The organism is Litoribacter ruber (assembly GCF_018449405.1).
GTDB classification, from domain to species: Bacteria; Bacteroidota; Bacteroidia; order Cytophagales; family Cyclobacteriaceae; genus Litoribacter; species Litoribacter ruber.
This window is the reverse complement of sequence record NZ_JAHCMY010000003.1, coordinates 57,270-114,940: the sequence shown is the minus strand read 5'-3', so window position 1 is coordinate 114,940 and position 57,671 is coordinate 57,270. Positions and strand designations below refer to the sequence as shown.

The 57,671-nt window shown below is 45.8% G+C and carries 46 protein-coding genes and 1 tRNA gene (2 of these 47 cut by a window edge); 23 read left to right on the top strand and 24 right to left on the bottom strand.

The window, feature by feature from the left end; genetic code table 11:
- Positions 1 to 1,025: the 3' portion of a BatA domain-containing protein gene (locus KI659_RS07550; RefSeq protein WP_213944744.1), read on the top strand. The gene continues 145 nt to the left of window position 1, outside the view; the window shows 1,025 of its 1,170 coding nt (coding positions 146-1,170); its start codon lies beyond the left edge, outside the window; its stop codon occupies positions 1,023 to 1,025.
- Here the strand turns inward: KI659_RS07550 and KI659_RS07545 are convergent.
- On the bottom strand, positions 1,022 to 1,465 hold the full coding sequence (locus tag KI659_RS07545; RefSeq protein WP_213944743.1) for an RES family NAD+ phosphorylase: 444 nt from the start codon (positions 1,463 to 1,465) through the stop codon (positions 1,022 to 1,024). The genes KI659_RS07550 and KI659_RS07545 overlap by 4 nt on opposite strands.
- A gap of 3 nt (positions 1,466 to 1,468) precedes the next feature.
- Positions 1,469 to 1,852 (bottom strand): antitoxin Xre/MbcA/ParS toxin-binding domain-containing protein, encoded by a 384-nt coding sequence (locus KI659_RS07540; RefSeq protein ID WP_213944742.1) that lies wholly within the window; start codon positions 1,850 to 1,852, stop codon positions 1,469 to 1,471.
- Positions 1,853 to 2,076: 224 nt separating this feature from the next.
- Here KI659_RS07540 and KI659_RS07535 point away from each other — a divergent pair, with 224 nt between their 5' ends.
- From KI659_RS07535 to KI659_RS07520, 4 genes are all read left to right on the top strand, one after another.
- Entirely contained in the window at positions 2,077 to 4,266 is a 2,190-nt protein-coding gene (locus KI659_RS07535; RefSeq protein WP_213944741.1) for a hypothetical protein, read from the top strand.
- Complete coding sequence (locus tag KI659_RS07530; RefSeq protein ID WP_213944740.1) at positions 4,263 to 5,873, top strand: hypothetical protein; 1,611 nt, start codon at positions 4,263 to 4,265, stop codon at positions 5,871 to 5,873. The genes KI659_RS07535 and KI659_RS07530 overlap by 4 nt, the downstream gene beginning before the upstream one ends.
- A 735-nt stretch (positions 5,874 to 6,608) precedes the next feature.
- On the top strand, positions 6,609 to 7,532 hold the full coding sequence (locus KI659_RS07525) for a DUF4221 family protein (protein ID WP_213944739.1): 924 nt from the start codon (positions 6,609 to 6,611) through the stop codon (positions 7,530 to 7,532).
- Positions 7,533 to 7,745 carry a hypothetical protein gene (locus KI659_RS07520; protein ID WP_213944738.1) on the top strand — a complete coding sequence of 71 codons (213 nt, stop codon included), beginning with the start codon at positions 7,533 to 7,535 and terminating at the stop codon, positions 7,743 to 7,745. It abuts the gene before it with no gap.
- An 83-nt stretch (positions 7,746 to 7,828) separates the two neighbouring features.
- Here the strand turns inward: KI659_RS07520 and KI659_RS07515 are convergent, their stop codons facing one another.
- The 4 genes from KI659_RS07515 to KI659_RS07500 all read right to left on the bottom strand — a co-directional run bounded on the left by KI659_RS07515 (position 7,829) and on the right by KI659_RS07500 (position 14,314).
- Positions 7,829 to 8,323, bottom strand: coding sequence for a hypothetical protein (locus KI659_RS07515; protein ID WP_213944737.1), 495 nt, complete (start codon positions 8,321 to 8,323; stop codon positions 7,829 to 7,831).
- 79 nt (positions 8,324 to 8,402) lie between these two features.
- Positions 8,403 to 9,509 (bottom strand): ferredoxin--NADP reductase, encoded by a 1,107-nt coding sequence (locus tag KI659_RS07510; protein ID WP_213944736.1) that lies wholly within the window; start codon positions 9,507 to 9,509, stop codon positions 8,403 to 8,405.
- An 83-nt stretch (positions 9,510 to 9,592) separates the two neighbouring features.
- A complete protein-coding gene (locus KI659_RS07505) occupies positions 9,593 to 11,791 on the bottom strand; it encodes a DUF5916 domain-containing protein (protein WP_246535327.1) in 2,199 nt (732 codons plus the stop codon).
- Positions 11,792 to 12,118: 327 nt separating this feature from the next.
- Positions 12,119 to 14,314 (bottom strand): carbohydrate binding family 9 domain-containing protein, encoded by a 2,196-nt coding sequence (locus KI659_RS07500; RefSeq protein WP_246535326.1) that lies wholly within the window; start codon positions 14,312 to 14,314, stop codon positions 12,119 to 12,121.
- Positions 14,315 to 14,673: 359 nt separating this feature from the next.
- Here KI659_RS07500 and purB point away from each other — a divergent pair, with 359 nt between their 5' ends.
- Together purB and KI659_RS07490 are read left to right on the top strand one after the other, a co-directional pair.
- Positions 14,674 to 16,017, top strand: a complete 1,344-nt coding sequence (gene purB, locus KI659_RS07495) for an adenylosuccinate lyase (protein ID WP_213944735.1) — start codon at positions 14,674 to 14,676, stop codon at positions 16,015 to 16,017.
- A 383-nt stretch (positions 16,018 to 16,400) separates the two neighbouring features.
- Positions 16,401 to 17,966, top strand: coding sequence for a SulP family inorganic anion transporter (locus KI659_RS07490; RefSeq protein ID WP_213944734.1), 1,566 nt, complete (start codon positions 16,401 to 16,403; stop codon positions 17,964 to 17,966).
- A 5-nt stretch (positions 17,967 to 17,971) separates the two neighbouring features.
- Here KI659_RS07490 and ctlX read toward each other — a convergent pair whose 3' ends face one another.
- From ctlX to KI659_RS07440, 10 genes are all read right to left on the bottom strand, one after another.
- Positions 17,972 to 18,901: a citrulline utilization hydrolase CtlX gene (gene ctlX, locus KI659_RS07485; protein WP_246535325.1), complete on the bottom strand. Its 930-nt coding sequence runs from the start codon at positions 18,899 to 18,901 to the stop codon at positions 17,972 to 17,974.
- 56 nt (positions 18,902 to 18,957) lie between these two features.
- On the bottom strand, positions 18,958 to 19,887 hold the full coding sequence (locus KI659_RS07480) for a hypothetical protein (protein ID WP_213944733.1): 930 nt from the start codon (positions 19,885 to 19,887) through the stop codon (positions 18,958 to 18,960).
- Positions 19,888 to 19,983: 96 nt separating this feature from the next.
- Positions 19,984 to 20,541, bottom strand: a complete 558-nt coding sequence (locus KI659_RS07475) for a hypothetical protein (protein ID WP_213944732.1) — start codon at positions 20,539 to 20,541, stop codon at positions 19,984 to 19,986.
- A gap of 84 nt (positions 20,542 to 20,625) precedes the next feature.
- Positions 20,626 to 21,564 (bottom strand): hypothetical protein, encoded by a 939-nt coding sequence (locus tag KI659_RS07470; protein WP_246535324.1) that lies wholly within the window; start codon positions 21,562 to 21,564, stop codon positions 20,626 to 20,628.
- A 198-nt stretch (positions 21,565 to 21,762) separates the two neighbouring features.
- Positions 21,763 to 23,112, bottom strand: a complete 1,350-nt coding sequence (locus KI659_RS07465) for a hypothetical protein (RefSeq protein ID WP_213944731.1) — start codon at positions 23,110 to 23,112, stop codon at positions 21,763 to 21,765.
- 21 nt (positions 23,113 to 23,133) lie between these two features.
- The gene (locus tag KI659_RS07460; RefSeq protein WP_246535323.1) at positions 23,134 to 25,890 is read right to left on the bottom strand and encodes a TonB-dependent receptor; all 2,757 of its coding nucleotides are present in this window, start codon (positions 25,888 to 25,890) and stop codon (positions 23,134 to 23,136) included.
- A gap of 1,548 nt (positions 25,891 to 27,438) precedes the next feature.
- Entirely contained in the window at positions 27,439 to 29,961 is a 2,523-nt protein-coding gene (locus KI659_RS07455) for an ATP-dependent Clp protease ATP-binding subunit (protein ID WP_213944729.1), read from the bottom strand.
- A gap of 66 nt (positions 29,962 to 30,027) precedes the next feature.
- Positions 30,028 to 30,678, bottom strand: coding sequence for a WbqC family protein (locus KI659_RS07450; protein WP_213944728.1), 651 nt, complete (start codon positions 30,676 to 30,678; stop codon positions 30,028 to 30,030).
- A 210-nt stretch (positions 30,679 to 30,888) separates the two neighbouring features.
- Entirely contained in the window at positions 30,889 to 31,284 is a 396-nt protein-coding gene (locus KI659_RS07445; protein ID WP_213944727.1) for a type II toxin-antitoxin system HicB family antitoxin, read from the bottom strand.
- Between the two features lie 215 nt (positions 31,285 to 31,499).
- Positions 31,500 to 32,129: an L-threonylcarbamoyladenylate synthase gene (locus KI659_RS07440; protein WP_213944726.1), complete on the bottom strand. Its 630-nt coding sequence runs from the start codon at positions 32,127 to 32,129 to the stop codon at positions 31,500 to 31,502.
- Between the two features lie 158 nt (positions 32,130 to 32,287).
- Here KI659_RS07440 and mltG point away from each other — a divergent pair, with 158 nt between their 5' ends.
- Both mltG and KI659_RS07430 read left to right on the top strand, forming a co-directional pair.
- Positions 32,288 to 33,331, top strand: coding sequence for an endolytic transglycosylase MltG (gene mltG, locus KI659_RS07435; RefSeq protein WP_213944725.1), 1,044 nt, complete (start codon positions 32,288 to 32,290; stop codon positions 33,329 to 33,331).
- A 3-nt stretch (positions 33,332 to 33,334) separates the two neighbouring features.
- A complete protein-coding gene (locus KI659_RS07430; protein ID WP_213944724.1) occupies positions 33,335 to 33,739 on the top strand; it encodes an acyl-CoA thioesterase in 405 nt (134 codons plus the stop codon).
- Between the two features lie 167 nt (positions 33,740 to 33,906).
- Here KI659_RS07430 and KI659_RS07425 read toward each other — a convergent pair whose 3' ends face one another.
- Positions 33,907 to 35,046, bottom strand: a complete 1,140-nt coding sequence (locus tag KI659_RS07425; RefSeq protein ID WP_213944723.1) for a DUF4221 family protein — start codon at positions 35,044 to 35,046, stop codon at positions 33,907 to 33,909.
- A gap of 207 nt (positions 35,047 to 35,253) precedes the next feature.
- Between KI659_RS07425 and KI659_RS07420 the strand changes: the two genes are divergently transcribed.
- From KI659_RS07420 to KI659_RS07385, 9 genes are all read left to right on the top strand, one after another.
- Positions 35,254 to 36,201, top strand: coding sequence for a YihY/virulence factor BrkB family protein (locus KI659_RS07420; RefSeq protein WP_213944722.1), 948 nt, complete (start codon positions 35,254 to 35,256; stop codon positions 36,199 to 36,201).
- A gap of 202 nt (positions 36,202 to 36,403) precedes the next feature.
- Positions 36,404 to 36,488, top strand: a tRNA-Ser gene (locus tag KI659_RS07415).
- Between the two features lie 72 nt (positions 36,489 to 36,560).
- Positions 36,561 to 36,812, top strand: coding sequence for a GIY-YIG nuclease family protein (locus KI659_RS07410; RefSeq protein WP_213944721.1), 252 nt, complete (start codon positions 36,561 to 36,563; stop codon positions 36,810 to 36,812).
- A 569-nt stretch (positions 36,813 to 37,381) separates the two neighbouring features.
- Complete coding sequence (locus KI659_RS07405) at positions 37,382 to 37,696, top strand: DUF6922 domain-containing protein (protein ID WP_213944720.1); 315 nt, start codon at positions 37,382 to 37,384, stop codon at positions 37,694 to 37,696.
- 441 nt (positions 37,697 to 38,137) lie between these two features.
- The gene (locus KI659_RS07400) at positions 38,138 to 38,881 is read left to right on the top strand and encodes a DUF6088 family protein (protein ID WP_213944719.1); all 744 of its coding nucleotides are present in this window, start codon (positions 38,138 to 38,140) and stop codon (positions 38,879 to 38,881) included.
- Complete coding sequence (locus tag KI659_RS18590) at positions 38,878 to 39,069, top strand: hypothetical protein (protein WP_246535322.1); 192 nt, start codon at positions 38,878 to 38,880, stop codon at positions 39,067 to 39,069. The genes KI659_RS07400 and KI659_RS18590 overlap by 4 nt, the downstream gene beginning before the upstream one ends.
- Positions 39,066 to 39,857 carry a nucleotidyl transferase AbiEii/AbiGii toxin family protein gene (locus KI659_RS07395; RefSeq protein WP_246535321.1) on the top strand — a complete coding sequence of 264 codons (792 nt, stop codon included), beginning with the start codon at positions 39,066 to 39,068 and terminating at the stop codon, positions 39,855 to 39,857. The genes KI659_RS18590 and KI659_RS07395 overlap by 4 nt, the downstream gene beginning before the upstream one ends.
- 170 nt (positions 39,858 to 40,027) lie before the next feature.
- Positions 40,028 to 40,492: an acetolactate decarboxylase gene (locus KI659_RS07390; RefSeq protein WP_317195937.1), complete on the top strand. Its 465-nt coding sequence runs from the start codon at positions 40,028 to 40,030 to the stop codon at positions 40,490 to 40,492.
- A gap of 111 nt (positions 40,493 to 40,603) precedes the next feature.
- Positions 40,604 to 41,554 (top strand): NmrA/HSCARG family protein, encoded by a 951-nt coding sequence (locus KI659_RS07385; RefSeq protein ID WP_213944718.1) that lies wholly within the window; start codon positions 40,604 to 40,606, stop codon positions 41,552 to 41,554.
- A gap of 83 nt (positions 41,555 to 41,637) precedes the next feature.
- Here KI659_RS07385 and KI659_RS07380 read toward each other — a convergent pair whose 3' ends face one another.
- Positions 41,638 to 42,060 carry a hypothetical protein gene (locus tag KI659_RS07380; RefSeq protein ID WP_213944717.1) on the bottom strand — a complete coding sequence of 141 codons (423 nt, stop codon included), beginning with the start codon at positions 42,058 to 42,060 and terminating at the stop codon, positions 41,638 to 41,640.
- 593 nt (positions 42,061 to 42,653) lie between these two features.
- Between KI659_RS07380 and KI659_RS07375 the strand changes: the two genes are divergently transcribed.
- A complete protein-coding gene (locus tag KI659_RS07375; protein WP_213944716.1) occupies positions 42,654 to 43,316 on the top strand; it encodes a DUF6266 family protein in 663 nt (220 codons plus the stop codon).
- Positions 43,317 to 43,395: 79 nt separating this feature from the next.
- A complete protein-coding gene (locus tag KI659_RS07370) occupies positions 43,396 to 44,178 on the top strand; it encodes a hypothetical protein (RefSeq protein ID WP_213944715.1) in 783 nt (260 codons plus the stop codon).
- Between the two features lie 41 nt (positions 44,179 to 44,219).
- Here KI659_RS07370 and KI659_RS07365 read toward each other — a convergent pair whose 3' ends face one another.
- Positions 44,220 to 45,368, bottom strand: a complete 1,149-nt coding sequence (locus KI659_RS07365) for a DUF4221 family protein (protein ID WP_213944714.1) — start codon at positions 45,366 to 45,368, stop codon at positions 44,220 to 44,222.
- Positions 45,369 to 45,582: 214 nt separating this feature from the next.
- On the opposite strand from KI659_RS07365, the gene KI659_RS07360 reads away from it, so the two are divergent.
- Together KI659_RS07360 and KI659_RS07355 are read left to right on the top strand one after the other, a co-directional pair.
- Complete coding sequence (locus KI659_RS07360) at positions 45,583 to 45,921, top strand: P-II family nitrogen regulator (protein ID WP_143959799.1); 339 nt, start codon at positions 45,583 to 45,585, stop codon at positions 45,919 to 45,921.
- Positions 45,922 to 45,954: 33 nt separating this feature from the next.
- The gene (locus KI659_RS07355) at positions 45,955 to 47,187 is read left to right on the top strand and encodes an ammonium transporter (RefSeq protein ID WP_213944713.1); all 1,233 of its coding nucleotides are present in this window, start codon (positions 45,955 to 45,957) and stop codon (positions 47,185 to 47,187) included.
- A gap of 106 nt (positions 47,188 to 47,293) precedes the next feature.
- Here the strand turns inward: KI659_RS07355 and KI659_RS07350 are convergent, their stop codons facing one another.
- The 5 genes from KI659_RS07350 to KI659_RS07330 all read right to left on the bottom strand — a co-directional run bounded on the left by KI659_RS07350 (position 47,294) and on the right by KI659_RS07330 (position 57,359).
- The gene (locus tag KI659_RS07350; RefSeq protein ID WP_213944712.1) at positions 47,294 to 48,748 is read right to left on the bottom strand and encodes an alpha-L-fucosidase; all 1,455 of its coding nucleotides are present in this window, start codon (positions 48,746 to 48,748) and stop codon (positions 47,294 to 47,296) included.
- An 8-nt stretch (positions 48,749 to 48,756) separates the two neighbouring features.
- Positions 48,757 to 51,048, bottom strand: coding sequence for a GH92 family glycosyl hydrolase (locus KI659_RS07345; protein ID WP_213944711.1), 2,292 nt, complete (start codon positions 51,046 to 51,048; stop codon positions 48,757 to 48,759).
- The gene (locus tag KI659_RS07340; protein WP_246535320.1) at positions 51,045 to 53,393 is read right to left on the bottom strand and encodes a glycoside hydrolase family 3 N-terminal domain-containing protein; all 2,349 of its coding nucleotides are present in this window, start codon (positions 53,391 to 53,393) and stop codon (positions 51,045 to 51,047) included. The genes KI659_RS07345 and KI659_RS07340 overlap by 4 nt, the downstream gene beginning before the upstream one ends.
- Positions 53,394 to 53,571: 178 nt before the next feature.
- Positions 53,572 to 55,485 (bottom strand): beta-N-acetylhexosaminidase, encoded by a 1,914-nt coding sequence (locus tag KI659_RS07335; RefSeq protein ID WP_213944710.1) that lies wholly within the window; start codon positions 55,483 to 55,485, stop codon positions 53,572 to 53,574.
- 272 nt (positions 55,486 to 55,757) lie between these two features.
- On the bottom strand, positions 55,758 to 57,359 hold the full coding sequence (locus KI659_RS07330) for a sodium:solute symporter family transporter (protein ID WP_213944709.1): 1,602 nt from the start codon (positions 57,357 to 57,359) through the stop codon (positions 55,758 to 55,760).
- A gap of 129 nt (positions 57,360 to 57,488) precedes the next feature.
- On the opposite strand from KI659_RS07330, the gene KI659_RS07325 reads away from it, so the two are divergent.
- On the top strand, positions 57,489 to 57,671 hold the 5' portion of the coding sequence (locus KI659_RS07325) for a dihydrofolate reductase family protein (RefSeq protein WP_214162290.1). Its footprint extends 345 nt past the window's final position; the window shows 183 of its 528 coding nt (coding positions 1-183); the start codon lies at positions 57,489 to 57,491; its stop codon lies beyond the right edge, outside the window.

Genomic DNA, 57,671 nt, shown 5'->3' with positions numbered 1-57,671 from the left:
AAGGGCTCAAGTTGGACCACCTACTGCTTTTGGTACTTCGGATACTGATCATTTTGCTGGTGGCCTTTATTTTAAGCAAGCCGTTTTTACCCCAATTGGAAAAGCCAATTGAATCTACCGCCGTACACCTGATTGAGCCTACCCCTGCCTTGGTGGAAGAGTTTAGGTTTGAAATTGAGCAGGCGCTTGAAAAAGGGGAACAAGTGTACTGGATGAGCGAAGGCCTCCAACCTGTAGAAAGCCTTGAGCAGGCGACTGAACTCACCCTAGACCGCAACGCCCTGCCCGGTTTCCTGGCCGACCAATTGGAAGAAGACCAGAACCTGCACATTTACCTGCAACCTGACGGACAATACCTAGAGCTCCCCACACTGGTTAGCCCCACGGAAGTCAGTCTCTATGTAAGTGAACAGGACATTCCTAAAGAGGGGGCACCCTTTGTCGCTCTTGCCGGCGAACAGGTCTTAAGGATTGAGGAAGGTGAGCTTGGGCAAAGTGAAAGCGTGCCTACAGAGGGAGAATTGGTTTTTGAAGGACCAGTGAGCTACAAAACGGAAAACTTGGAGGAGCAAGAAATTATCTTCGTCGAAGCTTCCCTGCAGGCCATATCAGAGGTATATGGCCTCACTTTCGAAGCCGCACCAGAGGAAGCCGACAGTCTGGTCAACATCATCTTCACCGATGCCATCCCCGCCCAAGGTAATGAAAACCAAATTGCCATCGTAAAAAACACCTGGGGGCCGGCCATCCAGCCCAACACCTATTTTATGCCAACCAAGCTGGATAAAGATGAAAGTGAATTGATTCGAAGTGGCCGACTACCTGAATTCATCTTGGAAAAGTGGACAGAAGCGCTGAACCTCAAACCACAGCTTCAGGTAAGTAAGCAACAATTGGAGCGTATATTTAAAACTTCCCCAAAAGAATCCGCAAAAAAAGAAGCCAACCTGAATGCCTGGCTGATTATGTTGTTATTGTTTTTGGTCTTGGGCGAGCGGTTTGCGGCTTTCCGAAAAGGAGTTTAAAGTCGCTTATCAAAGTAAAACGGCAATACATCAATGATTTTGACTTGGGCAAAATCTTCGTGCCTGGTATTGATCACATAGTTAAACTCATCCGGAATGACGGCCGAGGGCACTTTTAAAAGTAAGGTTTTCTTCTGCTGAAACCAGCTTGATCCCAGCTCCTCACATTTGGGGCAATAGCTGTCCTGATTCCAACTCTTTGGCAGGGCAGAAACGCTTATCTGTTGGATGGAAACCTGATCAGGCGCATAAATAACCATGGTCCGAAAACTCTTCAAAGGTGAACTTACCCGTCTATGCACCAAGTTTTCCAAGCAGGCAAGAGACCTCGAGGAGGCCGAATAGATGACGGCTTCACCATCCTTATTCCACCTGCCGGCAAAACCGGGCGCAAATAGTTCGTTAGCAAACTCCTGATACGTAATCCTAAAAAGCTCCATCAATCAAGCTACATAACCATGGGCTATCTTGTGAAGATCGCGGGAAACCAGCTCCACCCCTGTAAAAGTATTGAGCATATCCAAGGGGCGTTTTTCGCGAAAGGCATAAGAGGGAGAAGAAAGATACTGCAAAAAGGCATCCTTGCCCTCAAACACCTCCTGGCCAAATTCAAAAAGCCCATAAAGCTTGAGCAGCAACTCCCCTTCCAAAGCTCCAAATCGCTTATTGGCCTTGCGGTAATTATCGATGGTGCGGGGATCGAGGCCCATCAAACCCGCCAAAACCTGCTTTTGGAGGCCGGAAGACTCCAAAAGCATATCAAAGCGAGAAATGGATACCCCCCGATCCACCTCGTACATTACCTGAAAATCATTGACGATACCCATATCTATTCCTTTTCTCCAATATACGTATTTTTTCTTGTCTCAACCGTATTTTTTCGCATTTTTTTCCCAAGGTAAATTTTTTGACACCGTTTGAAAAAAATTACCTGCATTTATGAGCTGGAATGATTATTTTTTCACTTTGTTATATACGTAGTAGGCGTAAGCTTTCGGTCTTCCGTCTTCTATCAAATAAGAATATTCAACCCTAACCCCGTATCCCCCATTTGAACAAACTTAGGAAATCCATAGAAAAGGTACAATGGCAATTACGAGCCAATGCCCTGCTCAAGGCCTTCCTCATGGCCTCTGTTCTGGGGTTACTTTCTTTTGCGTTTCTGGATTCCGAGTGGGTGGCTGTTAGCTTGGCAGGATTGGTTTTTATGGGGTTGTCTTATGTCTTTGGGGCTTTTGCTGCTCAAAGGGAAAGCGCCTTGGCGATTTTGCACCGAAACATAGACCAAATGGAGTATAGCCTGGATCTGCTGAGCAAAAACCAGCTGACCATCGCCGAGCAACTCCAACTTGAAAGGCTCAACCAAAAAGTAGGCAACACCACCATTCCTAGCGTGTGGAAGCAAAACCTTATCCCGTTTTTGGGTTTGCTAGTTTTCGCTGTAGGTATTTATTTCCTGAGCTCTTACTTACCCCAACATCAAATCACTGAGGAAAACCAACCCTTAATCAGCAGCAGTTCCCCTGCCGATCGCAACGAGCGGCCTGCCCTACAGTTAGAGAAAACATCCATCCACATCACCCCTCCGCCCTACACCGGGCTGAAGCCAACCAAGCAGCGGGAAATGGACCTAAGTGTAATGGCAGGTAGCCAGGTGGAGTGGAACTTGGATTTCAACTGGACAGATGATCTACAGGTTGACTTGGTAAATCAAGCCGGAGAAAGGTTGAGTTTTTCCTCCAAGGATGGCTCTTTCAGCCTCAGGGAAAAAGCACTTTCATCGGGAATCTATTCCATTCAGGTATTTCAGGGAGAAGAGGAGCATTTAAGGACGCCATTCCATAAGATTGAAGTCATACAGGACAAGGCGCCGGTAATTGAACCCAAGCAGAAAGAGGTGTACACCTACCATTCCATCCGTGACGAACAGAGGACTACCCTATCAGCAAAAGTTAGTGATGACTTTTTGGTCACGGAGGTTTACCTGGTGGCCACGCTGGCAAGGGGTTCGGGTGAAAATGTGAAATTCAGGGAGACTAGGATCCCTTTTGAAAAGACCCATTTCAAGAGTGCCCAAATGGAAAGGACCCTGGATTTTAAAGCGCTAAATTTCCGGCCGGGAGATGAGCTGTATTATTACTGGGCGGCAAGGGACAACCGACAGCCTGAAGCCAACACGGCACGGTCAGAGACCTTTTTCATCAAATACCGCGATACCACGGCCATGAGTGAGGCAGAACTCACCACCATGGCCGTACAGGTGCTACCCGAGTATTTCCGCAGCCAGCGGCAGATCATAATAGATACAGAAAAGCTTATAGCAGAAAGGGGCAAAAAGGCAGAAAAGGCATTCAACTCCACTTCCAATGAAATCGGCTATGACCAAAAGCTGTTGCGTATGCGCTATGGCCAATACTTGGGTGAAGAATTTGAGAGCAGCGCAGGGGGCGGAGACCCGATGGCTGATGGAGACGGTGACCTTTTGGAAGGCTTTATGCACAAGCACGACCAAGAAGGTGAGCATGAGCCTGACCATGGGCATTCGCATGACCACGGGCACGGCCATGAGCATGAGGAAACAAATAGTCAAAGTAAAGATGACGGTGGGCTGGGCAATCTGCTGGAAAACTTCATCCACGCCCATGAGGATGATGAGATGAACACTTTCTATGAAGAATCGACCAGAGGTATTCTTAAGGCTGCCTTGGAAAACATGTGGCAGTCAGAATTGCATCTGAGGATGTTTGAGCCCGAGAAAGCATTGCCTTACCAAAACAAAGCCTTGGAGCTGCTCAAGTCGGTGCAGCAAAAGTCAAGAGTCTATGTAAGGCGGACGGGTTTTGATCCTCCCCCAATCAAAGAAGCCGAAAAGCGGCTTTCAGGGGATTTGGATAAAATCCATGTCCAAGACTTAAAAACCCTGGAGTTTGACACCGAAAAAACGGCGCAATTGGCGGCAAAAATACTTGGGTTCCTGGAAAGAGAAACGCTTGCTGAAGCCGACAGGCAGGTAGTACGGGAATTCGGCAACTATTGGACTGTGCGGATGCAGACTTCCGGCATGGACGACTGGAACCAGCTCATCAGCCTCCAAAAGCTCTCAAGCGGAGAAGCGCTATCTTTTGATGAAAAAGCCAAATTGCAACAGAAATTGACCACTTTTCTAAAAAACCAACCACGTCCAAAACAAAGCCGTGGAAATAAACAGCTGGAAAGAAACTTATGGAAAAACCTGCCATGATAAATTTCGAGTTTCCTTTTGACGAGGGCTGGAGCGTATTGTTGCTGCTCTTGATGGCAGTAATTTTAGCCCTTCAGGTGATGTGGGTATTGAACACCAAGCGGCTTTCCACACCAAGAAAACTCATCCGCCTGGGGTTGAATGTTATATTCCTACTCAGTATTGCCCTACTCATTTTTGCTCCTTATATAGAAAAGGAAACCCCTAGGCAGCAAGCCTTGGTATATGCACCAAACATTCCCCAAGACCTTGCCCAGCAATACAGCGATAGCTTGAAGATAGAAACATTGGTTCCAATTGAAGATTTTAAAGGCAAAGGAGATGTATACTTACTGGGACATGACTTTGACGCCAAAGATTTAGCGAAGCTCTATGGGTCAAGTGTACAATGGAGGGGAGCTTATGAAAACGGAGTGTTCTCACACCTTGAATGGGAGGGAATTCTCCGACAGGGCCAACGCCAATATGTGAGAGGAAATATTGTAGTGGCAGAAGACACTGAGATCAGTATTCATATGGGCGATGATATGCTGGATAGCATTCAATTAATCTTGGGGGATAAGTCATTTCAACTACAGTTTCTGGCAAAAGCCACTGGCAGAAACGAGGTTAGCCTTAGGGTAAATGGCGAAGAGAAAGGCCTGGTAAGGTATTTTGCCTTACCTAATGCACCTATCCATTACAAATTGCTTTTCAGCTATCCGGACATGGAAAACCGCCGATTGGCAGAATGGCTGGGCACACAGGGACAAAATCTGAGCAGCAGCATCCAAACCTCCGCTGAGGCGCAGCAACTGGCAGAGACTAGTGGGGAGGAAATCCAGTTTTACATCACTGAGCCAAGCATGGCCAACACGGCAGCCCTCAGCGAGGCAGTGGAAGAGGGTGCGAGCATACTGTTTACCAACTTCGAAAATACCGAGGCCCAAATTTTACAGATCAACCGAGCATTGGGCACGGGATTCCAGCTAAGCAGGGTGAGCCAAGAAGGCAATAGGCAGGTAGGAAGTAACCTAACCTCACTTCCTTTCCGCTTTGCGGAAAAACCCAACCAATGGGAATTCTATGATGGGGCTGTGGCATATCAGGAATTGGGCGGTGCAAAGGTGGGGATCAGCCTACTGGAAAACACCTTCCCCATAGCATTTCAAGGAGACACAGTCCGCTATGGTGAGATCTGGAGCCAGATCTTGGATCCTATGCGCCCCATAGAAGGCGATTACTACTCTCTAAAGCAGCCTGTTTTTGAAGGATTTGCAACCGAGATCGAGGTCAATTCATCCAATCCTAAAAATAGACTCATTGCCGATGAGGACACGGTGTTTATGGCAAGTTTACCCATCAATTCATTTATTACAAAAGGAAAGTGGATTCCTGCAGGGAATGGCTGGGTCACTCTTTCGGATTCCTTGGAGATTTACATTCATGCAAATGAATTTAAGGAAGTCCACCAAAACCAACTTATTTCCCACTTTCTTAGAAGCCAACCCCCTCTTCGTGGCACCGAAATACTTACAGAAAAAAAGCCTTTATCCTATTGGTGGATTTTAGGGTTGATTGTGGTTTCGGCATCAATGCTGTGGGTGGAGCCGAGGGTAAATAAATGAAGTTTTAGAAACCTGCCAATAAAAACTACTCCTGTTGATTAATAGCATACATCGTATCCCTCTCCTCCCCCTTCAGCCTCAACAGCTTGGCGATGCGGTCGGGGGTGGGCTTGCCAAGGGAGAACCGGCACTTTGGAAAAACAAAAGCCCCACAGCACAGGCAAAGCCGACAAAAAACAGCTTCTAAAACTGCTGGGCGGTCAAAACTTCATACCGCGCCATTTTATCCTCTAGGGGCAAGTCGCTTTTAAGGTTTCTCTTCATGCCCTGATGAAAATTGAGCCACTGGAGAACCAACAGTGCAAAACCATGATCAGCAGAACCCATTACCGAAAAGTTCGCACCTTCTTCCTAATGGTTATTTGGGTTGATTATTTTTAATTTAACTAAAAAGCGGGGTGAACCAATTTTTCTTCATAAAAAAATTCAACTAACACTTGCATCAATTTTAAAAAAAAAAAAAAACATATTGCATTTGTAAATATTTTATCACTAACATATTCTTTGTTCTATGAAAAAAGTAAAACTAATTTTGGGAGTTTCACTATTATCATTTGGCTTAACACTTAATGTGAATGCAAGTGATTGGTGCGTTTGGAATGAAACTACATTTTCGTGCGAAAACCTGGCAACTGGTCCATATTGTGCAATACAAAAGCCAAGTTGTGATGATGGCCCTGTAGTAGAATAATTAAATTTAGGGCGGGTAATTATCCTCCCTTTAAATATAAAACAATGTATAAGGCAATTATTTTATTTTTCTCTTTGACATTTTTGGTTTCCTGTGAAAATTCAGAAATTTCACCAGCCTACTCTTTAATTCTATCCGATAGTCTGTCAATCAAAATTGGCAGCAACGTGGACCCCAGCACCTTTGCGGTCCAATATCACGAAGGCAATCTTTACTGGTGGAATCAAAATAGAAGTTCAATCAGTAAATTTGATTTGGAGACAGGAAGGTCTTCACAATGGCTTAAATATGAATATGAAGGACCCAATGGAATCGGGAATGTTTTGGGCTTTCATATACATTCGGAGGACAGTATTTTTATACCTGCCTCTCACAAAAATATAATCTCCTTAGTAAATAATGAGGGAAAACTGCTTAACAAATTCGATTATGACCACCCCACAGAAATTTATTCCCCCACAAGTTCTTTAAGCAGATATGGAACGCAATTTACCGTATCGGACGGTAAGCTATTTTTCCAAAGTCCTCCCAATTACATTGCCTTTGAATCCTTGAGTTCACAAATTTTAAATGAATACATCCCTTTCCTGCACTTGGACATAAGTGAAGCTACGATTTCTCCATTATCATTCCGGTATGGCAGTGAACTTATTGAGGGACAAAAGCAAAAATCACAAAGCGCTATCTGTAGTCATGATGGCAAACTTTATTTCAAACACCTGTATAGTAGAAAGCTTTATATTTATGACATAAAATCAGAAGAAACTGAAATCATAGAACTTCCCTCCACGCTTTTGACCAAATACTCCAATGAGTATGAAGAAGGAGCCACTTCCAAAAGTGTGGACCAGTACATGAATGAATTGATCAGGACTTCTGCCTCTCACTCATTCCACTATGATCCTTACCGTGATGTTTTTTATGAGCTGGCCTGGCCTGGGGAAGAGTTACCTGAAAATGCCAATTGAATGGATTACAGCTTATTTCTTCCATATTTTATTGTCAATGTATTCGACAAAGAATTCAATTTGATTGCCGAACACAAGGTCAAGGAAAACACCTATTTACCCCATTTATCATTTATTACCGAAAATGGTCTTAACCTTATAGCCAACCATCCTGAAAAAGAAGGGATCTCAGAGGATGAAATTGTAATCCACACTTTTGAGCTTATACAATAGAAAAAGAGAACTGTTCATTATTCGATATTTAAATAATAATGAATGATGAACGCCGAATGACGAATAATGAAGTAAGGAAACCCCTACTCCCGCTGATTAATAGCGTAAATCAAGTCCTTTTCCTCGCCCTTAAGCCTCAAAAGCTTGGCGATGCGGTCGGGGGTAGGCTTGCCAAGGGAGACGTACACCAAGGTTACAGCATAGGCGATCGTAAAGCCTGCACTGTCATAAAACAGCAGACCAATGGCACAGGCAAAACCTATGAAAAAGAGCTTGTAAAACCGCTGCATAGTCAGAACTGAATACCTGTCCACTTTTTCTTCAAGAGAAATTTCGCTTTTTCTGACTTTCTTGATCCCTTGGTGGAAATTGAACCACTGCAATACCAAAAATGCAATTACCAAGCTCAACAGTACTGTCCCCAACAAAACAGGTAATTCCGGCAGATTCAACTCCATATTTGGGCTGTTGGTGTGCAAATATGCAAACGCAAATGCCGGCAAAGGCAGTCCTGTAAGAATGAGTACATTCCGCTCAAGCACCCGGAACCTGGCTTTTAGATTAACTAATTTTTCCATCTTATATTTGAGCCACAAAGACACAAAGAACACAAAAATAATTCTTCTCTGCGCCCTCTGGTCCTCTGCGGTTATTCTTTTATTCTATAGCTATTTTAACATCCCCACTCATCGGTCTGGAAACACAGCAAAGAATATATCCCTCCTCTTTTTCGCTTTCCGAAAGCCCGGCATCCTCATCCATTTTCACCTCACCCGATACCAGCTTGCCCATGCAGGCGGTACACAGCCCACTCTGGCAGCTGTATGGCATGTCCAGGTCCTCATCAAGACCGGCCTCCAGGATAGTCTTATCAGGCGTGACTTCAAAGCTGTATTCCTGTCCTTCCAGCATCACCAAAACGGTACGGGCCAACTCTGGCACCTCCCCTACTCCCTGAGCAGTAGGATCACCAGCATCTTCCGAAGCTGAAGTGTAGAAGCTCTCCTGAATAATATCCTCCTTGCGCTCCCCTATAGCCAATAAGGTATCCTTGGCCGTAGCCATCAGAGCTTCCGGACCGCAAAGGTAAAACTTTTTGCTTTCAGCCTCAGGGTAAGCACGGGTGGAGAGCACTTCCTTGATCTTTTCAGCATCTATCCTGCCCCTTAGCCCTTTCCAGCTATCACTAGGCTGGGTAAGATTGTGCACCACATCAAGTTGAGGGTATTTTCCCTGCAGGTCCTCAAGAGGCTTTTTGAAGATAATCTGATCTTCGGACCTACTACAGTAAAGTAACGTTATCTTGGACTCTGGTTCATTTACCAGTAGGGATTTGATGATCCCCATCACGGGGGTGATTCCGCTTCCAGCAGCAATCATGGTGAAATGCCGTCTGTTTTTGGAATGCAAATCAGTGGTAAAATTCCCCATCGGCTTGAGAATCGTAATCGTCTTGCCGGGAAACATTTTATCATTCAAGAAATTGGAAACCAGCCCGTCCTTCACCCGCTTGATCGTAATACCAGGGTGGGGATCCATGAAGGGTGAGGTACAAAGACTATAACTCCTCCTCACTTCCTTGCCATCGATATCCAGGATAACGGTCAAAAATTGACCCGCCTTATAATCCAAATAAGGCTCTGGCTGCTCAAAAAATAGGGTGACCGTATCTGGGGTCTCCCTTACCACTTCTCTTATTTTCAGCGAAAGGTACTGGCTACCCTTCGGTTTTTCTTCTTTCTTTTTCCTGAATAAGTTGAACATTTGCGCAATATAAATTAAAAGAGAAATAAGGAAATAGGTACCGCATTCCTTTATTTCCCTATTTCGCATAGCATATTTCTTAATTAAACATTAATCCAATAGGTTAACTTCAAGACCAGCGATCTGTTTTTTACCTGCATGTACTCCGGGAAATAATTATCCGTGTAAACGATAAACAGATCCGAAACCGGCCTGAACCTCCATTGGAATCTAGTATTGATATTAAGATTATCAATCTGATTATTATATTGAACAAAGGTACTCAAAAACAGTTCATCGGTGAAAGAAACTTCAAATCTTGGTCCCACCAGCCATAGGTCGGCACTGTTGTAGGGGGCTGGCATGTCAATCTTATTGTACTCCGCAAACAGGGAAATACTACCATAGGGCTGGATTCTATAGTTCAGGTTTGTCCTCCAATAAAACCTATCGCCATTAAAATACTCCCCGTGATACACCTGTGTGCTGTAATTGAAAAACTTCCGTGTATCGGACGTGTAAGTCACCCCGGCACGGGTGTACCTATAATCCGTCCCTGCTTCCAATCTCTCACCGCCCGTCCGCGTAGGGTCAAATGGAGCAAACAAATACACATACTCGTTAAAAAGATTAAAATTCAAGCTAGAGGTATTTTTCCACTCCAAGCGGTAGTTAAAAGTCCGCCACTCATCTGTCAGCATCCCGAAATCCCGATCTGTGTAAGCATCATAACTTACTCTGAAGCTATGCTGTAGCACTTTTTTCCCCTTCGGGAAAAATCTGTACTGTATGCTCGGCTCAAGTCTCCAATATCCTCGGCGGGGCACAAAACCCACTTCGGCGTTGTAATTTTCGCCCACATACTCATGGTTCCACATGATATGCCAGTTCTTGGTATTGTACCCCAAATAAGACGCATGGGTATATTCATCCCCTCTTTTGTGGGGGCTAAAGCTCTGGTGGTAAAAAAACTTGCCGTTCCATTTGTTGTCACTGGAAGCCAAGTTATAATCCACCCCTACCATCCGGTTAAACTCCGGCATGCTCGTGCCACTCTCCGAAACGTGGGTGGTCTGCCGGTTGACAAATATCCCGGCAATGCTGGATCGACTGAAAACCTTGCGTTGAAACGTCCCCACTGTATAGTTTTGGCCTGGAAACCCTATCGCATCCTCTTGGGCGGTCTGCATATTTAATAGACCTACCCTCAGATTGTCCCCAACATTTCCATTTAGCCTGGCTCCATAAAGTATCCTGTTGTTTGAAGACCTCCCCATACTATCGGTGGCAATACCTATCCTCCGCGAGAAAAAGGGACGAATCTGTCGAAACCCAAAAGAGGAAAACAAGTCGGCATTTTCCAGAAAAAACTGTCTCCTTTCGGGAAAGTAAAGTTCAAAACGGTTAAGATTGGTTTGTTGCTGATCCACCTCCACAGTGGAAAAGTCAGGGTTGACGGTCAGGTCCAGATTCAATGATGGTGTCACCGCAATTTTGGCGTCCATACCTACCGCACCGCCCTGTTCGGAAGGAGTGCCGCCTTGAAAATCCTTCGCCGTATTTCCAGCAGCATAAGGGATCAAGGCGATATTGGGGCCGGTTTTCCTCAAGGGATGCTCCCAATTCATATATCCGGTAAAAGCTAAATTGGTAATCCGTTGGTTAATAGGCACTGGCACCCAGGAGGATGTTTCAAAGTTTTTGAGGTCATTTCGGATGAAATTGACTTTCCAATAATCGGTGCCTTCGGTAAACCTCAGGGTCTTGAAGGGAATGGCTATTTCCACAGCCCAATATCCCTCATACCGCTGCACGGCCGAATACCAGCGGTTGTCCCATACTTCAGAAACGTAGGTCCCATTGTTGACCAAGCCTTCAAGCTGGATGTTCCAAGGGTTTACAGAGAAGAAAAAACCATTGTTGCCGTCATCATAGGGGCCTAGGATGACGCCAAAGGCATCGTTATCGGCAAAAATAAAGTCTCTTTTCAGAGAGGAAACGATATTGGCTCCAGGAGTCTTATCATGCATCACCGCCGAAACGTACAAAAAGTTGTCATCATAGACCATCTTTACCTCGGTCATCTCCGTGGCGGGGTCACCTTCATCGGGAAATTGCTGCACAAAACCACTCACGGCATCCACCTCAGACCAGATATCCTCATCCAGCTGCCCATCAATCCTCATCTCCTGATCGGTCTTGACCACATTCATCTCAAATGGCCTTCTTTTATCCTTATCACCCTTCCCAGCCAAAACCGGGGACAGCATGGAAAACATCACCAAAAAGATTCCTAACCTCATTACCATGCCGCAAAAGTATAGATTTATTCCACCCCAAAACCCTCAAGAATTATTTTCGGCAAAAGAAAGTTTGAACCCCCTAATTTTGGTACATGAATGGGAGAGTGGGGTACTCCACGGCGCACAGGCGTGACGGGTGATCCTTTTCCTTTCAGTCCATTTCTTTGTGCCCTTCTTTTCCTTGGAGCCCTTTGTGTCCAATTTATTAATTTTGAATGGAGAATTAGGTACAAAGGCACCGTTAATTCCTCATTCCTAATTTTCAATTCCCCTTTGTGCCCTCATTGTAACCCATTTTTTTCTTCGTGACCCATTTTTTCTCTCTATCTACAAATTCAACCAGTAAGTCAACTTCAGCACAACAGATCGGTTTTTGACCTGAAGATTGGGGAAGTAATCATCCCTATATACAATAAACAGATCCGAAACAGGCTTAAACCTCCACTGAAAACGGGTGTTGAGGTTGATATTATTAATCTGGTTGTTGTATTGGATAAAAGTACTGAGAAAAAGCTCATCGGTGAAGGAAATCTCAAACCTCGGCCCTACCAACCAGAGGTCTGCACTGTTATACGGTTCCGGCAGATTAATGCTGTTGAATTCGGCAAAAAGGGAAACTGACCCATAGGGTTGGGCCCTGTAGATGATCTCGTTTCGGAAATATGCCCTAGTCCCGTTATAAAAACCACCATAGTAAGTACTGGCGTAAAAGTTCAGTCGCTTTCTTACATCCGACACATAAGTCACCCCTGCCCGGGTGTATTGATGCGTAGTACCTTCCGAGAGTTGCTCCCCATCGGTACGGGTGGGGTCAAATGGGAAAAAGAGGTAAATAAATTCATTGTAAAGCCTGAAATTCAAATAGGCCGTATTCCTGAACTCCATCCGGTAATTGAAGGTAAACCTCTCGTCGGTTTTTAATCCAAAATTACTGTCTTTATATAGATCATAATAGACTTTGAATTTATGCACTTGAGCCGCAGTCCCCAAGGGGTAAATCCTAAACTCCGCACTGGGTTCCAATCTCCAGTACCCCACCCTCGGCACATAGCCTACTTCGGCATTGAAGTTTTCACCCACATACTCATGGTTCCAGGTGATTTCAAATCTCCTAGTATTGTATCTCAAATAACTCGCATGGGAATAGTCATCCCCACTTAGGTGCGGACTAAATGTCTTATGGACAAAAAATATCCCATTCCACCTATCGTTTGGAGAGGCCAAATTATAGTCGAGCCCGATGAGCCTGTTGTAATCTGGCAAGGATGTGCCTCCCTCCTGTCTGCTGGTCGTTTCCCGATTGACGAAAATTCCGGCAATATTGGATCGGGAGAACATTTTCTGCTGAAAGGTAGCCACGGTGAAGTTCTGCCCCGGGAATCCCACACCCTCCTCCCTGGCGGTCTGCATGTTCAGCAGCCCCAGCCGAAAGTTATCCCCAATCTTCCCATTCAGCCTCGCTCCGCCAATAATCCTATTTTCAGTAGTCCGCCCCAAGCTATCGGTAGCAATCCCGATCCTCCTTGAAAAAAATGGCCGGATGGAAGTAAAACCGAAATCAGAGAACAAATCAGCATTTTCCAGAAAGAACTGCCTCCTTTCGGGAAAATAAATCTCAAACCTGTCCAAATTGGTCTGTTGCTGGTCTACCTCCACGGTGGAAAAATCAGGGTTTAGGGTCAGGTCCAGGTTAAGGGCAGGGGTTACCGCTATTTTAGCATCCAAGCCGGCTGCCGCCCCTTGCTCCGAGGGGGTACCGGCTTCATGGTTTTTCATGGTGTTACCTGCCACATAGGGAATGACCGAAATATTGGGTCCTCGACTTCTCAAAGGGTTTTCCCACAGCATATAGCCGGTAAAGGCTAAATTGATCAGGTTTTGGTGGATGGGAGCCGGCGTCCAACTGGAGGCCTGGAAATTCTTCCGGTCATTCCGGATAAAATTTATCCTCCAATAATCTGTACCCTCATTAAACCTAAGGGTTTTAAAGGGAATGGCAATTTCGACCTCCCAATAGTCATCATATACCTGCACCGCAGAAGTCCACCGGTTGTCCCACACTTCCTGAAGATTATCGCCATTGGTCACCAAAGCTTCAAGCTGGATATTCAAAGGATTCACAGCAAAAAAGAAACCGTTGGCCCCATCATCATAGGGGCCAAGAAGAACCCCAAAGGCATCATTTTCAAAAAAATCATAGTCTCGCTGCAGGGAAGAAATGATATGCGGACTCTCTGTGGTATCGTGGATCCTGGCTCCTATATATAGGTTTCGCTGGTCATACATGATTTTGACTTCAGTTTCCTCTGCAGGCGGGTCCCCTTCGTCAGGGAATTGCTGGATAAAGCCGGTAACTTTCTTGGCCCTGCCCCAAGCTCCCTCATCCAATCGTCCATCAATTTTGATGTCCTCATCGATCTCAAAAATCTCCACCTCAAATTCATACCCATCCGGATCCGTCTGCCCCCTGGCCTGAAGGCTTAGAAAAAATAGAAAAAACATGATAATAGTTACTCTATACATAAAAAATTCATTCACCCTTTAATAAAACATCTCAGAGTGCAGATGTTTTCACAAGTACGAAATACGAAGGACCAAGGACGACAAGACGATTAATAAAAAACCGCAGAGGCACAGAGGTCCCAGAGAAAAAGTGTCGAGGGTATAAAGAAAGTGCCTAATTTTACTTTGTGCGACTTAATTAAAACTTTGAGAGACTTTGTGACCGAATTTTGCCCCCTTCTGTGAAATCCGTGTAATCTGTGTTTTTTTTCACCCCCGCCCCCTATGCGCTAGTTCTTTTTAACTTAGTTCAACTTTGTGCCCCATTTCTATCCTTTTGATTTAACTTTGTACTGTCAATAACCAATCAAGCTAAACTCATGACTTTAAATACGCTGACTGCAGTCTCTTCCATCGATGGTAGGTATGGGAGCAAAACAGAATCTCTCCGCGATTACTTTTCCGAATTTGCCCTGATCAAATATAGGGTCCACGTGGAAGTGGAATATTTTATCGCATTGTGTGAAATGCCCGTTCCACAACTTGAAAAAGTGGACTCCTCTCTTTTCGGTAAGCTGCGCAAAATCGCTGCCGATTTCAATGAGGAGGACGCTCAGAACATCAAAGAAATTGAAAAGACCACCAACCACGATGTGAAAGCCGTGGAGTATTTCCTAAAGGAAAAATTTGACCGGCTGGGTCTGGAGCAGTATAAGGAATTCATACATTTTGGCTTGACCTCCCAAGACATCAACAATACCTCCACGCCTCTGATGATGAAAGAAGGCTTGGAAAAAGTCATCCTACCAACCTTTGATGAAGTATTGGCCGGGATAAAAAAGATGGCCACGGACTGGAAAGATATTTCCCTTCTGGCTAAAACGCACGGTCAGCCGGCCTCTCCTACCAAGCTTGGCAAGGAAATGCTTGTATTTGCCAACAGGTTGGAAAAGCAACTGGAACTATTGAAGCAGGTTCCGTATTCTGCCAAATTCGGTGGGGCTACCGGCAATATGAATGCCCACTACATCGCTTATCCAGAAAATGACTGGCACGGATTTGCCGAAAATTTCGTAAGCAAATACCTCGGCCTGGAAAGGAGTTTCCCTACCACACAGATCGAGCATTATGACAACCTGGCCGCTCAATTTGATGCCCTGAAACGCATCAACACCATCCTGCTTGATTTCTCCAAAGACATCTGGCAATATGTGGCCATGAATTACTTCAAGCAAAAGATCAAGGCAGGTGAAGTGGGCTCATCGGCCATGCCCCATAAGGTCAATCCGATCGACTTTGAAAATGCAGAAGGAAACCTTGGAATTGCTAACGCCTTATTGGAGCACCTGGCAGCCAAACTTCCCATCAGCCGATTGCAGAGAGACCTTACCGACAGCACGGTTTTAAGAATCATCGGTGTACCATTGGCGCATATGCTTATTTCTTTCGAGTCTTTGAAAAAGGGAATGGGAAAACTGGAGTTGAATCAAGCAGCGATAGATGCGGACTTGGAAGACAATTGGGCAGTGGTGGCGGAAGCCATTCAGACCATCTTGAGGAGAGAAGCCTATCCAAAGCCATATGAAGCCCTCAAAGAACTTACTCGTACCAATTCCAAAATCACTGAAAGCTCTATAAAGGAATTCATCACCACCCTCAATGTAAGCGATGAAATCAAAGAGGAACTTCAACAAATCACGCCGTTCAACTACACCGGCAAATAACCTTTAAAGGCCTCCCGACAAACCGGAAGGCCTTTTTTTCTCACAAAACCGTCTTCTCCCATCTCCCGTCTTTTTCGTCGAAGTGGCTGTATGTTCTTCGCACTTCAAATTTCGTACTTCATACTTACTTAGAAACTTAGTGTCCTTGGTGACCAATTTTTAAGTTTTCCGTATCCTGTCTTCCGTCCTCCGTCTCCAAATAAATTCCCCCTAAACCCCACCAAACTTTCAATAATTATTCTATTTTTACAGGAGATCCACAAAGAATCAATCAAATGGACTACCCAATTAAAACACTGCTGTTTTAACCACCACCCTTCTGGACTTTTTGCAGGTCTGACAACTTACCTGCGCCCATCTTTACCCATTTCAACCTTCTGATCATGAATAAAGCAACGAAATTCAGCTTGTTTTCAAACCTGGCATCTGACCTACCGGCTGGGCTGGTAGTCTTCTTGGTAGCGCTGCCCCTCTGCCTGGGCATTGCACTCTCCTCAGGCGCGCCCCTGTTTTCCGGTATTATTGCCGGCATTGTGGGCGGCATTGTGGTCGGCTTTCTTTCTGGCTCAAACACTTCCGTTTCTGGACCGGCCGCAGGACTCACCGTGATCGTACTCAATGCCATCACCGAGCTGCAGGTTTTTGAACTTTTCCTCACGGCTGTCTTCCTGGCCGGAGCCATGCAGATTGCCTTGGGGTACTTGAAAGCTGGTATCATCGGGTATTATTTCCCTACTTCTGTAATCAAAGGAATGCTGGCTGGGATTGGCATTATCCTTATCATCAAACAGATCCCCTATGCTTTTGGAGTCAATACCACCTCTGACCTAGCGGCCTTTATTCCTTTTGTGAATGATTTCAAAGCCGTAGAGGATCTGGGGAATTTGACCCATGAACTTTCCTATGGTGCGCTGATCATCACCATCGTTTCCATGGCCATCATGTTGTTGTGGGAAAGACCTTTTGTCAAAAAAAACAAAGTGCTGACCTACATCCCCGGCCCCCTGCTGGTGGTGTTGGCTGGAGTGGGAATCAATAAATTCTTCAAGTTCTTTGTACCTCAGCTTTATATTGATACCCAAAAAGTCAAACTTCCGGCCATATCCGGTATCGAGGGTTTCTTTGCCGAACTGACAACTTTCGACTTATCTGGCTTTTTTATGCCCCAAGTGTGGGTCATTGCCTTTACCATAGCCATTATTGCCAGCTTGGAATCCCTGCTCAGCTTGGAGGCTGCCGATAAAATCGACCCTTACAAAAGGATCTCCCCCCCAAACCGCGAGCTAATCGCCCAGGGCACCGGAAACATGATCAATGGCCTGATTGGAGGCCTACCACTCACCGCGGTTATCGTAAGGAGTTCGGCCAACATAACTGCCGGCAACAAAACGAAAGCTTCGGCCATCTTCCATGGCATACTCTTACTCGTCAGCGCTATGATGATCCCCATGCTACTAAACTTGATCCCATTGGCCAGTTTGGCGGCTATCCTGCTTTTGATCGGTTACAAACTGACCAAGATTTCCCTTTTTAAGATTCAATACAAGCTTGGCCTAGACCAGTTTCTGCCCTTTATTGTGACCATAGTCGGGATTGTGTTTACAGACCTGCTCAAAGGTATCGGTTTGGGCATGGCTGTGGCGATTGTCTATATCATCATGCGGAATTTCAAAAACAGCTATTTCTTTAAATCCCAGCCGGGTGAAAACCCCGCCATCATTCACATCATGCTTGCTGAAGAGGTAAGTTTTCTGAATAAAGGCGCTTTAATCAAAGCCTTGGATGGAATTGAGAATGGCAAGCAGGTAATCATTGACGGGAGCAATTCCAAATCAATCGACTACGATGTGCTTGAGGTGATTGAAAACTTCCGCATCAATGCTGAAAAACGAAACATCACAGTCACAACCATTAAGGTGCCGAGGGTGCTGATCGGAAGCCTGCATTAATGATTTTATCTATTCAAGAAAATCTCGGCAATCATGCACCTGGCACTTCCCCCACCGAGCTTTTCAAGGGTGGGGATGTCAAAAATGATAAGCTCCGTATATTTCTCCAACAACTGTTTTTGCCCCTTCTTGAGGCTGTCAAAAGCCGATTGGGATAATATTGTGAAGTGCTGCCCATCCGCATTGCTTAACTCGAGCATATTGCCGGCAAAGGCAAACTTTTGGTGCACACTGATCGGAAGGACCAGCTTGCCCGATTGCTGGAGCTTCTCTTTGATCCTCATGGCTACACTGGGCTGGTCAATACAATCCAGACATACTACGGCCACTTTACTGCCCACATGCATCATGACATTGGTATGGTAAATCGGGACTTTCCTGTCTCCATGCCGTTGGGAGGCGGAAAAACTCACTACTTCAAACCCCAACATATCACCCAAATAACTCAACGGCAAGGGATGCGTACGGTCTGACAAACAGGCGTAGATCACCTTATTTTCCCGATCCAACACCATGCTGCCTGTTCCTTCCAGAAACTGTCCATCATTTTCAAAGAAGCTGAGGTCAATGATTTCCTCCACTTTATACCCCCTGGCACTCAGCATTTCAATAATATCAACCCGCCTTTCCAATCTCCGCATGAGCGAGGCCATTGGGTATAGGAGTACTTTGCCATCGGCATGGGTGGAAAACCAATTGTTGGGAAACACCGCATCGGTAGTCAAAGGCTCCAGTTTATCCTCCACCACCATTACCTGGATTCCTTTCTGCTGAAGTTTCGCAACGCTGCAGTCAAATTCCAGCAGTGCTTTGCATTGTATATTCCTTGCCGGCCGGTCATCCCGCTTTTGATAAATGTTGGAATCCTCCGTTTCTGGATTGAAACCAAAAGCAGCAGGACGAACCATCAATACAGCGGATGTGATTTGGGGCATAGGGAGCTTGTCGAATTTGAGACTTCGAATTAAGGCAATAGGATCTAGACAGCCAACTATTTGCCTGAGGACTTGCGGGAATATTTATAGAGAATAGGGTCTATTCGGAAACTTTTTTCACTCAGGGTGTAATATGCGCCGGCATCAGGGGTAAAGGCTATCGCCTCTCCTTGCGGTTCTGGCTTATAGGGCAACTGAGTTGCTTTGCGGGCAAGGGCCTCTTCTAGGGTTTCACCTTCCTGCCTTACCCAGTAGTACACCACCCAATAGTTCTTGATGAGAATTTCCTTGCCGTCTGCTGATATATCTCCACCTGTGGACAGCGTGATCGGCAATTCCATTACCTTTTCCAACACTATTGGATCTGGGCCGAGTTTTTCGTAGGGGGCTTTGTAAAGGATATTACTTGAGTCTCGTTTGGAAAGCAAATACAGGTCACCATTCCAGGGATCCACCATCATCGTTTCGGAATCCTTGGGGCCGTCGGGGTAAGAAAAGGTAAAGGTTTCCGGCTTCACGGTCAGCCTTTCCTGGATTTCTGCAGGTTCTGGAAACCTGTGCACCTGGATACTCTTAAATTCAGAAACGTTATCCCCTATTGCACCTACATAGATATAATTCACCCCTTCTTCAGGCCCTGGACCTATGGCAATATCTTCCCAATCCCGGTTTTTAACCCCCTCTAGGCGAATCATGCCTAGGTGGCGCCCAAGGGAATCGATCATATGCACATCAGGTTTACCTCCACGGTCATTATGGGAATAGAGCAAGCCAGGATGGATCCGGGACACTGCCAACCCGCTGGCCTCTGCGAGCATTTTGGAGTCCACTTCCCCCACCTTTTCCCCGGTAGTGAAGATTGAATCCTCTACCAAAGGATTGAGCCGCACGTCAAAGCGCTGCTGCACCTTTTCTGATAAGACAAAAGGGACCAGCGAAAACAAAAAGAAAAGCTTAAGAATAAGGTCCGTGATAAACAGTTTCATATTTTCCCATTATGCAAAATCAACGCCACCTTTATAAGTCTAGTTTCCACCTCAGAGATTAAAAAACGTTAATAGTCACGGGATTAGAACCAACAACTATTCAAACTTCCAGGCTAAGGATAGACTATTTATGCGATAAAATTGCTCCCCATCAAAACTGTACTTCACCACGAAAGGCAGATTTCCCGGCAGGTAATAGCCCACAGTCAGGTTGAGCATCAAAATACGCCCTGAAATCAGGCGGCTGGGATCCTCCAGCTCATTCGTTTCCAGATTGTTGGCGCCAAAGTAATGCTTTGCCCCAATGCCCGCATAGAAAAGGTGCCTTTCCAAAACCAAAAGGTCTTTTTGAAAACCCACCCCACCCCATACTGGCGCCAGAAACCACATCGAGCGGCAATTGGCATCACACCCCATGGTCTTGTCCACCCCAAACTGAAGCCTGGCATTGAGGTCACTTTTGCGAAGCAAAGGAAAATTTCCCTCCCCATACATCCCAAAGGATTCATTGTAAGTACCTCTCCAAGTATTATTGATATAGGAGGCCTTGGTCCCTATCATAAATGAAGGCCCGGATTTCTCCTGGCCAAAACTGATATGCGCTATAAAAAAGAAGATAAAACCAGCCAAGCTTGCTCCTTTGGGAATATTCATTTCAAATTTTTCAAATCCGAATGTAATATTAGAGAAAACTTTCCTGCTTCTAAAATCTAATTTCGTTTCTATCGAAAGAGCAATCTACCTAGGATAATGGTAAAGTACGGGCACAATACCGTTGCTGAATTCGCTTAGCGTGAAATATCCGCCATCCAAATCAAAGCAAACAGCCTCCCCTTGTGGTTCCACGGGATTATAGGGGGCAAGTTTGGGCGTTCGGGCGAGCATTTTGGCAAAGCTCTCTCCTTCATTCCGTTGCCAATAAAATATCCTTGCGTCGTCCTTGATGAGCACTTCATTTCCATCTACCGACACCGTACCAGCCAAAGCCCGTGTAAACCCCAAATTGCCCACGTGGGTGAGGGTCATGAGCTCATCCACCGGCTGGGGGTACGGGGCCACAAAAACCATAGACCTGAAATCCCGCTTGGTGGCGATGTAGATATCCTTGGTGACCGGATCCACCATCAAGGCTTCTGCATCATGGCTCTTGTCGGGATACCTGTACTCAATGGTATCAAAATCCCACTCCAAGGCAACTACCTCTCCTCTGTGCGCTTCCTCAAATAGAGGCTCCTCAAATCGGTAGATCTTGTAAGTAGAAAAAGCCTGTCGGTTATCTCCGATTTCGCCCAAATAGATGTAATCAACTCCATCCTGAGGCCCAGGACCTATTTCCATATCCTCCCAGTCTCGGTTGAAGATCCCCGGGATTCTATAGGCAGCGACGGTCTCTGCGGTATTGGCATCAAGCAAGAAAATCAAATTATCATTCCCGCTGTCCTGATGGGTCCAAATGTAACCGGGATTTTTCCTACTGTAAGCCAATCCTGAAGCTTCCGTCAAGGTAGACATCCCTTTGGCAATGCCTTCATCCACAAAAAAGGAAACCCGCTCCAACTCATTCAATGAATATTCCGACTGGAAGGGCTCCCACTGCTCCCATTCATCCAGCTGCGGCTCGGGAGACCGTATGCAAAATTGCAAAAAGACTAAGAATACTAATGAAAACTTTTTCATGATTTAAAAAAAGAGGCCCTATGCACATAGAACCCCTTTTCATTTAAAATTGATTTGATATGTATATCCGCAAGCATCAGTTAACCTTTAAACTGCCAGAATCTTGGTCTGACTCTAGGATGCAGTTATCTTCGGCCTTCCGTCCTGCCAGCCAAAGAAAAATAGGATTTTGGCATCATTGCGAATAATCACAAAATATTAATTTCCCTGACCAAAGGCACCAAAGAATTCAGCCGGACGAGGAGTTTCGTAAGTTTTTCCATTCACTTCATAAGAAGCGTATCTTGGTTCAAAACCGGTGTAAGCACCTGTCAATGCTGGAGAACCAGCCTGAAGTCTGAAATCAGCATTTCCAAGTGGAGCAGTAGAGCTTCCTTCTCTGGCAGCCTCGATGTTGAAACCTTGACCAAGTTGGTAATTTACGAACATTGGATCGTTTTCAGCTACACCACCAGCTACATCAGATGCAGGGATTGCCTGTCCGCCTTCTCTACCGATAGTACCATTTGAAGGGTAAAACTCTTCTACAATGATTTCCTCATCACCATAGTAAAACTGATGTCCAAATGTGATGTTAGCCATGTCAGGCTGATTATCCGGTGGAACCATTCTCAAACCGTATCTAGAATTTACTACCAAGTTGTTGAAAGACAAACCTCTTGCTCCGTTTTCGAAGTTCAATGATCCCCCTCTACCAGACTGCGCTCTTCTCCAGCCAGAATTAACGATGGTATTGTTATAGTAATAGTTGTCAGCCTGAGGCTCTCTACCTTTAGAGTTTGCTACCTTCAATCCATTGGTTGCTACGCCGTACATCAAGTTGAAGCAGAAGTCACCTACTGTGCCAGACTTAGCATTCATGGCTTCTCCACCAGTCTCACCGTTCAATTCGAAGATACTGTGTGCGATCAAGGTTTTAGCACCGTTCAATCTGATTGCATCATCCTTGGAGAATGCAATTCTGGTGTGCCATAGGATAAGGTTTGATGTCAACCCGTCATCCTGCATATAAATAGCGTAACGAGGCTCTCCCTCATCAATTTCTCCTTCTTGTACAATCGGATTGTGGGCCTCGCCAGGAGCTCCCGAAAATTCAATATCTGTGTATTCAAACACCAAGTCTTGTACTGTTTCGGTTGTGGAAATACCACCCCAAAGACCTGCAAAATGATTGGCAGGAACCCTTTTATCTTCAGCCACGGTGATTCTGACGCGGTTGCTTTCGGTACCGTAAGAATAAAGGCTACCTCTTACCACGATTTCAGGACTGCTACCTTGACGGCCATCACCATCCATGATCACAGTGACACCTTCCTCAAGGGTTAGGCTTTCGCCTTCAGGGATGACAATGTCCCCAGTTACAATGTAGGTTTCATTAGCAGCCCAAACACCGCTTACCTCACCGAACATGTTGTCCTGTGTAGGCTCTACACTTTGATCCTGATCATCTTCCACAGGATCGACTACTGGGTTTTGCTCATCACTACAGGCTATTGCGCCAGCAAGGAGAGCTCCCATCATCCAAAATTTCAAAATTGACTTTTTCATTAGGTATTAGTTATAAATTGGTTATTGATTCAATCTAAAGCGAAGTCCCAGTCTGTAGGATTGGCCGAAGCGATCACTCCTTACTACTGTTTCATTCACGTTGTTCTGATATGGAAATACCGCGTCCTCTCGAGCCAATGGGCTTTTCACAAAAAGCTCATAAGGGGTGTCCAGGATATTGTTGACCCTCACAAATACAGTAAGTGACTTGCCGATATTCTTGTCTACCGAAAGGTCCAGCTGGGTAATTGGCCTCGACCAGTGGTCATTATTAAGGAATGGGGATACAAACTCAATCCTTTCTCCCGTGTAGACTGCTGATATTTGAGCATCCAGACCCAAAACCTGGTCCTTGTACATCAAGCTCAGGTTTCCTATATGGTCAGCCTGCCCTTGTAGCGGTCTGGTTTGGTCTACGCTCACCTGTACGAGCTGGGAAGAAGGGTCATCAGGATTTTCCCTTCTTCGCTCGATCTTGCTGGTGGTTATTCTAGAATTGGTATAGGTGTAGTTGAACCTGATACCTATTTTATTATAGTACTTGATAAAGTCTGCCTCAAGACCCCAATTGACCGCGTTTCCAAAATTGGTAGGCTGAAGGGAAAGTGGTCCGGTGAAAATATTGGTTCTAGCCAAGGTGTATTCGATAGGGTCTCTTAAGTCCTTCACAAAGGCACCTACCAAAACTTGCTCCGAAAGGGTTGGGAAAAACTCATACCTAACGTCGTAATTGTGGGCTCTTACCCTTTGCAGGTTTGGATTACCCCGCTCATCAAAGCCATCTTCTTCAGCCATTCTATAAGGAACAATCTCATGAAAACCAGGTCTGGACAGGGCTTTATAATAAGATCCCCGAAGATTCATTTTACTGTTTAAGCGATGCTTGAAAGAAACCGAGGGCAATACATCAATATAAGTCTGGCTGCTATCTGGGTTCACACTTTGAGAGGCTACAGCCAAGGTATAACCCTGATCGGTATGCTCCACTCTCACCCCTGCATTGATCTCCGTATTGAATACATCCCATTTGGTATTGATATATCCTGCGGCGATTTTTTCATAGGAGTCAAAATTCAAAGGATCAGAAGTATTGCCTCGCGGATTGAGCAGGGCCCAACTTACATCCTCAAAGGTATCCCAGTGAACGCCCTCTACCTGAAAAGCAGGACTGGTGGGATCAAAGATATATCGGTTGAAAAAACTGTTTCTATCCTTATCCCTGTACATACCTCCAAATTGGATACGCGTTTCATCATTGATAATCCCTGGGGCATAGCTGAAATTCAAGAAAGCGGTAAGGTCCCTGTCGGTATTGTTAAGCCACTGCCTGAAATTCCTTCTTTCAATGTTCTGGGGCTGGAATTCAAAATCTCTCATTTCCCCATTTCTTTTGAAAATCCCATCATCGGGACTTTCACTGGCTGCCAAGCTGTAGACGCCTGACCAGTCCATGGTAAACCTTCCCCTGGAACCAAAGGAGTGCTCTCCCCCCAAAGTTGAAGTCTGGATATTTTGATATCTGGAGGTAAATCGGGTAATGTGGGTCAATATTCCGGTGCCGCCTAGGTAATTGTAATTCCTGCCGTCCACATCCGTATCCAACATCTCTCTGACTCTGAAGTCATTCAAGAAATAATTACCTGCATATACATACAGTTTGTGCTGGGGGTTAAAAACATAGTCCACCTTACTGTGAAACGCGGCTCTTTGCTGCTGAGTAGAGGAGACTCTCTCCTGGAGCCTAGTCAAAGTAGGCCTTCCTGATCCAAAATTGTCCACATCAGCTCTGTACCAGTTGCTGTCCGATCCTCTGTAGCTGTTTTGGAAACTTCCACCCAGCATTACGCCAAGCCTATCATTTAAAAATCTGTCTCCATAAGTAAGGCTTCCCAAGATATCCGGCATAGGTGTCTTGTTTCTAAGCATCATATTGGAGGTGGTAAAATCCCCCATGCTAGCAGCGTAATCAGCTCCGAACTGCTGATAAGGGGAGTTCATATTTAGGTCTGACCTATCATAATGGTAGAAGCCTCTATCTAAATTAATTTGGTTATAGCCCAACTGTATATCCCCTTCCAGCATAAATTCCTCCGGAGCATCCTTCATCACCATATTTACAGCACCTCCAATGGCATCACCTTCCATCATGGGTGTTAGGGATTTAGATACCTCCAGCCTTTCCAAAAGCTGGGCGGGAAAGATATCCAGAGGGATAAACCGGTTTTGATTATCCGGGGAAGGTATTTTCACCCCATTTACCAAGGTATAGTTATACCGCTTGTCCATACCTCTCACGATGGCGTGCTGTGGATCACCGCTGGCATTCCTCTCTACCGAAAGACCTGACACACGCTGAACAATATTTGCAACAGTAATGTCAGGTGAAAGCTCAATTGCTTTTTTGGAGATCACATTGATGGTGTTGGCAGCATTTCGCTCGAGTGTACGGGCCTGCATTTCTGAACCTTTTATCGCACTGCCACTTACCACCACCTCGGCAAGGTCATTATTGTCAAGAGCCATCAGGAAATCCCGTTTCATATTTTGGCCATTGACTGAAAAAGTCTCTCTGATTTTTTGATATCCCACAAAGGAAACCTCAACCTCATAAGTCCCCTCCGGCAGATTTCTCACCGAATAAGAACCATCTAAACCAACTATTGCATAATAACTGGTACCCACTAACTGAACCGTCGCCCCGATTAGCGGCTCCTGCGTTTCTTTATCCGTTACGAACCCGGAAATATTGGCGGCCTGCACAGCAAATGAGAACGCCATTAAAATTGTACTGAGTATGAACCTTGCTTTCATACCCCAAAGGTGAACATAGCATGTTACTCTATATTTTCCCTATTATAAACTAAAAATTACCATTCCCCCTACCTGTATTATTCAAAAGTTAACATAAAGACCACCCATCCTGTATCCATCTAGGAATCAGAGAACTGGACGGTAACATGCCAACTTCTTCGTACTTCGTATTACGTATTTCTAACTGACGCTTGAGTACCAGGTACCAAGTACAACGTACCAAGTAGCCGCGGCGAAGGTGTACGAGCCTCTTTTTTGTTGCGCAAAAAAATGCGGTATCGCTTTACTTTCTGTCTTCAGGTAGCCACTATGGCGTGAAGGCGCGAAGAGAAAAAACTTAGCGCCTTCGAGCCTTTGTGGCCCACAAAAGCCCTCAAAAAAACCACTGATTTCTCGGATTTCACAGAGTATAACCACTATGGCGTGAAGCCGCAAAGAGAAAAAACTTAGCGCCTTCGAGCCTTTGTGGCCCAAAAAAGCCCTCAAAAAAACCACTGATTTCTCGGATTTCACAGAGTATAACCACTATGGCGTGAAGCCGCAAAGAGAAAAAACTTCGCGTCTTCGAGCCTTTGTGGCCCAAAAAAGCCCTCTGAAGAAATACAGATTTCTCGGATTTCACAGAGTATAACCACTATGGCGTGAAGCCGCAAAGAGAAAAAACTTCGCGTCTTCGAGCCTTTGTGGCCCAAAAAAGCCCTCTAAAAAACCACAGATTTCTCGGATTTCACAGAGTATTACCACTATGGCGTGAAGGCGCGAAGAGAAAAAACTTAGCGCCTTCGAGCCTTTGTGGCCCAAAACAGCCCTCTAAAAAAACACAGATTTCTCGGATTTCACAGAGTATTACCACTATGGCGTGAAGGCGCGAAGAGAAAAAACTTAGCGTCTTCGAGCCTTTGTGGCCCAAAAAAGCCCTCTAAAAAACCACAGATTTCTCGGATTTCACAGAGTATTACCACTATGGCGTGAAGGCGCGAAGAGAAAAAACTTAGCGTCTTCGAGCCTTTGTGGCCCAAAAAAGCCCTCTAAAAAACCACAGATTTCTCGGATTTCACAGAGTATTACCACTATGGCGTGAAGGCGCGAAGAGAAAAAACTTAGCGTCTTCGAGCCTTTGTGGCCCAAAAAAGCCCTCTAAAAAACCACAGATTTCTCGGATTTCACAGAGTATTACCACTATGGCGTGAAGGCGCGAAGAGAAAAAACTTAGCGTCTTCGAGCCTTTGTGGCCCAAAAAAGCCCTCTAAAAAACCACTGATTTCTCGGATTTCACAGAGTATAGCCACTGTGGCGTGAAGCCGCAAAGAGAAAAAACTTAGCGTCTTCGAGCCTTTGTGGCCCAAAAAACCGCTATAAAAAACCACTCCGTTCTCGGATTTCACAGAGTATCGCCACTGTGGCGTGAAGCCGCAAAGAGAAAAAACTTAGCGTCTTCGAGTCTTTGTGGCAAAAAAAAATCCTCCCCAGCCTACGCCAGAGAGGATCCAAACAATCAATCAATCTATGAACTTATTAGTCAGCTTTTTCCTGCTTGGTAACCTTGATGCTGAGCTCATCGCCCTCACCTGGATAATCAGCTACGATCACATCACCCTCTGATAGCTCACCTTTGAGGATTTCCTCGGCGATGGCATCTTCCAGGTATTTCTGAATCGCACGGTTCAATGGTCTTGCACCATATTGCTGATCATATCCTTTGTCGGACAAGAAATCCTTAGCCTTGTCGGTCAGTTCAATCTTGTAACCCAGATCTGTGATACGCTTGAACAGTTTGGCCAAACTGATATCAATGATCTCATGGATATGCTCCTTGGTCAGCGAGTTGAACACCACCACATCATCCAACCTGTTCAAGAACTCCGGACTGAATGCTTTCTTCAACGCACTTTGGATGGTTGACTTCATCACGTCATCCTGGTTGTCCAATTTAGCCTTGGAGGCAAAACCGATTCCCGAACCAAAGTCCTTCAAATCTCTCACCCCAATATTGGAAGTCATGATGATAATGGTGTTTCTGAAATCCACCCTTCTGCCCAAACCATCTGTCAAGATACCGTCATCCAGTACCTGCAGCAACAAGTTGAATACATCAGGGTGAGCTTTTTCAATCTCATCCAAGAGTACTACAGAATAAGGCTTTCTTCTGACTTTCTCAGTCAACTGACCACCTTCTTCATATCCTACATAACCTGGAGGCGCTCCCACTAGTCTGGACACACTGAATTTCTCCATGTATTCCGACATATCAATTCTGATCAGGGAATCCTCCTTGTCAAAGAGGTAAGTTGCCAACATTTTGGCCAACTCCGTTTTACCAACACCTGTTGGACCTAAGAAGATAAAGCTACCAATTGGTTTCTTAGGATCTTTCAATCCCACTCGGGTTCTCTGGATAGCTTTGGTCAATTTCTTGATCGCATCATCCTGGCCCACTACCTTGCCTCTCAACTCCTGGCCCATGTTCAGCAACTTGGCACCTTCGTTTTGGGCAATTCGCTTAGCAGGGATTCCGGTCATCATCGCGATTACCTCGGCCACGTTTTCCTCTTCCACGGTATAGCGCTTCGTCTTGCTTTCCTCTTCCCACTTGGCTTTTGCTCTGTCTAGTTGCTCAAGAAGCTTCTTCTCACGGTCTCTCAACTGGGCAGCCTCTTCGTACTTCTGACTTTTAACCACCCTGTTTTTCTCTACCTTGATATCTTCCACTTCATTTTCCAACTTGATGATTTCATCAGGCACGTGGATATTGTTGATATGAACCCTTGCACCGGCCTCATCGAGGATATCGATGGCCTTATCCGGCAGGAATCTATCGGAAATGTATCTATCTGAAAGATTCACACATGCCTCTATCGCCTCAGGGGTATAGTTTACATTGTGGTGATCTTCATATTTGTCTTTGATGTTGTTAAGGATCTGAACCGTTTCCTCAGGGGAAGTGGCATCAACCATCACCATCTGGAACCTTCTGGCCAAAGCACCATCCTTTTCGATATACTGTCTGTATTCGTCCAGGGTAGTAGCTCCTATACATTGGATTTCACCCCTAGCCAAAGCTGGTTTGAACATGTTGCTCGCATCTAGCGAACCGCTTGCCCCACCGGCCCCAACAATCGTGTGAAGCTCATCAATGAACAGGATCACATTTGGGGATTTTTCAAGCTCGTTCATCACGGCTTTCATTCTTTCCTCAAACTGACCACGGTATTTGGTACCGGCTACCAGAGAGGCCAGGTCCAAAGTCACCACGCGCTTGTTGAAAAGCACACGGGATACTTTTTTCTGGATAATCCTCAAGGCTAGGCCTTCCGCGATGGCGGTTTTACCCACACCAGGTTCACCGATCAGGATAGGGTTGTTTTTCTTCCTTCTGGAAAGAATCTGCGCTACCCTTTCGATTTCTTTTTCCCTACCGATGATAGGGTCTAGCTTGTCCTCTTCGGCCATCTTGGTAAGGTCGCGCCCGAAGTTGTCCAAAACCGGGGTTCTGGATTTTTCAGCGCTGCCTTTGGATGATCCTGCGGAGCTGCTTGATCCAAACAACTTGCTGCCTTCCTCATCTGGGTCGTCAGCTTCGGCTCTGGATCGCGGGTTTTGGTCGGATTGGTATTCCAGCATTTCTTTTACGGCGTCATAGTTAGTATCAAATTTCTGCAATATCTGTGTGGCTATATTATCCTCATCCCTGAGGATAGAAAGCAGCAAATGCTCGGTACCAATCAATTGGCTTTTGAATATTTTTGCTTCCAAATAAGTGATTTTCAATACTTTTTCAGACTGCCTGGTAAGGGGGATGTTGGCCAGGTTCTTCACGTTGTGATTGGCCGTACCCTTCACCGCCCTCTCGATGGCGGTGCGAAGCTCGTCCAGTGGCACGCCGAGCTTCTTTAAGATGGAAACAGCAACACCTTCTCCTTCACGAATCATACCTAACAAGAGGTGTTCCGTACCTATGTAATCATGCCCTAACCGCAAAGCTTCCTCACGGCTCAGAGAGATCACCTCTTTGACTCTATTTGAAAATTTTGCTTCCATTAATATCCTTTCTTATAATGTTGTTTCTCTTGCTTCAATGTAATCTAATTTGACTTAAAAACACAATCATTCGGGGCTTTGTTCAATAGTTTTTTTCGACTGTGATATTATCCTTCCGGCTTGAGGGCCTTCGCAAAACAGCAAATCGATTACACTAAGGTTGGGAACAAAGTCTAAGCCAAAGAGCTGCATGTAAGGAACGGGGCGGTAAATACCCCTAACTTCGTAGGACTCTTTGGGCTGAATTACCCCTCGCAAATCCTGAAATATCACATTTGGCTGATATTCAGTACTTACGACTATTCTGACAGGATGTTGTAAAAATTTAAGACAAAGTGTCAGCAATTCAAGATTTAAGTCAAAAAGCCGAGTTGGCCTGCGTTCAAATACGCTTTCGTAATACGGAAAAAAATATTCAAAAAACGCTGCTTTACCATAAGCACTTTTTATGCCACGAAGGTGAATGTTGACCCACTTTTGTTCATAATCTATTTCTATTTCCCTAAAAGGCCTGCCTTTTCCACCTTTTACAGGTACCGAAAGGTGCTCCACCTTGTTGGCCAGTCTGATGGAGGCCCGGTTTCTATAGGTCTGCTTCTGGTAATTGTCATGCCCCTCGATCATCAGGGTCTCCTTTCCCTCTATCGCCGCAAAATACTCTATCGGAGGCAGGTATAATAGGTCTGTGATTACTGTACTGCCTTTATCAATCTTCATTATTCATCATTCATCATTCGATATGTTATCACTCTTGGTACCAGGTACCACGTACCAAGTACCACGTAAACTGACCCCCACTCTAAACTCCTAAACCATCCCGCCGCGCTCCAGCGCCGGGAAATAACCTCCTAAACCATCACCACCACAAGAAAAACCTTCCAGCCTAACAAATTTCCACGAGATCTGGATGGTTTAAATGGGGTCTTGTCACAGTTCAATAGCCAATAACTCCTTGCCTAATTTGTGAAGCCCTTCTTCAATTTTTTTCCTTTGGGCAGTTCTCGGCTTTTTCAGACCACTTGCATAGTGCTGAATTAGCTTCTGATTTATTCCCGTCACCTTTTCTATAGCCGCATTGGTAAATATACCTTTATAATAATTCAAAAGGCTTTCAACATCGTATTGAAATTCCAATTCAAAATCCCCTTTCAAGGCATCAGGAATATCATTAGGCTTATTCTCCTTCACTACGTCAATTGCATCCAAAATTGCGGCTTTGGCTGCATTGGGAGTATCTCCCACCCCAGTCACCCCCCAAACATCCGGCGCATAGGCTGCATAATGATCCTCCGCTCTTTCAATGACAATTTTAATAGATCTCATTGTTTTTAACTCAAATGCTTTCCACCTTTCACCTCTTACTTCCTCCCCCTCGGCTACGCTCGGGGACCGGTTATGCAACCAGAAAATGACCAGCTTTGACTCCGCTCAGCTAATCAAAGAACTCCCGCTCCATTATGCAACTTATTTTAACTTTGTGCCCATTGTGATCAATTTACCACGCTTTTAAACCCTTCTCCGCGAAGAAGGAACCTGCTTTAAACCACTTCATCCACATTCCCCAATCCTTCCCTTACGATCAGGATTTCGTCGCTGGTGCAGTCCAGGATGGTCGAGGCCACGTTGTTACCATAGCCGCCGTCGATTACTACATCCACCAGGTCCTTATATTTTTCATAAATCAATTCCGGGTCGGTGCTGTATTCGATCACCTCATCCTCATCCCTGATCGAGGTGGTCACGATGGGCTGCCCAAGTTCCTTCACCAAGGTTCTAGGAATGGAATGGTCCGGCACACGGATACCCACCGTTTTCTTTTTGCTGTTGAGCAATTTGGGCACATTATTATTGGCATTGAGGATAAATGTGAATGGACCCGGGAGGGCTTTTTTCATTACCTTAAATACAGGCGTGCTCACCGTACGAGTGTAGTCAGCAATATCGCTCAAGTCATAGCAAATGAAAGAAAAGTTCTGCTTCTGCGGCTTCACCCCTTTTATCTGGCAGACCTTTTCTATGGCCTTTTGGTTGAAAATATCACAGCCAATACCATAGACGGTATCCGTAGGGTAGATGATTACCCCGCCGTTTCGCAATACGTCGACGATGTGCTGTATTCTTCGGGGATCGGGGTTTTCCGGGTAGAGTTTGATAAATTCTGCAGGCATATGCTGATAGGTTAATGGCTGAAAAAGATTTATTAAAGATAAGTGATATAATTGAAAAAATGTTTAGCAGGGCCAAGAGCCAGTCCATTTTCCCTGCGCCTTTGTTCTTTTTTGACTACTTTTGAAAAAAATCATCCCTTCCTGCGTTAATATAGGATATGATCCCAGATAAAAAGACCAAACGATACCTGATTGCTGTCATTGCCGTCACCGTTTTGATGACCTCCATGACATTTTATTTCTACCAGGCTTTCTTCTCCCCCAATGCCCTGACCGACAAAGAGGAACCCGCCCTACTGAAAATTCCCAGAGGCGCCACTTTCAAAACCGTCTCCGACAGCCTGACCAAGAACGAAATCATCCACGATATTGTCACCTTCTCCTTTGTGGCAAAAGTGAGAGGATACCAGGATGATGTTAAACCCGGTCTCTACGAAATCAGACCCAAGATGAGTAACAAGGACCTGGTGGCCCTGCTTTCCTCCGGCCGGCAGACACCAGTGAGGCTTACTTTCAACAACATCAGAACCAAAGAAGACCTGGCCGAAAAGGTAACCCGAAACCTGGAAATGGATCAGGCGGAATTTAAAAGCCTCCTTACAGACAGCACCTATTACTCCAAATTCGATTTGAAAGAGGAAACGGTGATGAGCATTTTTATCCCAAACACCTACGAGGTTTATTGGAACGTGACCCCCGAAGGGCTTTTTGACAGGATGCACAAGGAGTATGAAAAATTCTGGAATGAGGAGAGGACAGCCAAACTCACCCAATTGAATCTGGACAGGAAGGAAGTGAGCACGTTGGCTTCCATTGTTCAGGCCGAAACCCAAATGTCGGATGAAAGGCCACGGGTGGCGGGTGTTTACCTCAACCGATTGAGGATGAACATGCCCCTTCAGGCCGACCCTACTTTGGTTTTTGCCCTGCAGGATTTCAGCATCAAGAGGGTCCTCAATGTGCACAAAGAAATCGACAGTCCGTACAACACCTATAAATACACCGGCCTGCCTCCAGGACCGATCAACCTGCCGGATATCAGCTCCATTGATGCCGTACTAGCAGCCGAGGACCATAAGTACATCTATTTTTGCGCCAAGGATGACTTCTCCGGATACCATGCCTTTGCCACCAACTACAACGAGCACCTGCAAAACGCCCGCCGTTACCAGCAGGCTTTAAACAGGGCCAAAATCTATTAATCCATGTTCACTACCGAAACCCAGGTAAGGGTAAGATATGCTGAGACAGACCAGATGGGGTATGTCTACTATGGAAATTATGCCGCCTACTATGAGGTGGGCAGGGTGGAAGCCATGCGTAACATCGGCTTTTCCTACAAAAAGCTGGAAGAACAGGGCATCATGATGCCTGCTTTGGAAAATTACAGCCGCTACTACAAACCGGGCAGATACGATGAACTGCTGACCATCAAAGTGGAGGTGAGGGAGATGCCCGGGGTGAGGATCCGCTTCGACTGCACCATCATCAACGAGGCCGGGGAGGTCATCAACGAGGGCTATACCCTGTTGACCTTCATCCGTACCGACAACCACCGCCCCTGCCGACCACCGAAAGACCTATTGGACTTGATGAGACCTTATTATTAAGGGTTTATGGTTTAAAGTTTAAGGCTTATGGGGATGATTTAGGGTTTAGAATTAAAAACTTGGCGGTCTCTGCGCCTTCGTTGCGCTCTTTGCGTGAAACTATCCAGCTTAATTTCTCGCAGCGTCGCAGCGAAATACGCCGCGCCCGCCGCGAGAAAACTTTTTTTCTACTCCACCGTGAATCTCACAAATCCCAGTTCGTCATCCATGTTTTCAAACATCCAGATCTGTCCGTCTTTGACGAAATGGTGGGCGGGTATTTTGGTCAGCCCTTCCAGGAACGTCTCCCCCAGCAAGTTCAAATCCGTATCAAAAGCACTCAGCCAAACCTTACTAGATGACTTGTTATTGCCCTCGGCGTCCTGTTTGGATTCGGTCAGGTAGCTGAACCTCAAAAACCTCTCGTTTTTCTCATCCCACACCGGCTGGCTAAATGCGATTTCCTTTTTAAAGTCCGCCATAGCTTTGTTAAATTCCTCCTGCGAGTCTATGGTCTTCTTATATTTGCCGGTTTTCCTATGAGCAAAAAGCTGGTTATCCATTTCCTTTTTCTCCACCAGCCCGTCCTCTGGGTTGTAAATATGAATGCTGTTATCCACATTGTTGGTAATAAATACCTTATCCTTGGCCTGGTTAACAAAATAGTTGGGACCCATCATGACCATTGGCATGCCCTTTTCATTTACCCAGCTGAAAAAATAATCCTTTTGGTATTCCTGCTCGGGAAAAGTGACCTTTTTCAGGGATTTCTCCTCCAGATCTATCACCCCAAAATAAAATTCCTCCTCATGGAAATTCGAGAAAGTACCATATAGCTTATTGGGGTCGGAATTTGGGATCACTCCACTGAACATATTTTCATTTACCTTCAACTCGTCACCTGATAAATCCTGGGGCTTGAGTGATACTGATTTCTTTTTATTGCCCTGCTGGTCAAAGATGCCGCCACGGTCAAAGGAAAGAATGAAAAATTCATCAGAAGGGGCGCTAAAAATCCTATATACGTATTGGCCCACACCGTTGGGACCTTCTTTTTCATAGGGCGTGGCCCCTACTAACTTCAGCTCCTCCAGGTCAATCTTCTCCACTTGACTCCTGTCGGCGTCAAAATTATATAAATATCTACGATCGTCGGAAAGCACGGATTGATACAAGCCGGTTTTCAAATACAAAATCTCCTCTCCTGCATCCACCATTACAGTATCCTGGCTGACCGCCAAGCCACCTTCAGGCCTATAACCTTCCTCAGACTTGCTGCAGGCCGCCACTATAAAAAACAAAAACATTAGCACTAAAACATTCTTCATAAGTATTGGGATTAAAGATTCAAAAAACTCTCACCACCAATTTATGAATAATAATTTTATGAACTAATATTTTTGGATTAAAATACAATTCAAACTTCATGGTATATTAATTACTTTGCGGATCTCTGAGTCTTTGCGGTTATTTTGAATCCATCCCCCCATCTTGAAAATAATTCGTAATTTTAGCCTCATTTTTATTATTTTTCCATGGTGAAGCAAAAGTTTAAAGACTACGTAAATATAGCGGACAAGAGGGCCCAAGCACTGCGGCATGTGCATTTCGGCAATCCTGACCAAAACCTCTACGATGTAGGCAAGCTTTTCATTCAGCAGGTCCAAAAGGATGAAATCACCGAAAGAGCCTATTCGGTAGCCTTTAATTTCACTGTGGCCATGTTCCCACTATTGCTCTTTTTGCTAAACATGATCCCCTACATTCAATATTTTTTTCCAGATGTGACTACAGGCAATATCCTGATGTTTGTACAGGAGATCGTGCCGCCCAGCATTTACCTTGAAGCCGAAAGCACCATTATGGACATTGTAAGCCGGCCTAGGCAAGGCCTGCTATCTTTTGGTTTCTTCCTGGCACTTTTCTTGGCCACCAATGGGGTGGTCTCGCTCATGAACGCTTTCAACGCCTGCTATAGGACCAAGGAAAACAGGGGTTATTTCACCACCCGCCTCCTAGCAGTGGGGATAGTGCTCATTTTGGTGTTGGATCTGTGTGCGGCCGCCCTGGTAATGATTTTTGGCAACCAGCTGCTGGGCATGCTGTCCGAACAGGGGCTCGTGTCGAGTGGATTCAATTATTACCTGGTAGCTTCCCTGAGGTTTTTCGCTCTATTGTTCCTGTTTATGATCGCCACCGCCTTCATTTTCCGCTTTGCCCCGGCCGTGCACGACAAGTGGCGCTTCTTCAGCACAGGCTCCGTCACGGCGGGCCTACTGATCACCTTGGGATTTTACGTGTTTTCCTTCTACCTAAACAACTTCGCCACCTACAACAGGCTCTACGGATCCATCGGCACCATGATCGCTGTCATGTTGTGGCTATTGATCACCAGCTTCATCATCCTGATCTGTTTCGAAATCAACGTGGCCCTGGACAAAGCCGCCGAGAAGCGCAGCGTGACAAAATTTATCAAACGCTAAATCAGCTAGTTAGCTAAACTAACACATTTTTTCACCCGAAACCATTTGCAAAAACAAAACTTAGCACTACCTTTGCAATCCGTTAACATATAAAACGGAAACGCAATTAGACCCAGAGGAGTGGCAGACCTGTCTGCCTTAATCCAAAAAGGTCAACACTGCGAAAATATAAAAGATACCCGACCGGGGTATTAAGACAAATAGAGGAGTGGCAGAGTGGTCGAATGCGGCGGTCTTGAAAACCGTTGTACCGCAAGGTACCGGGGGTTCGAATCCCTCCTCCTCTGCAGAAGGCTCAAATCGAAAGATTTGGGCCTCTTTTTTTCATGTCATTTTTTATCTCTAAACCTTTTTTTGCCATGGATGTTCAGTACTACACTTACATTCTCAAAAGCACTAAGGACGGAAAATATTACTACGGCCACTCGAAGGACCTAACCAAAAGACTTAAGGAACACAACGCAGGTAAAGTGCGGTCTACCAAAGGCCGGAGACCATTTGTAATTTTATATTCCGAAACCTTCACCTCAAAATCAGAAGCCTACAAAAGAGAAATTTATTTTAAATCTATTGAAGGGTACAACTATTTAAGAGAAAACAGGATTATCTAAATATCCCTCCAATGAAAACCGTTGTACCGCAAGGTACCGGGGGTTCTCCCGTAGGGACCCCTTTGGGGGAATCCCTCCTCCTCTGCTTTATAAAACCCTAACTAGCTGAAAATACGCGAGTTAGGGTTTTTTGTTTTTTAATCAGTATCGAAATCAGTATCGAATTGGTTGCCATTTTGACACCCCTCCCTAGCCTGTCGAAGATATTTCATGATTCCCTGCCCACGCTGGAAAACCTTCAAATGGGTGGGTATTCCTAACCAGCATCCATCAAATACGTCACCCAATTAGCCAACAAGAATATCAATATTACTAGCATCAGAGCTAAGAAGAAGTGGCTACCCATCCCTGCTTTTGGGGAAAAGATAATATACCCCATATAGTGCAGTCTTTGCAGTTTCTGCACTACGCTTAAATAAAGCACAGAAAGACCGATTTCTCAACGAAATTAGTGCAAAGGGAGTGCAAAGAATGCAGGATTACACCCATTAGGCCTTGCTGTAGGCTTCATTTAGTTGTCAGGCTACAGAATTATCAGTAAATTTCATTACTGAGTCTTATGGCATTCCATGGAAGAAAAAATAAACATACCGGGCCTCAAGCTGTCCCAATTATTCCGTAAAGGGATATTTTGGGACGTTGACATAGATCTTCTCGATGTGAAGAAGGATGCATATTTCATTATTCCAAGAGTATTGAACCGGTTTATGTTTCACGAGGTATTCTTGGAAAACCTTGAAAGTATCTACCCAAGAGGTCTTATTTGTTACTATGCGCTGAACAGTGGTGAAATCCGGGGGAATGAAAAAATTGAATTCCTTGCCAAAAGATACGGGTTAAGGCCCCAAGAGTTTATGAATTATACCCCCCCTGAAATGATGTAGCTAGACTTTGGACTATTACCTTAAAACGCAACCTACATCCCAGTGAAACCCCAATACGAGACCTCCCAAAAGGGGGAATATAGCTCCTTAAAAAATTAAAATAACCATTTAAATACCAAGTATTTAAATGGTTATTGAGTTATTGTTCAATAAGGCAATAACCCAATAAGTCCATGGACTCATGGGGTTATTAACCAATAAGTAAATGAATAAGTAAGTAAGTAAATAAGGGGTTTCATAAGGCCTTCTGCTTGCCGATAAAAGGTTGGAGCCTATCCTAAGCAATTGGGGAAAAAAGTTTTTTCCCCAATTGCTTACTCGCTACACACCGACGGCTGTATTTTCCTTGATTTCAATTCATATTGCCTTCCTTACTAAATTTGAATAGCACATTAAAAATGTCCAGTTTTTTATAAAAAAAACTGGACAAATACCTTATATTTGAAATTCAGAAAAAGGATGAAAATAGCCGAATACATATCATCAACTATAGATAGACTCCCAAAGGGCTATATATTCACCTATTCAGATTTCATTACTGAGGTGGAAAAGAAGGAAGCTGTGATCAAAGCTTTAAACCGGATGGTAGCTTCAGGAAAGATTGCCAAGCTTTCAAAGGGTAAATACTACAAACCAGAGAGTACTCCCTTTGGAAGACTTCAGCCAAGCCAGGGGCAGGTAGTAAAAGACCTTCTAGAGGAAGATGGGAAAATCACCGGTTATCTCACTGGCTACAGCATTTACAATCAATTAGGCTTAACTACACAGGTAAGCAGTACCATTCAAATTGGGAAAAATCAAATTCGTCCCAATTTAAAAAGGGAGCGCTATACCATTTCGTTCGTGAGGCAAAAAAACACCATTACAAAGGACAACATTCCCCTATTGCAGTTGCTTGATGCTATACGTTATGTCAAAAAAATTCCTGACGCCACCATTGAAGGGTCCTGTAGACGGTTCCTGGCAATTATTAAAGGGTTTTCTGAAAAGGAAATCAATACTTTGGTTCGCCTCGCTTTAAAATACCCGCCTGCTACAAGGGCACTATTGGGTGCTTTGTTGGAGCAAATGGGACAAGGAAAACTAGCAAAGCCACTTCTTGAATCATTGAACCCAATAACCAAATATAAAATACCCGGTGCGGGCAGCACCCTGACCACCGCAGAAAAATGGAATATTGTATGAAGTTGCATGAAAACAAAACCTTGTTCAGGCAAGCGGTGCAGTTTACTGCTGACCAAATGAGGATTCCTGCCATATATGTAGAAAAGGATTATTGGGTTACATATGCCTTATTCGTGATTTTCTCAAATGATATAGGCAAAGACACTGTATTTAAGGGAGGGCTGCACTTTCCAAGTGCTACCAAATGATTGAACGCTTTTCCGAGGACATTGACTTGGTGGTACTAAGGCGTGAAGGTGAATCGAATAATAGATTAACCAATAAAATCAGGACTATTAGTGAAATTGTAACATCTTATTTACCAGAAGTAACCATAGAGGGCCTTACCCAGAAAATGGGAATGAACCGCAAAACGGCACATTCCTATAATAAACAATTTAAGGGCAATTTCGGTCAGGTAAGAGATGCCATTGTAGTAGAAGCAACTTGGTTAGGTTACCATGAGCCATACACCACCAAAAGCGTTGTATCTTTTGTCGGTCAGATGATGCTAAATAATAAGCAGCCGGAAATAGCACAAGATAACGGATTACTACCTTTTAATTTAGTGGTATTAGAACCCGTAAGAACTATTTGCGAAAAAATAATGAGCCTGGTTCGCTTTTCTTATGGCACCAGCCCAATAGATGATTTAAAGAGAAAGATAAGGCACACTTACGATTTGCATCAGCTATTAAACCAGGAAGAGTTTTTAGAATTTTTCCATTCAAGTGATTTTGATAAAATGTTACTGAAAGTAGCAAGCGATGATGTGGCAAGTTATAGGAGCAACAATAGGTGGTTAATACACCACCCGAATGAGGCACTCATTTTTAAGGACTTAAAAAATGTCTGGAATGAATTGAGACCAATTTATGACGGGGACTTTAAAAGTTTAGTGTATGGGGAGTTGCCACCGGCAGAAAGCATTTTACAAACCTTTCAGAGCATTGAAAAAAGGTTGGCCTCCGTTGAGTGGACTATAAAAATTGTGTAAAATAAGAAGTTAAACAATTTTCCTCTTTTCCAAAACAGGGCCAGTGGCTCAAAGTCCGATTCTGATTACTACTATTACTTTGTCACCCCTGAGAAGAAAGGGGTACGCATCGATGCTTTCCTACTACCTGAAACCGCAATTTACAATCTTGTGAACCGCCGTACACAAGCGTGGTTTCGGACACTGAGATGAAGGTGGAAGAGACCTACCAGATGAAGGCCCCGTTCTTCGGTTACGCAAACATTCCCTCATGGACCGAGCAAGAGCTGCCTGACAGCATTGCATCCATCAAAGACCTAGAACAATACCTGGACAGAGTCACCAAAAACTCCAGCAGGCCATTCATGTTCAAGCTCACCGGAGAGGTGGACCATGCACTCATCCACATCGTCAACCTGCCCGAAGGCTCCAAAGTAAGCTCACCCGAAGAGGCACACCAAGGCCAGCAGGATTACAGCTTTCAGAACGAAGCCGCCACCATCCTCGGCTTTTTCTCCACCGAACACAAGGCCATCTTCACCCACCACGACACCTACCTCCACATGCACCTGATCACCGAAGACAGAGAAAAGATGGGGCATCTGGATGAGGTGGAGTTTGGGAAGGGGGAAATGAGGTTGTATTTGCCAGAGTAAAATGATTATATTTTTTATTCCAATCAGCATGCACTTTTCTAGCTATTTATCTGTATATTAGATCCTTGAATAATTTTTGACCACCACTATTCAACCAACCTTAACCACATCATGGCACAAAAGAAAATCATCACTGTTTTTGGAGCCACCGGAGCACAGGGTGGCGGATTGGCAAGGGCCATCTTAAATGACCCCAATAGCGAATTTTCAGTTCGCGCGGTAACCAGGGACCCGTCTTCCGAAAAAGCCAAGGAGCTGGCCGCCATGGGGGCTGAGGTGATCCAAGCCGATATAGACAAGCCCGACACCATGGAAAAGGCTCTCCAGGGAGCATATGGAGCTTATTTCGTCACCTTCTTTTGGGATCATTTTTCCCCGGAAAAAGAACTGGAGGAAGCCAAGCAGTTTACGGAAGCGGCCAAGAAGGCAGGCTTGAAACACATTATATGGTCTACGCTTGAGGACACCCGCAAACTGGTGCCCTTGGAGGATGACCGAATGCCCACTTTGCAGGGCAAATACAAAGTGCCCCACTTCGACGCCAAAGGGGAGGCCGACCAGTTCTTCAAAGAAGCCAACCTGCCAACCACTTTTATGATAGCCTCTTTTTATTGGGACAACTTCATCCATTTTGGAGCGGGACCCAAGAAGGCCGAAGACGGCAACTATTACCTCACCTTTCCCCTCGACGATAAACGCATGAGCGGAATCGCCTCCGAGGACATCGGCAAATGTGCCTATGGCATATTCAAAAAGGGAGAAGAACTTATCGGCCAAACTATCGGGATCGCGGGCGAACACCTCACCGGCCAAGAAATGGCAGACGGACTTTCGGATGCCCTTCAACTTAAAATAATCTACAACAACGTCTCCCCAGATACTTACCGGAGCTTCGACTTCCCCGGAGCGGACGACTTGGGAAACATGTTCCAGTACTACAGGGATTTTGAAAAGGAATGCATGGCAGTACGCGATACGGATTTCTCCAGACAGCTGAACCCTGAACTGAAGTCGTATAAAAAATGGTTAGCGGAAAATGCTTCCAAAATCCCATTGGAGTAGATATAGCAGACATTAGTCCTAAAAGCCTGCGGCGGTGACGAAGATTTTGTTTGTCAATTAAATAGTAAAAGTATGTAGGATTTCTATTGGAATTTTTGAGATTCAAGTTCTAGCTGTTCTCGGATATAGTTGTTAATCTCTCCTCTTTTAATCCCAAGAAGCTCGTGCATGGCTTTATAATAGGCCTCATCAGTTTCTCCACTTGACATCAATTCTTTTAGCAAGCTCCAGCTACCTTTTTCAAAGACTTTTTTTGCAATCAATCCGCCCAAAACATAATGAAAAGAAGTTTCTCCATCTAAAGCTCTTAAATTTAACATGTTGTTCAAATCTATCTCCGGACGCTGTTTAAGGTAGTGGCTAGTCCGTTTTATATGCCAATCCAAACTTCTCCCACGACTACCACCTAGCAATGTCGCAACACCTTCAGATGCCCAGAAATGTCGGTTTGGAAAATGCGGATCAATCTGAACATGAAAAACTTCATGAGGATAATATTCTCCCAATCCACCGCAGTATACCTTATCATCAGTTGCTCTACCGCTAGGCTTTGATTTCCCCCCCATTCCAATATTATAATCAATCCTTTTTTAAAAATCCACAAGTCTTTCAACTTAGAGAAAGGAAACTACCACGTTCCGCCATAGCCAACCCTATAGTTAATTCTAATACTGCTAGCCCCCACTCCAACCCGGATATTTTCTAACCTAGCCAACTTGCTCTAAATATGTCCCAACAGCTTGGAATCTTCAAGGGTGATGGGCTATGTTAAGAAATCACATTAATTTCGTAAATCAGCTAAGTCATGACCAAAATTAGAAGATTCTACTGTTCTTACACATATCAACAGCGTATCAAGAACGTATAAATAGCCATTATTAACGATGATGAACCGAAGATTATTTGTTTTTGAATTTGCAGTAAATAGCAAATAATTTTCACCTTTATTTGGATTTATCTTATTTTGGTGTAATTTACTAAGCCTTAAGCACATAGAATTGGTTTGCCGGTATTTTTAAGAAGGAAAAGCTGCTTTTGGTAAAGTGATCGCGTTTTTCAGTACATCATTTATATTTATCCACTTTTAAACAACCATTTTATGGCAAGAGTCACCAATACCCATGCGGATTTGCAGGGCACAATCGGCAACACCATTATTTATGAAGTTAATGGGGAAAAATTTGCCCGCAAGACACCCCGAAAACTTACCTCAAAGGAAAAGGAAAATAGGCCCCCTACTGAGCTTCAGCTGTTTCACCAACAGAAGCTTTCCCTGGCCAGCGATTTTCTTTTCCCCATTTTGGAGGTCATCGAGTTTGGCTATCACAACTTCAAATCCGGCATGAAAAGGGGCATCCACCAAGCCACAAGCAACCTGATGAACAAGGCCCTGTACTTCAATGAAGAAGAGGAACTGTTGGTAGACCCCTCCCAAGTAATGATTAGCCAAGGGAAACTGACGGGATTTTCCAACCCATCCGCTGTCTGGACCGAGGAGGGAAAAGTGCGGCTGCAATGGGACAACAACACCGGCATCGCTGACGCCAAGGCCAAAGACCAAGTGATGATCCTCCTTTACCACCTTCGCTCAAAACTCTCTTTTGCGGTGCTTCAAGGCAACTTCAGGTCCCAACAGCAACAGGAGATCCTGGCCCCTCTCCAATTCCAAGGGGAGCTGCACATTTATGCCGCATTCTCACGGCACATCAAAAGAGGTAGGAAATTCGACATTTCCGACAGTGAATACTTAGGGGTGATTTAAATTGGTTGAACTGTTGAACTGTCGAATCGACGAACTGACAGTTCAACAGTCATACAGTCTCAAAAAAACATCAACAAAAATGGCAAAACAGGAAGGACCCATATTTTTTACGGGCAATATTGGCAAACTGAACTTTTACAAGGATAAGGATGGCTATCAGGTAAGGGATAAAGGCGGCGTGACGGCAGAGCGGGTTAGCTCTGACCCAAAGTTTGCCCGGACACGGGAAAACATGGCCGAGTTTGGCGCTGCCTCTACCAATGGCAAATACATCAAGCAAATCTTGAAAAAGGTGGAGCATAGAACAAAGCTGACCAACCTTTCCACGCGCCTGCAGAAGATCATGATGCAGATGAAAAAAGATGACCCCATCCACGCCCGAGGCCAAAGGGTGGTAGAATCCGGGAATTGGGACCGCTTTTTAGATTTTGACCTCAATCCGCACACGCGGCTAAGCAGCATTTTGAGGTGGCCTTATGAAATTTCTACTGATACCGGAAAGTTGAAAGTAAGCATGCCGCAATTCCACCCTTCGTACATGCTGAGGTTTCCAGATAATGCCACGCATTTCAGGCTCCACCTCCACCGTTTAGACATCAATTTGGACGAGGAGAATGATAATGATTTCATTATGCAGGAAACACCGCTAATACCAGTTGAAACCTCCCCCATTGACTTGCAATTGGAGGTTCCCATGGGCGCGCCGGCCTTCCGGTTTTCCTTGTGCACGCTAGGCGTGGAGTTCTTTCAGGTCAATCTAGGCAAGGCATTCGCCCTGGCCAAAGGAAAATCCAACCCTTGCAGGATCATCGGATGGATCAAGCAGAACAAAGAAGAAAGTAAGGTATCCACCACGCAATGACGCTCGCGAGAGGTTATAATCATAGATTTTACAGCATGTCCTTATCCCCCTAACTCCAAGCACTCAAACACCATTCTATCCTCTTCATTGTCGGGATTATCCGGATGCTGGATGGAGAGGTATAGACCGTCTTTGCCTACAAATAGGTTGTTGGGATGGTACTTACCTTTTGGGAAGTGGGTTTCGCCAAGAAGGTTCAGGTCCTTATCTATGATCATGACTACAAAGTCACCCGGGTTGTCCCTCAGGCGGGCGATTTTTTCAGGGTCACTTTCCTCGGTGGCAGGGAAAGCAAACCTATAATACACTTCCCGGTATGGATCATAGACCAGGTGTTCATAGCGGGATGAGCCGAAAATGTACTGCTGGCTTTTTTCCGGGGCGGGAAATACGGGCAGGTCCCTGTCCAGGTAAGCGCTTGGCAGGGAAACGCTTTGCAGTTTTTGCCCCAAACCCTCACTGTAATAAAGATGGTGGTCACCAAAAAAGCTATATACAAACTTTTCCCCATCGAAAGCCATACTGGGTTCAATCTGCTTGGCCCCCTTGTCCATATAATCAGCCGGGTAGTGATGTGAAATGAATCGTGAACCGCCCTCATTCAGATTTACGGCAAATGACACATGGCTGCCTGCAAGATCCTCGCTATTCATCTCACGGATATTGCCGGATACGCGTGTTCTGGCCACCATTTCCTCTCCGATCAATACCGGCGGTGAAAGAAAGTAGGCTCCATGCACAAATGCCGGGGAATAACGGTCCGGCACATCGTATTGGATCTTTTCCTTTATTTTGCCAGAAGTGTCGGTAAGTACGATCACAGGATTGCGCTGGGAAAACAGAAAAATACTGTCGGGATTATGCACATAAAAACCAAAAAGCTCCCCTGCACCTTCAGGTCCCTCTTTTTCAAACATCAGGTTACGTGTCATTTTGCCGCTTGCGGCATCGTAAGCCTGCAAAGAATTCTTTTCCCAGTTGATATTATACACCCACTCCTTGCCGTCCATTTCATGGTAACCCAGCCCCATGCTGAAATTCGGGGTAGTCTCATCCAGTTCCAAACTGATCTTTTTACCCATAAACTGTAAGGAAACGGGTGTTGGCTCTTCCGTGGATGTACCTCCACAGCCCAATAATAACATTAGAGTAGAAAACAGCGCTATTGCTGTCAGAAGTGGTTTATTCATAAAAACGACTTTAATTCACTAACAATTTAAGAGATACTTTTGGAAAGGCAAAATCTCAAAGCCCACGAAACCGACATTACCTAAAGGAGAAACCCCATTTTTAAACCACATATTAATAATTTTACAACTTTATTCGTAATACGATGTTGTTTTTTAAACCCATTTGCCATAAATTAACAAAATATTCAATAAAACACCTTTATTTTTAAACCTAATGAAAAAGATAGAAGCTTTGATTAGAACTTCAAAATTTGAGGAAGTCCACGCTTGCTTGACCGAGCTGGATGTCAAATTCCTCACCTTTTTTGAAGTGAAAGGAATTGGGATGGAAAATGCCAAAACCCAATCCTACAGGGGTTCAGATTTCAATCCCGGCTACATTCCCAGGACCAAACTGGAGATGGTGGTCACCGATGAGCAGGTGGACAAAATTGTGGACTGTATCCTTCATCATGCCTGCACCAAGCAGGTGGGGGACGGGAAAATATTTGTCAGCCCTATCGAAAGCGCCTACCGCATTCGAAACAAGGACCGGGACCACGCCGCACTTTAGAACTAACCAAACACTACAAACCTATTAAACACCATGCAACAAGAGCTTTTCACCATCAATAACCTATGGATGATGGTGGCTACCATATTGGTATTCATCATGCACCTGGGGTTTGCCGCCCTGGAGGCCGGACTTACCCGAAGTAAAAACACCATCAATATTCTTTTCAAAAACACCATCATCCCCGGCCTTGGCATTCTCACTTATGGCCTGATCGGGTTTAACCTTATGTACCCGGGAGAAATCTTTCAGGGGGCATTCATCGGACTGTCAGGCTTTGGAATCAACCTTCCTGCAAACTGGGACAATGCAGCATATAATGCCGGATATACTTTTTACACGGATTTTGTATTTCAGGCCATGTTTGCAGCCACAGCGGCTACCATCGTATCAGGCGCCGTGGCCGAAAGGATAAAACTCAGCAGTTTCATGTTTTTTTCCCTTATGTATGTGGGTATCTGCTACCCTATCGTGGGTATGTGGAAATGGGGCGGAGGGTTTCTTGACACCTTGGAAACACCTTTTTACGATTTTGCGGGATCCACCATAGTGCATTCAGTCGGTGGATGGGGAGCATTGGTTGGGGCCATTCTCCTCGGGCCGCGTATTGGGAAATACACCCCACATGGCATCCGCCCCATTCCCGGACACAACATCCCCATGGCCGTGATAGGCGTATTCCTACTATGGTTCGGCTGGTTTGGTTTTAATGGAGGCAGTGTCCTTTCGGCCAATCCGGGAGAGGTTTCGAAAGTATTTGTCACCACCGCCATGGCCGGGGCGGCGGGATCCATCGGCGCACTCTGCGCAGCCTATTCCTTTACGCGCACCTTTGACATCACCATGGTACTCAACGGGATTTTGGCAGGACTGGTGGGCATCACCGCAGGTGCCGACGTGATGGGCCCTTTGGATGCGGTGATCATTGGCAGTATTGCCGGGGCGCTGGCAGTTGGCGGGGTGATCTTTTTTGACCGCTTGAAGATCGATGACCCGGTGGGTGCCATTTCGGTGCACCTTATCTGCGGCATTTGGGGTACCCTGGCCGTAGGGATCTTCGGCTCCCTTGCCGGATGGCCCCAGATTGTCAGCCAACTGACCGGGATAGCGGTGACTGGCTTGTTTTGCTCAACGTTCAGCTTCATTCTCTTTTTCGGGATGAAAAAAGCCCGCGGCATCCGCGTCCATGCCAGGGAGGAAATCGAAGGCCTAGACGTGAACGAGCACAGCATGCAGGCCTACCCGGACTTTGCTTCGAAGGAGTGATTCGCGGAGAACAGTCCACTGTTGACAGTCGACTGTCAACAGTGGACGACTCGTTTTAAAGTACGAAGTTAGAAGTAAGATGTAAAAAGGTTTTACGTACTATGGTCTATCGACTATTGTCCGCCAAAAACACCTTCATCTGCGAAATCAGTGGCGTCTCTAGGTAATCATCAACGCGGAATCTAATGGCAGTAGCCTGGGTATCGTCGAATCGGAGAATTCTTTTGTAACCTATGGTGGTTTCTGAGGCAATGGGCTGCCATTGGCCGTTTTGCTTGGCTTCAAGGGTAAAGGATTTTACTCTTTGGCCCAGAGGGATATGCTCCTGTACCCAGAAGCGGTTGAAAGTGATCTCTTGGCCAAAATCCACCTCTAGGACCTCCTCATTTACAATCCAATAAGTGGCCATGTCGTTGTCCAATACATTTTCGGGACCGTGCTGGCCTTTGGAGGGGGAGAGAATTTTTACCTGCCCATCTTGGAGCAAATCAACCGAAAAGTCCCGCATTATACGGGCGGCCATTTCCTGTAGCGCCTGAACATCGTTTTCGTGGATCAAACCGCGGGTATCAACGGGAAAATTTAAAAGCAGGGCGCTATTCCTGCCTACACTGTTGTAGTATATATCCATCAGCTCCTCCGAGGTTTTGACTTTGTCGTCCTCTTCAGGATGATAATACCAGCCCGGCCTGATGGACACATCGGCCTCGGCCGGAACCCAGTGGGTTCCATCTTCCTGACCGGAAGCGTAAAGCTCTGCATACTCGGGCATACCTGCATACACCGAATCCCGCATCAGATACGACCAGGTAGTGGGATAGGCATAGCCCTTTTCATTTCCCACCCAGCGCACATCCGGCCCGGCATCCCCAAATATTACCGCATTGGGCTGCAGCTCCCTGACCAGGGCATAAGTATTTTCCCAATCATAATACGACCTCTTATCCACCCTCCTTTCCTCGTTTGCACCGCCATAGTACCCAGTTCCGCCATTTGCACCGTCAAACCAGACTTCGAAAATGTCCCCGTAATTGGTAAGCAACTCCTGGAGTTGGTTGCGCATATAAGTGATGTATTCCGGCTTGCCATAATCGGAATGGTTACGGTCCCAGGGGGAATAGTACAACCCGAGCTTTAAACCGAATTCTTCACAGGCCTCTGCCAGCTCGGCGATCACATCCCCCTGCCCGTCTTTCCAAGGGGAGTTTTTTACCGAATGTTCGGTGTATTGGCTTGGCCAAAGGCAAAAACCGTCGTGATGCTTAGAAGTAAGGATCACTCCTTTCATACCCGCATCTTTCATCTCCTTTACCCATTGCCGGGTATCGAGTTCGGTAGGGTTGAATTTCTCTGGACTTTCATCCCCCAGCCCCCACTCCATATCAGTAAAGGTGTTGATGCTGAAATGGACAAAGCCGTAAAACTCCATTTCCTGCCAGTCCAGTTGACGATGGGAAGGCAAGGGCAAACTGGTTTCAGCCACCCTGGATGGCTCCTGACAAGAGGCAAGCCCAAAGAGCAGGAGCAAACTGATAATCTGAACTGGGGCAATGTATTTCATAATTCTGTTCAATTTATGTTGGACCGGGCACGGTCAGTAGTGTGTGTACCCCAGTAAGGGGAAGGGGATGGGCCCATTTGGATTTCCAAAACACCACCTTTTATGAGGTCTTTGTGATGGAAATAATTTCTGGTGTATTCTTGTCCATCCCATTTCATGGATTGGACATATATGTTTTCAGGACTATTGTCCTTAACCTTGATCTCAAAAACCTGATCATCCCCTACCCGAATCTTTGCATGGTTGACCAATGGGCTGCCAAAAACGTAGGTGCCGTTTGCCGGGTTGACCGGATAAAAGCCCAGAGAGGAAAGCACATACCAGGCAGACATCTGCCCCACGTCCTCGTTGCCGCTGAGGCCGTCGATCTGGTCTGAATAAAGGCTGTCCATGATATGACGGGTCTTTTCGGCTGTCTTGTAAGGCTGTCCCACATATCCATAGAGATAAGTCACATGGTGACTGGGCTCATTTCCATGTGCATACTGCCCGATCAATCCCGTAATATCGCTGGAGGCCTCCTCCCCCATGTCGCCTTCGACTATAAACAAGCTGTCCAATTTGTTGGCAAAAGCCTCTTCACCGCCCAGCAATTCCATTAAACCTTCCACATCATGGGGAACAAGCCAGGTGTATTGCCAGGCATTTCCCTCACAGAAATCATCTTTCATGTGTCGGGATTCAAATGGGCTGAAAGGTGAACGCCATTCGTTTTCACCTACCCTTCCGCGCATAAAGCCTGAGGTTTCGTCAAAATAGTTTTTGTAATTGGATGCTCTTGCCATGAAATAGCGGTAATCCTCCTCTTTCCCCATGTCCTTGGCCATCTGAGCAATGCTCCAATCGGCCAGTGCATACTCCAGACCGCTGGCCACCGTTTCCACAGCTTCATCCGCGGGTATATACCCGAGAGATTTTAAGCTGCCCAATCCATCCTCATCCCGCATGGCAGTGGCTTTTATGGCCTCATACGCTTTGTCCTCATCCATCTTGATACCTTTCCTAAAGGCGTCTACCAGCACTGGCACGGCACTGTAACCTACCATGGTATTGGTTTCATTTCCCATCAGGTGCCACACGGGCAGTTTGCCTTGTTGCTCATAAATATTCAGCATGGTCTGCATCATGTCGGCAGCCCTTTCATGCTGGATAATGGTGTAAAGCGGATGGGCGGCCCTGTAGGTATCCCAAAGTGAAAAAGTGGTATAATTGGTATAACTGTTATCCTCGTAGACTTTACCATCTGCCCCACGGTAAGCACCGTTTACATCGTTAAAAATAGAGGGGGCAATCATGGTATGATAGAGCGCGGTGTAAAAAGTCCTCATTTGGTGAGGCTCATTGAAGTCCGCCTGAATCAACCTCAGCTCCTTTTCCCACTTTTCATCAGCCAATGCTACTGTCTGGTCAAAATCCCAATGGGCAAGCTCTTCCTCCATATTCATAAGAGCGTTTTCGGCACTGACAGGCGAGATTGCCACCTTCAATAAAATCTGTTCCCCCTCCTGGGTGTCAAAGTGGGCTACGGCCTTCACTTTTTTGCCCTGCCTAGACTCATTTGTACTCGCCTCTCCGTTCTCATGGGTTTCCCAGCTTTTGATGGGTTTGGAAACCTTGGCCGCAAAAAACACCTTTTGGTCCTTGGCCCAACCGCTGGAATGACGGTGTCCTATCAATGTTTGCTCATCGAGCATTTCCACATAGGTATCGGTAGCCCTATCCCAGCCTATGCCTTCTTCCAGATCAATGATCAATTTGGCATCTTCTGCCTGCGGAAAAGTATAGCGGTGGAAGCCTACCCGTTCGGTGGTGGTCATTTCTGCATCGATGGCATACCGATCGAGATGCACTTGGTAAAATCCTGCTTTTGCTTTTTCCCCATGATGGGAAAAATACGAGAAATAACCCGTCTCCGGCTTTTCGGCTTCCCCTTTCCGGATTTTAACATCCCCGATGGCCGGCATCACCAGGATATCCCCAAGATCCCCAATGCCGGTCCCGCTCAAATGCGTGTGGGAAAAACCAATGATGGTCGAATCGGAATAATGGTAACCGGAACACCAGTCCCAGCCCTCCGTAATATTCACCGGCCCCAGCTGCACGGCACCAAACGGGACATTGGCACCTACAAATACATGCCCATGAAAACCGGAACCAATAAACGGATCAACGTAATCCGTAAGGCGGATGGAAGAAAGGGAATTGTCACTTGCCATTTCCTCCTGCTGACAGGCTACCAGACCTGTCAGGAAAATGGAGAGAAAAAGCGTGCAAAATAAATTAGGCTTGATAATTTTCATTTCACTGTAAATTTTTCCTTTAATCGAATATCTCTGGATGATGCGCCGATCATGATTTCAAATTCTCCGGGCTCCACCACCCAGTTCATCTCCATGTCAAGAAGCTGAAGATCATTCTTGCCCAGTTCAAATTTAAACGCCTGAGTTTCCCCTGCTGGAATCGCCTTTCGCTTAAAACGGACCAATTGCTGAATCGGGGTGACGGTGGAACTGACCAAATCATTAATATATAGCTGCACGATTTCTTCTCCATCCATTTCGCCCTCATTGGTCACTTCAAATTCAATAGAAATCCTTGGACCATCTATCCCACCCATCACATTGATGGAAAGATTTTGGTATTTAAAAGTAGAGTAGCTGAGCCCATGACCAAAAGCATAAAGCGGCTCGGCACTCCCCTCCACATAATCATGCTTCACAGGAGCTTTGTAATTGTAATAGACGGGGAGCTGCCCCACAGAGCGGGGAACAGAAACGGGCAGTCTGCCTGCTGGGTTATAATCTCCAAAAAGCACATCCGCAATGGTATTTCCACCCTCCTGCCCCGGATACCAGGCATCCAAAATAGCCGGCACGTTTTCTTCAGGCCAGTTTAGCAAAAGTGGCCTACCTTTGATCAAAACCAATACGGTGGGCGTTCCAGTAGCCTGAACGGCCTTTAACAGGGCCAGTTGATTCCCCATCAGATCGAGTGACAACCTGTCAAAGCCCTCACCGCTTTCCATATCACTGATCAGGCCTTCGGTTTGGCTCACCTTAGCTGCACCCGTATCCTCATGTTCAATGCTAAAATCCCGCGCACTGCTGCCTCCCAACACGACCACCGCCACATCTGAATTTTCGGCTAATGCTACAGCTTTCTCGATCTCATCTTGGGAGGTTTCCCTAATGGCTGTTCCTTTAATATAAGTGACATTCTCAGTCCCGACTTTATTTTGAATCCCTTTAAGCACGGTGACAATGTTTGATTCTTCCTGAGGGGCGGTGTAATCTCCCAGCTGGTTGTAAATATTGTCGGCATTCGGCCCAATCAAGGCTATCTTTTTCAAGTCCTTGCTTAGGGGCAACAGGTTGTTTTCATTTTTCAATAAAACAATGGACTCTTTGGCGACCTCTCTGGCAAGCTGGACATGCTTATCATTCCTAACCCCTTCCCGGGCTTTCTCAGGATCTACATACGGATTTTCAAACAAGCCCATTTCAAACTTTAACCGAAGCACATTACTGACAGCCTCATTTAGCAGCTTTTCGTCCACCATACCTTCATTAACAGCATTGACAAGGTTTCGGTCGAAGCCGTTTCCACCCAAATCTGCATCCACCCCTGCCAACAAGGCCAACTTGGCGGCCTCCTCACCAGTAGCGGCCACCTTATGACTTCCCCTTAAGCCGCTGATACTTCCCAGATCGGAAACCACAAAGCCCTCAAAACCCCATTCATCGCGCAAGATTTCACGAAAAAGGTAGGGGTTGGCCGTACTGGGAATTCCGTCAATGGAGTTATAAGAAGTCATGATGGACTTGGCCCCTGCCTGAATGGCCGCCTTGAAGGGAGGAAAATAACTGGAATGTAACTCTCTCAGTCCCACGCTCAATCCTGACCCGTTATGCCCGCCCTCAGGCACGCCATATGCAGCGAAATGCTTCAACGTGGAAGCCACATTAACCCCACTATTCAGGTTTTCACCCTGAAATCCCCTCACCATGGCCACGCCCATTTGACTGTTGAGATAAGGGTCCTCCCCGTAAGTTTCCTCCACCCGTGACCACCGTGGCTCGCGGGCCAGGTCAAGCACGGGCCCATAACCGATGTGGCCGCCTTGAAGCCTGACCTCTTCTGCAATGCTGGACGCCATCCGCTGTATCAAATCCGGATTCCAAGTGCTAGCCTGTCCAATGGAAGTAGGAAAAACTGTCGCGCCAATGGCCATATGCCCGTGGGGAGCCTCTTCGGCCAACAGCAAAGGAATACCCCAGCGGCTTTCCCGAATGACAAATTCCTGAAGGGCATTGGTGGCTTCTGCAGCTGTTTTGGGATTCAGCCCGTTCTGGAGGGTCTTCTGCGTCCAGGGGTCTGCCCTCAGGGTAGCCCACAGGGAACCGATATGCCTGTTTCGGACTGCGTCTCTAAAAGCCGCACTTGGCTCGATAGATTCACCACTATTGTCATACATTTCCCAACCAAGCAGCGTGGAAAGTTGACCAACTTTTTCCTCCAGACTCATCTTGCCCAGTAAGTCCTCCACCCTCTTTTCAATAGGTTGCTCAGGATCCTGGTAGATATTCTGGGCTTTTCCCGTGAGGGCAAAACACATGGAAAGAAGTAATACTAAACTCTTTTTCAAAACTGTATATATCTAATTTGATTATCCGCCATATTGGTTGCCTGCAAGCAAAGGCAAGTCACTTTTTTCCATTTAGTTAGATGGACAGAAGACCGAAGACGGAAGAGGAGACTGTTGCTGTTACACATAAATTCTAATTAAACCTTGCGCCTTCGCTCCTTTGTGGCAAAAGCTCTTTTTATTCTTCCTCTATTTCTTTTGGTCCCTCGGCCGTCAACTCTAGGCTATACATGGCGCTGGACCTATCATCAGGTGTTACCACAATGTAATTTAAGCGAGTACTTTGAGGGCCTTTGGGGTAATGGGGCAAGGCAAACGGCTCTTCATAAGGCAGGGCAGTATGATCAGCCCGCTGGCCATCAATGGTGTAAAATATTTTCGAGCCTTTCACCCGGGATTCCATCCTGACTTTATGGCGCCCTTCCCCATCACGATCTATGGTGACTATGGCTTCTGGAATCCTAAAATGAACCCCCATTCTTTCCAGTTCCTGCAGCCTTACTGGCAAACTCTGCCTGGAAAATCTTTCAAAATCCTTCTGTTCTTCCCCCAACCAGGCGATCTCGGATAAGGCAAGCAAGCGTGGAAAAATCATGTATTCCAACTTATTGTCGGAAGGGATGTATTCGGCCCAAAGATTGGCCTGTACACCCATAATATGTTTTTGCTGCTCGGACGAAAGGGCTTCCGGACGAGGGGAGTAATGATAAACCTTCTCCAGAGGCAAATAACAACAGAAGTGCAAAGGCTCGGTAGATTTCCTGCCCTGGGCATGATCGAGATAAAGGTGGCTGTTGGGGGTCATGATCACATCGTGGCCCATTTTTGCCGCTGCAATTCCCCCTTCCTCTCCTCGCCAGCTCATCACAGTGGCATTGGGGGCCAATCCACCCTCCAAAATCTCATCCCAACCGATAAGGTTTCTGCCATTTTCATTTAAAAATCTCTCTATTCGGGTGATAAAATAGCTCTGCAATTCATGTTCATCGGCCAAACCTTCCCGCTCAATCACCTCTTGGGCAATAGGGGAGGTTTTCCAATGGTCTTTGGGCACCTCATCCCCACCGATGTGGATATATTCGCTGGGAAAAATATCCATAACTTCGGTAAGCACATCTTCCAAAAATTGAAAGGTCTCTTCTTTTGGCCCATAGATGTTGTAATGCACGCCCCAGTACCCTGGCACCGCATCGGATATCTCATTGTTCAAGGGCTTTCCGTCTTTGTCCACCGCCGGAATGCTGCCCTTGAGCGGTTTGCCGTCTTCCATGGGGAAACTTCCAAACTCAGGGTATGCGGCCAAAACTGCCGAGCTGTGTCCGGGAAGCTCTATCTCGGGGATTACGGTAATATGGCGCTTAGCGGCATAGGCAACAAGCTCCCTAGCCTCCTCCTGAGTATAAAACCCACCATGGCGTTTTCCATCATACACAAATGGCTTGCTGTATGGCCCCACGATGGTGCTGTCCCTCCATGCGGCGATTTCAGTGAGCTTGGGGTACTTCTTTATTTCCAGCCTCCAGCCCTGATCGTCCGTAAGGTGCCAGTGCAGGCGGTTGAGCTTGAAATACGCCATCAGGTCCACCATTTTTTTCATTTGGTCCAAAGACCTAAAATGCCTGACCACATCGATCATCAACCCTCTGTAGCCAAACTCAGGCTTATCTTCAATTTCAATTGCCGGGACGAGGAGGGCACCCTCCTTTCCTTCCTCTACAAGCTGAACCAATGAAAAAAGGCCATACAGCAAACCGCTTTCAGAACCTGTGATGCTGACTTCCCCCGCTTTTGCAGAAAGCCGATATTGCCCTTCACCAAGCGTCTCATCTCTTATTAAACCCACTTTTTTTGCGGCACCTGAACCGGAGCCCTCGAATTTAAACCCATACAGATTTTGCATGAAATCATTGAACACCTCAACTGTGCCACTATCCACCCCATCACCTGCGGCTATGCTCCAGCTGCTGTCAATTTTGAAGGAGCCATTTTTATACTCATAATGATATGGGTGAGGAATAATGGGCATTTGTTGGCAGAACGCCTGAAAGGCCATCAATTGGATTATGCCTAGGAGCAAAAAGAATTTGTTCATCAAAGGGTGAAGGTTACAGGGTTGCTAAAAGCTTTTAACAATTTAAATATCAGGTAAATTAGGGAATTTAGCAAGGGGAATGTTAAAAGGGTACTAAGTACTAGGTACTATGTACTAAGTATTTCTCAAGCATCTAATGTTTAGAGTGATATTTACCGTTCTATTTCTTAGCATATTGGTTTAGAAGTTTATTTCCCGGCGCTATTGCGCTGCGGGAGGTTTAGGAGTTTAGGTGCAAGGCGACGCAATGGTTCACGCAAAACTATAACAACCTATCCCAACCAGATTACCATTGCCAGAGTAAGGGCCAGGATGGTAGCGGCCCAGAACCTGAAGTCCTTGTACCAGGGAAGGCCTTCCATGTTGCGGAGTTGGTCTTTCCAGTCGCTGGGGTGAATGGTGTTGGATTGCAGCTTTTCTCTCTCCGTTTTGGGAGTCAGGAAGCTAATCGTGATAAACAGGCTGAGACTGAGGAGCAACATGAGGCCAGTGGAATAGAGAAACTGAATGTCAATAACCTCAAATATTTCCCCTATAAAGAAAACAGCCAATCCAATGGGGGCGCCTATAATTAGGGTGTAGAAGGCAGCCTCCCTGGTGGCCCTCTTCCAAAACAACCCGCCCAGATATACCACCACTACTGGCATGGTGATGTGCCCGATGAAGGATTGGAAGTATTCCACTATGCCGTCAAACATGAATATAACCGGCGCCCACAAGGCCGCCACCACCATAAAAACCCCGACAGTGACTTTGCCATAGATCAGCAGCTTGCCCTCATCTACAACGATCTTTTTCCTTTTGAGAAAATCATTTACCACCAGCGAAGAGGCCCCATTCAATACAGAATCCAGGGAAGACATGAGGGCCGCGGCTAGGGCTGCGAATACCAGGCCCCTGATGCCCGTAGGCATAAAGTCAAAGGCCAAAATAGGCCATATTTGGTCGGCATCATCCAAATCGGGATAGATTGCCCTTCCCATAAGCCCAGGAAGTATCAGCAGGAAAAGAAAGGGAAGTTTCATAAAAGCGGCAAACAGCACCCCTCCCCTGCCGTGGTTCAGGTTTTTGGCGGAGAGCACTTTTTGGACCACCACATGGTTGGTAGCCCAATAATAAATCCCAATCCAGAAGACTCCGGTAAATACTCCCGGCCAGGGCAAAAACTCATCATCGGCAGGCTTGAAAAGCTTAAAGCCATCTTGCGGGGCTGCCTCGACCACCGCCTGCCAGGAACCTAGTTCCTGGAAACTGAAATAGAAAATAATCCCCCCGGCAATCAGGAGCAGCACTCCCTGTATGGTATCGGTGATCATCACAGCCCTCAATCCACCCAAAATCACATAAATCCCCCCTAAAAACGTCAGCCCAGCGATCAAAACCCATGTGGGGGCGGCCGGAAAAAGCAACCCCAAAGTGACGGTGCCGGCAAAAAGGGCACCTGCACTGTCAATGAAAAGAGCCGTAAAAATGGTAAACCCGGAAAACAGGTACCTAGTTTTGGGATCATATCTCCGCTCCAGGTATTCGGGGATGGTCTCCACACCGGACTTGAGGTAAAAGGGCAGTATGAAGAAGGTGAACAGTATCAAAAGCAGGGAGCCCATCCATTCATAATTCCAGACTGATATGCCATCGTAATACCCGGCTCCGGCCAGTCCAAGGTAAGATGCCCCAGAAAGATTAGCCGCCATCAGTCCAAACCCCACCAATGGCCACGTTGATGCCCTTCCCCCCAGGAAAAATGACCCGGATGACTTCTCCTTTCTTCCCACATAAAACCCCAGCCCAAGGATGAAAACTATATATACTGCAACTACTATGTAGTCTATGGTTGCTAATTCAAAGCTTGGGGCAGAGGTTAGGAGGATCATAGGCTGTTTCGGTTGTACTATGTACTATGTACTAAGTAGGTAGATGATTGTTTTGAACAGTCGACCATGGACAGACAACCTTGTAAAACCTTATTTAATTTTTAACTTAGGGTAATCACAACATTTCTTATGCGCAAGGTCATCTTATTTATCGCTATGAGCGTCGACGGATATATTGCCAAGAGCGACGACAATTTGGATTTTCTGCAGATGGTAGAAAGGCCGAATGAGGACTACGGCTATGCCGACCACCTCAACAATATAGACACGATCATATGGGGCAGAAGGACCTTTGACAAAATTCTGAAAATG

Excerpts from the sequence above, each read along its gene's own strand:
- KI659_RS07545 (WP_213944743.1), bottom strand. The coding sequence starts at position 1,465 with ATGGAGCTTTTTAGGATTACGTATCAGGAGTTTGCTAACGAACTATTT.
- KI659_RS07540 (WP_213944742.1), bottom strand. The coding sequence starts at position 1,852 with ATGGGTATCGTCAATGATTTTCAGGTAATGTACGAGGTGGATCGGGGG.
- KI659_RS07530 (WP_213944740.1), top strand. The coding sequence starts at position 4,263 with ATGATAAATTTCGAGTTTCCTTTTGACGAGGGCTGGAGCGTATTGTTG.
- KI659_RS07525 (WP_213944739.1), top strand. The coding sequence starts at position 6,609 with ATGTATAAGGCAATTATTTTATTTTTCTCTTTGACATTTTTGGTTTCC.
- KI659_RS07520 (WP_213944738.1), top strand. The coding sequence starts at position 7,533 with ATGGATTACAGCTTATTTCTTCCATATTTTATTGTCAATGTATTCGAC.
- KI659_RS07515 (WP_213944737.1), bottom strand. The coding sequence starts at position 8,323 with ATGGAAAAATTAGTTAATCTAAAAGCCAGGTTCCGGGTGCTTGAGCGG.
- KI659_RS07510 (WP_213944736.1), bottom strand. The coding sequence starts at position 9,509 with ATGTTCAACTTATTCAGGAAAAAGAAAGAAGAAAAACCGAAGGGTAGC.
- KI659_RS07505 (WP_246535327.1), bottom strand. The coding sequence starts at position 11,791 with ATGAGGTTAGGAATCTTTTTGGTGATGTTTTCCATGCTGTCCCCGGTT.
- KI659_RS07500 (WP_246535326.1), bottom strand. The coding sequence starts at position 14,314 with ATGTATAGAGTAACTATTATCATGTTTTTTCTATTTTTTCTAAGCCTT.
- purB (WP_213944735.1), top strand. The coding sequence starts at position 14,674 with ATGACTTTAAATACGCTGACTGCAGTCTCTTCCATCGATGGTAGGTAT.
- KI659_RS07490 (WP_213944734.1), top strand. The coding sequence starts at position 16,401 with ATGAATAAAGCAACGAAATTCAGCTTGTTTTCAAACCTGGCATCTGAC.
- ctlX (WP_246535325.1), bottom strand. The coding sequence starts at position 18,901 with ATGCCCCAAATCACATCCGCTGTATTGATGGTTCGTCCTGCTGCTTTT.
- KI659_RS07480 (WP_213944733.1), bottom strand. The coding sequence starts at position 19,887 with ATGAAACTGTTTATCACGGACCTTATTCTTAAGCTTTTCTTTTTGTTT.
- KI659_RS07475 (WP_213944732.1), bottom strand. The coding sequence starts at position 20,541 with ATGAATATTCCCAAAGGAGCAAGCTTGGCTGGTTTTATCTTCTTTTTT.
- KI659_RS07470 (WP_246535324.1), bottom strand. The coding sequence starts at position 21,564 with ATGAAAAAGTTTTCATTAGTATTCTTAGTCTTTTTGCAATTTTGCATA.
- KI659_RS07465 (WP_213944731.1), bottom strand. The coding sequence starts at position 23,112 with ATGAAAAAGTCAATTTTGAAATTTTGGATGATGGGAGCTCTCCTTGCT.
- KI659_RS07460 (WP_246535323.1), bottom strand. The coding sequence starts at position 25,890 with ATGGCGTTCTCATTTGCTGTGCAGGCCGCCAATATTTCCGGGTTCGTA.
- KI659_RS07455 (WP_213944729.1), bottom strand. The coding sequence starts at position 29,961 with ATGGAAGCAAAATTTTCAAATAGAGTCAAAGAGGTGATCTCTCTGAGC.
- KI659_RS07450 (WP_213944728.1), bottom strand. The coding sequence starts at position 30,678 with ATGAAGATTGATAAAGGCAGTACAGTAATCACAGACCTATTATACCTG.
- KI659_RS07445 (WP_213944727.1), bottom strand. The coding sequence starts at position 31,284 with ATGAGATCTATTAAAATTGTCATTGAAAGAGCGGAGGATCATTATGCA.
- KI659_RS07440 (WP_213944726.1), bottom strand. The coding sequence starts at position 32,129 with ATGCCTGCAGAATTTATCAAACTCTACCCGGAAAACCCCGATCCCCGA.
- mltG (WP_213944725.1), top strand. The coding sequence starts at position 32,288 with ATGATCCCAGATAAAAAGACCAAACGATACCTGATTGCTGTCATTGCC.
- KI659_RS07430 (WP_213944724.1), top strand. The coding sequence starts at position 33,335 with ATGTTCACTACCGAAACCCAGGTAAGGGTAAGATATGCTGAGACAGAC.
- KI659_RS07425 (WP_213944723.1), bottom strand. The coding sequence starts at position 35,046 with ATGAAGAATGTTTTAGTGCTAATGTTTTTGTTTTTTATAGTGGCGGCC.
- KI659_RS07420 (WP_213944722.1), top strand. The coding sequence starts at position 35,254 with ATGGTGAAGCAAAAGTTTAAAGACTACGTAAATATAGCGGACAAGAGG.
- KI659_RS07410 (WP_213944721.1), top strand. The coding sequence starts at position 36,561 with ATGGATGTTCAGTACTACACTTACATTCTCAAAAGCACTAAGGACGGA.
- KI659_RS07405 (WP_213944720.1), top strand. The coding sequence starts at position 37,382 with ATGGAAGAAAAAATAAACATACCGGGCCTCAAGCTGTCCCAATTATTC.
- KI659_RS18590 (WP_246535322.1), top strand. The coding sequence starts at position 38,878 with ATGAAGTTGCATGAAAACAAAACCTTGTTCAGGCAAGCGGTGCAGTTT.
- KI659_RS07395 (WP_246535321.1), top strand. The coding sequence starts at position 39,066 with ATGATTGAACGCTTTTCCGAGGACATTGACTTGGTGGTACTAAGGCGT.
- KI659_RS07385 (WP_213944718.1), top strand. The coding sequence starts at position 40,604 with ATGGCACAAAAGAAAATCATCACTGTTTTTGGAGCCACCGGAGCACAG.
- KI659_RS07375 (WP_213944716.1), top strand. The coding sequence starts at position 42,654 with ATGGCAAGAGTCACCAATACCCATGCGGATTTGCAGGGCACAATCGGC.
- KI659_RS07370 (WP_213944715.1), top strand. The coding sequence starts at position 43,396 with ATGGCAAAACAGGAAGGACCCATATTTTTTACGGGCAATATTGGCAAA.
- KI659_RS07365 (WP_213944714.1), bottom strand. The coding sequence starts at position 45,368 with ATGAATAAACCACTTCTGACAGCAATAGCGCTGTTTTCTACTCTAATG.
- KI659_RS07360 (WP_143959799.1), top strand. The coding sequence starts at position 45,583 with ATGAAAAAGATAGAAGCTTTGATTAGAACTTCAAAATTTGAGGAAGTC.
- KI659_RS07355 (WP_213944713.1), top strand. The coding sequence starts at position 45,955 with ATGCAACAAGAGCTTTTCACCATCAATAACCTATGGATGATGGTGGCT.
- KI659_RS07350 (WP_213944712.1), bottom strand. The coding sequence starts at position 48,748 with ATGAAATACATTGCCCCAGTTCAGATTATCAGTTTGCTCCTGCTCTTT.
- KI659_RS07345 (WP_213944711.1), bottom strand. The coding sequence starts at position 51,048 with ATGAAAATTATCAAGCCTAATTTATTTTGCACGCTTTTTCTCTCCATT.
- KI659_RS07335 (WP_213944710.1), bottom strand. The coding sequence starts at position 55,485 with ATGAACAAATTCTTTTTGCTCCTAGGCATAATCCAATTGATGGCCTTT.
- KI659_RS07330 (WP_213944709.1), bottom strand. The coding sequence starts at position 57,359 with ATGATCCTCCTAACCTCTGCCCCAAGCTTTGAATTAGCAACCATAGAC.